Annotated in this window: 55 protein-coding genes and 1 tRNA gene (2 of these 56 cut by a window edge); 20 read left to right on the top strand and 36 right to left on the bottom strand. The window is 62.1% G+C overall.

Going from position 1 to position 56,267, the window contains the following annotated elements:
• Both VMA09_07635 and VMA09_07630 read right to left on the bottom strand, forming a co-directional pair.
• Nucleotides 1–118, bottom strand: the 5' portion of a protein-coding gene (locus tag VMA09_07635) for a DsbA family oxidoreductase (GenBank protein ID HUA33460.1). Its footprint begins 500 nt before the window's first position; the window shows 118 of its 618 coding nt (coding positions 1–118); it begins with the start codon at nt 116–118; its stop codon lies off the left edge, out of view.
• The gene (locus tag VMA09_07630; GenBank protein HUA33459.1) at nt 57–2,138 is read right to left on the bottom strand and encodes a serine hydrolase domain-containing protein; all 2,082 of its coding nucleotides are present in this window, start codon (nt 2,136–2,138) and stop codon (nt 57–59) included. Before VMA09_07630 ends, VMA09_07635 begins: the two co-directional genes overlap by 62 nt.
• A 175-nt stretch (nt 2,139–2,313) precedes the next feature.
• Here VMA09_07630 and VMA09_07625 point away from each other — a divergent pair, with 175 nt between their 5' ends.
• The gene (locus VMA09_07625; protein ID HUA33458.1) at nt 2,314–3,114 is read left to right on the top strand and encodes an SDR family NAD(P)-dependent oxidoreductase; all 801 of its coding nucleotides are present in this window, start codon (nt 2,314–2,316) and stop codon (nt 3,112–3,114) included.
• 15 nt (nt 3,115–3,129) lie between these two features.
• Nucleotides 3,130–3,918 (top strand): SDR family oxidoreductase, encoded by a 789-nt coding sequence (locus VMA09_07620; GenBank protein ID HUA33457.1) that lies wholly within the window; start codon nt 3,130–3,132, stop codon nt 3,916–3,918.
• Here the strand turns inward: VMA09_07620 and VMA09_07615 are convergent.
• On the bottom strand, nt 3,915–4,691 hold the full coding sequence (locus VMA09_07615; protein HUA33456.1) for a class I SAM-dependent methyltransferase: 777 nt from the start codon (nt 4,689–4,691) through the stop codon (nt 3,915–3,917). The genes VMA09_07620 and VMA09_07615 overlap by 4 nt on opposite strands.
• A 163-nt stretch (nt 4,692–4,854) precedes the next feature.
• On the opposite strand from VMA09_07615, the gene VMA09_07610 reads away from it, so the two are divergent.
• A complete protein-coding gene (locus VMA09_07610) occupies nt 4,855–5,625 on the top strand; it encodes a DUF6081 family protein (GenBank protein ID HUA33455.1) in 771 nt (256 codons plus the stop codon).
• A 7-nt stretch (nt 5,626–5,632) separates the two neighbouring features.
• Here VMA09_07610 and VMA09_07605 read toward each other — a convergent pair whose 3' ends face one another.
• Both VMA09_07605 and VMA09_07600 read right to left on the bottom strand, forming a co-directional pair.
• The gene (locus VMA09_07605; protein ID HUA33454.1) at nt 5,633–6,415 is read right to left on the bottom strand and encodes an SDR family oxidoreductase; all 783 of its coding nucleotides are present in this window, start codon (nt 6,413–6,415) and stop codon (nt 5,633–5,635) included.
• A 33-nt stretch (nt 6,416–6,448) separates the two neighbouring features.
• Entirely contained in the window at nt 6,449–8,347 is a 1,899-nt protein-coding gene (locus tag VMA09_07600; GenBank protein ID HUA33453.1) for an alkaline phosphatase family protein, read from the bottom strand.
• A gap of 163 nt (nt 8,348–8,510) precedes the next feature.
• Here VMA09_07600 and VMA09_07595 point away from each other — a divergent pair, with 163 nt between their 5' ends.
• Entirely contained in the window at nt 8,511–8,852 is a 342-nt protein-coding gene (locus VMA09_07595) for a polymer-forming cytoskeletal protein (GenBank protein ID HUA33452.1), read from the top strand.
• A 5-nt stretch (nt 8,853–8,857) separates the two neighbouring features.
• Here the strand turns inward: VMA09_07595 and VMA09_07590 are convergent, their stop codons facing one another.
• Entirely contained in the window at nt 8,858–9,439 is a 582-nt protein-coding gene (locus tag VMA09_07590) for a hypothetical protein (GenBank protein HUA33451.1), read from the bottom strand.
• 104 nt (nt 9,440–9,543) lie between these two features.
• On the opposite strand from VMA09_07590, the gene VMA09_07585 reads away from it, so the two are divergent.
• The 3 genes from VMA09_07585 to VMA09_07575 all read left to right on the top strand — a co-directional run bounded on the left by VMA09_07585 (nt 9,544) and on the right by VMA09_07575 (nt 12,658).
• Nucleotides 9,544–11,004: an acetyl-CoA hydrolase/transferase C-terminal domain-containing protein gene (locus VMA09_07585; protein ID HUA33450.1), complete on the top strand. Its 1,461-nt coding sequence runs from the start codon at nt 9,544–9,546 to the stop codon at nt 11,002–11,004.
• A gap of 177 nt (nt 11,005–11,181) precedes the next feature.
• Entirely contained in the window at nt 11,182–11,391 is a 210-nt protein-coding gene (locus VMA09_07580) for a helix-turn-helix domain-containing protein (protein HUA33449.1), read from the top strand.
• A gap of 85 nt (nt 11,392–11,476) precedes the next feature.
• Nucleotides 11,477–12,658, top strand: coding sequence for an aminotransferase class I/II-fold pyridoxal phosphate-dependent enzyme (locus VMA09_07575; protein HUA33448.1), 1,182 nt, complete (start codon nt 11,477–11,479; stop codon nt 12,656–12,658).
• Here VMA09_07575 and VMA09_07570 read toward each other — a convergent pair.
• The 13 genes from VMA09_07570 to VMA09_07510 all read right to left on the bottom strand — a co-directional run bounded on the left by VMA09_07570 (nt 12,655) and on the right by VMA09_07510 (nt 28,784).
• Nucleotides 12,655–13,065 (bottom strand): hypothetical protein, encoded by a 411-nt coding sequence (locus VMA09_07570; protein ID HUA33447.1) that lies wholly within the window; start codon nt 13,063–13,065, stop codon nt 12,655–12,657. The genes VMA09_07575 and VMA09_07570 overlap by 4 nt on opposite strands.
• Before the next feature lie 47 nt (nt 13,066–13,112).
• Complete coding sequence (locus tag VMA09_07565) at nt 13,113–13,670, bottom strand: hypothetical protein (GenBank protein HUA33446.1); 558 nt, start codon at nt 13,668–13,670, stop codon at nt 13,113–13,115.
• A gap of 1 nt (nt 13,671) precedes the next feature.
• A complete protein-coding gene (locus VMA09_07560; protein HUA33445.1) occupies nt 13,672–16,257 on the bottom strand; it encodes a VWA domain-containing protein in 2,586 nt (861 codons plus the stop codon).
• Entirely contained in the window at nt 16,250–18,109 is a 1,860-nt protein-coding gene (locus tag VMA09_07555) for a VWA domain-containing protein (GenBank protein HUA33444.1), read from the bottom strand. Before VMA09_07555 ends, VMA09_07560 begins: the two co-directional genes overlap by 8 nt.
• Before the next feature lie 4 nt (nt 18,110–18,113).
• Nucleotides 18,114–19,019 (bottom strand): DUF58 domain-containing protein, encoded by a 906-nt coding sequence (locus VMA09_07550; protein HUA33443.1) that lies wholly within the window; start codon nt 19,017–19,019, stop codon nt 18,114–18,116.
• A 10-nt stretch (nt 19,020–19,029) separates the two neighbouring features.
• The gene (locus tag VMA09_07545; protein HUA33442.1) at nt 19,030–20,070 is read right to left on the bottom strand and encodes a MoxR family ATPase; all 1,041 of its coding nucleotides are present in this window, start codon (nt 20,068–20,070) and stop codon (nt 19,030–19,032) included.
• A gap of 5 nt (nt 20,071–20,075) precedes the next feature.
• Nucleotides 20,076–21,347: a hypothetical protein gene (locus VMA09_07540; GenBank protein ID HUA33441.1), complete on the bottom strand. Its 1,272-nt coding sequence runs from the start codon at nt 21,345–21,347 to the stop codon at nt 20,076–20,078.
• 255 nt (nt 21,348–21,602) lie between these two features.
• Nucleotides 21,603–22,907 (bottom strand): cytochrome P450, encoded by a 1,305-nt coding sequence (locus VMA09_07535; GenBank protein ID HUA33440.1) that lies wholly within the window; start codon nt 22,905–22,907, stop codon nt 21,603–21,605.
• 40 nt (nt 22,908–22,947) lie between these two features.
• The gene (locus VMA09_07530) at nt 22,948–24,132 is read right to left on the bottom strand and encodes an FIST N-terminal domain-containing protein (GenBank protein HUA33439.1); all 1,185 of its coding nucleotides are present in this window, start codon (nt 24,130–24,132) and stop codon (nt 22,948–22,950) included.
• A gap of 8 nt (nt 24,133–24,140) precedes the next feature.
• A complete protein-coding gene (locus tag VMA09_07525) occupies nt 24,141–25,598 on the bottom strand; it encodes a M20/M25/M40 family metallo-hydrolase (GenBank protein HUA33438.1) in 1,458 nt (485 codons plus the stop codon).
• A gap of 8 nt (nt 25,599–25,606) precedes the next feature.
• Entirely contained in the window at nt 25,607–26,794 is a 1,188-nt protein-coding gene (locus VMA09_07520; GenBank protein ID HUA33437.1) for a dihydrolipoamide acetyltransferase family protein, read from the bottom strand.
• 25 nt (nt 26,795–26,819) lie between these two features.
• Nucleotides 26,820–27,791 carry an alpha-ketoacid dehydrogenase subunit beta gene (locus VMA09_07515; GenBank protein HUA33436.1) on the bottom strand — a complete coding sequence of 324 codons (972 nt, stop codon included), beginning with the start codon at nt 27,789–27,791 and terminating at the stop codon, nt 26,820–26,822.
• An 18-nt stretch (nt 27,792–27,809) separates the two neighbouring features.
• A complete protein-coding gene (locus tag VMA09_07510) occupies nt 27,810–28,784 on the bottom strand; it encodes a thiamine pyrophosphate-dependent dehydrogenase E1 component subunit alpha (GenBank protein HUA33435.1) in 975 nt (324 codons plus the stop codon).
• Nucleotides 28,785–29,070: 286 nt separating this feature from the next.
• Here VMA09_07510 and nth point away from each other — a divergent pair, with 286 nt between their 5' ends.
• The 6 genes from nth to VMA09_07480 are packed head-to-tail and all read left to right on the top strand — an operon-like array spanning nt 29,071 to nt 33,377.
• Nucleotides 29,071–29,760 (top strand): endonuclease III, encoded by a 690-nt coding sequence (nth, locus tag VMA09_07505; protein HUA33434.1) that lies wholly within the window; start codon nt 29,071–29,073, stop codon nt 29,758–29,760.
• An 11-nt stretch (nt 29,761–29,771) separates the two neighbouring features.
• Nucleotides 29,772–30,947, top strand: a complete 1,176-nt coding sequence (locus VMA09_07500) for a CaiB/BaiF CoA-transferase family protein (protein ID HUA33433.1) — start codon at nt 29,772–29,774, stop codon at nt 30,945–30,947.
• 41 nt (nt 30,948–30,988) lie between these two features.
• Nucleotides 30,989–31,885 carry an NAD(P)-dependent oxidoreductase gene (locus VMA09_07495; GenBank protein HUA33432.1) on the top strand — a complete coding sequence of 299 codons (897 nt, stop codon included), beginning with the start codon at nt 30,989–30,991 and terminating at the stop codon, nt 31,883–31,885.
• Between the two features lie 12 nt (nt 31,886–31,897).
• A complete protein-coding gene (locus tag VMA09_07490) occupies nt 31,898–32,680 on the top strand; it encodes a hypothetical protein (GenBank protein HUA33431.1) in 783 nt (260 codons plus the stop codon).
• A gap of 47 nt (nt 32,681–32,727) precedes the next feature.
• Entirely contained in the window at nt 32,728–32,967 is a 240-nt protein-coding gene (locus VMA09_07485; protein ID HUA33430.1) for a type II toxin-antitoxin system Phd/YefM family antitoxin, read from the top strand.
• Complete coding sequence (locus VMA09_07480; GenBank protein ID HUA33429.1) at nt 32,967–33,377, top strand: type II toxin-antitoxin system VapC family toxin; 411 nt, start codon at nt 32,967–32,969, stop codon at nt 33,375–33,377. The genes VMA09_07485 and VMA09_07480 overlap by 1 nt, the downstream gene beginning before the upstream one ends.
• Here VMA09_07480 and VMA09_07475 read toward each other — a convergent pair.
• Both VMA09_07475 and VMA09_07470 read right to left on the bottom strand, forming a co-directional pair.
• Nucleotides 33,374–33,727 (bottom strand): VOC family protein, encoded by a 354-nt coding sequence (locus tag VMA09_07475; protein HUA33428.1) that lies wholly within the window; start codon nt 33,725–33,727, stop codon nt 33,374–33,376. The two genes, VMA09_07480 and VMA09_07475, sit on opposite strands and share 4 nt — an antisense overlap.
• Before the next feature lie 18 nt (nt 33,728–33,745).
• A complete protein-coding gene (locus tag VMA09_07470; GenBank protein ID HUA33427.1) occupies nt 33,746–34,540 on the bottom strand; it encodes a methyltransferase domain-containing protein in 795 nt (264 codons plus the stop codon).
• A gap of 86 nt (nt 34,541–34,626) precedes the next feature.
• Between VMA09_07470 and VMA09_07465 the strand changes: the two genes are divergently transcribed.
• A complete protein-coding gene (locus VMA09_07465; protein ID HUA33426.1) occupies nt 34,627–35,829 on the top strand; it encodes an acyl-CoA dehydrogenase family protein in 1,203 nt (400 codons plus the stop codon).
• 248 nt (nt 35,830–36,077) lie between these two features.
• On the opposite strand, the gene VMA09_07460 is transcribed toward VMA09_07465, so the two are convergent.
• The 3 genes from VMA09_07460 to VMA09_07450 form a co-directional block, all read right to left on the bottom strand.
• Nucleotides 36,078–37,019, bottom strand: coding sequence for a sugar phosphate nucleotidyltransferase (locus tag VMA09_07460; GenBank protein ID HUA33425.1), 942 nt, complete (start codon nt 37,017–37,019; stop codon nt 36,078–36,080).
• Nucleotides 37,020–37,396: 377 nt separating this feature from the next.
• Entirely contained in the window at nt 37,397–39,028 is a 1,632-nt protein-coding gene (locus VMA09_07455; GenBank protein ID HUA33424.1) for a glycosyltransferase family 39 protein, read from the bottom strand.
• 17 nt (nt 39,029–39,045) lie between these two features.
• Complete coding sequence (locus tag VMA09_07450) at nt 39,046–39,705, bottom strand: nitroreductase family protein (GenBank protein HUA33423.1); 660 nt, start codon at nt 39,703–39,705, stop codon at nt 39,046–39,048.
• 103 nt (nt 39,706–39,808) lie between these two features.
• Between VMA09_07450 and VMA09_07445 the strand changes: the two genes are divergently transcribed.
• A complete protein-coding gene (locus tag VMA09_07445) occupies nt 39,809–40,537 on the top strand; it encodes a hypothetical protein (GenBank protein HUA33422.1) in 729 nt (242 codons plus the stop codon).
• Between the two features lie 21 nt (nt 40,538–40,558).
• On the opposite strand, the gene VMA09_07440 is transcribed toward VMA09_07445, so the two are convergent.
• Together VMA09_07440 and VMA09_07435 are read right to left on the bottom strand one after the other, a co-directional pair.
• Nucleotides 40,559–42,832 (bottom strand): hypothetical protein, encoded by a 2,274-nt coding sequence (locus VMA09_07440; GenBank protein HUA33421.1) that lies wholly within the window; start codon nt 42,830–42,832, stop codon nt 40,559–40,561.
• Between the two features lie 224 nt (nt 42,833–43,056).
• Nucleotides 43,057–44,304 (bottom strand): LLM class flavin-dependent oxidoreductase, encoded by a 1,248-nt coding sequence (locus tag VMA09_07435; GenBank protein HUA33420.1) that lies wholly within the window; start codon nt 44,302–44,304, stop codon nt 43,057–43,059.
• Nucleotides 44,305–44,443: 139 nt separating this feature from the next.
• Between VMA09_07435 and VMA09_07430 the strand changes: the two genes are divergently transcribed.
• A complete protein-coding gene (locus VMA09_07430; GenBank protein HUA33419.1) occupies nt 44,444–45,163 on the top strand; it encodes a dienelactone hydrolase family protein in 720 nt (239 codons plus the stop codon).
• A gap of 63 nt (nt 45,164–45,226) precedes the next feature.
• Here VMA09_07430 and VMA09_07425 read toward each other — a convergent pair whose 3' ends face one another.
• The 8 genes from VMA09_07425 to VMA09_07390 form a co-directional block, all read right to left on the bottom strand.
• Entirely contained in the window at nt 45,227–46,024 is a 798-nt protein-coding gene (locus VMA09_07425) for a hypothetical protein (GenBank protein HUA33418.1), read from the bottom strand.
• On the bottom strand, nt 46,017–46,535 hold the full coding sequence (locus tag VMA09_07420) for a sigma factor-like helix-turn-helix DNA-binding protein (protein HUA33417.1): 519 nt from the start codon (nt 46,533–46,535) through the stop codon (nt 46,017–46,019). Before VMA09_07420 ends, VMA09_07425 begins: the two co-directional genes overlap by 8 nt.
• A 117-nt stretch (nt 46,536–46,652) precedes the next feature.
• Entirely contained in the window at nt 46,653–48,368 is a 1,716-nt protein-coding gene (locus VMA09_07415; GenBank protein HUA33416.1) for a DUF1302 family protein, read from the bottom strand.
• A 17-nt stretch (nt 48,369–48,385) separates the two neighbouring features.
• On the bottom strand, nt 48,386–49,723 hold the full coding sequence (locus tag VMA09_07410) for a DUF1329 domain-containing protein (protein ID HUA33415.1): 1,338 nt from the start codon (nt 49,721–49,723) through the stop codon (nt 48,386–48,388).
• Nucleotides 49,724–49,955: 232 nt separating this feature from the next.
• Nucleotides 49,956–50,579 carry a CHRD domain-containing protein gene (locus VMA09_07405; protein ID HUA33414.1) on the bottom strand — a complete coding sequence of 208 codons (624 nt, stop codon included), beginning with the start codon at nt 50,577–50,579 and terminating at the stop codon, nt 49,956–49,958.
• A 431-nt stretch (nt 50,580–51,010) separates the two neighbouring features.
• Nucleotides 51,011–51,595 carry a phosphoribosyltransferase family protein gene (locus VMA09_07400; GenBank protein ID HUA33413.1) on the bottom strand — a complete coding sequence of 195 codons (585 nt, stop codon included), beginning with the start codon at nt 51,593–51,595 and terminating at the stop codon, nt 51,011–51,013.
• Between the two features lie 74 nt (nt 51,596–51,669).
• Nucleotides 51,670–51,746 (bottom strand) — tRNA-Met (locus VMA09_07395).
• A 138-nt stretch (nt 51,747–51,884) separates the two neighbouring features.
• A complete protein-coding gene (locus VMA09_07390; GenBank protein ID HUA33412.1) occupies nt 51,885–52,064 on the bottom strand; it encodes a hypothetical protein in 180 nt (59 codons plus the stop codon).
• 155 nt (nt 52,065–52,219) lie between these two features.
• On the opposite strand from VMA09_07390, the gene VMA09_07385 reads away from it, so the two are divergent.
• The gene (locus VMA09_07385; GenBank protein HUA33411.1) at nt 52,220–53,377 is read left to right on the top strand and encodes a thiolase family protein; all 1,158 of its coding nucleotides are present in this window, start codon (nt 52,220–52,222) and stop codon (nt 53,375–53,377) included.
• Nucleotides 53,374–53,772, top strand: a complete 399-nt coding sequence (locus VMA09_07380; protein ID HUA33410.1) for a Zn-ribbon domain-containing OB-fold protein — start codon at nt 53,374–53,376, stop codon at nt 53,770–53,772. The genes VMA09_07385 and VMA09_07380 overlap by 4 nt, the downstream gene beginning before the upstream one ends.
• Before the next feature lie 9 nt (nt 53,773–53,781).
• Here the strand turns inward: VMA09_07380 and VMA09_07375 are convergent, their stop codons facing one another.
• Both VMA09_07375 and VMA09_07370 read right to left on the bottom strand, forming a co-directional pair.
• Nucleotides 53,782–54,465, bottom strand: coding sequence for a DUF1614 domain-containing protein (locus VMA09_07375; GenBank protein HUA33409.1), 684 nt, complete (start codon nt 54,463–54,465; stop codon nt 53,782–53,784).
• A 47-nt stretch (nt 54,466–54,512) separates the two neighbouring features.
• The gene (locus VMA09_07370) at nt 54,513–55,118 is read right to left on the bottom strand and encodes an isoprenylcysteine carboxylmethyltransferase family protein (GenBank protein ID HUA33408.1); all 606 of its coding nucleotides are present in this window, start codon (nt 55,116–55,118) and stop codon (nt 54,513–54,515) included.
• 47 nt (nt 55,119–55,165) lie between these two features.
• On the opposite strand from VMA09_07370, the gene pyrE reads away from it, so the two are divergent.
• Nucleotides 55,166–55,729, top strand: coding sequence for an orotate phosphoribosyltransferase (gene pyrE / locus VMA09_07365; protein HUA33407.1), 564 nt, complete (start codon nt 55,166–55,168; stop codon nt 55,727–55,729).
• Nucleotides 55,726–56,267, top strand: the 5' portion of a protein-coding gene (gene aroE, locus VMA09_07360; GenBank protein HUA33406.1) for a shikimate dehydrogenase. It continues 352 nt past the right edge of the window; 542 of the gene's 894 nt are visible here — the first part of the coding sequence; the start codon lies at nt 55,726–55,728; its stop codon lies beyond the right edge, outside the window. The genes pyrE and aroE overlap by 4 nt, the downstream gene beginning before the upstream one ends.

Below are 56,267 nucleotides of genomic sequence, written 5' to 3'. Positions count from 1 at the left end.
GAAAGCCGCGCCATTCGAGCTCGAAATCGAACTCGGGCTTGAGTTGGCGCATCACCTCAAAGCCGATGTAGCAGAAGGGGCAAATAAAATCCGAAAACATCGCAATCTTGAGCGCCATGGCAAGGCCTCCTGTCGCGACTATAAGAGACCACAGCGCCGCCCGTCAAAAGCGCGCGAAGTCTCAGCGCTGGCAGACGACGCCGAGCATCGCGGCAACGGTATGCGCCATCGACAACGTGATCGTTGAACAGCGCCAGTGCCATCACGGCGCGCTCATGTTCAGGCAGATAGTCGATACGGGTCGCCGGCTCGCCGTTCATCAACTCGTCGATGTTCCTCGCAATCCGATCAACGAAGCGTCCTCGACCAGGCGTTTCATCGAGTCGATTGTAGAGCACGACCAGGGCACGATCGCGCGCGGGATCAAATTCGACGACCGAGGAATAACCCAGCGCTCCGCCCATGTGAAAGTATACCTTCCGCTTCGTATCGAAGTTCCACGCTACTCCGATCTTTCCGCCCGGCCACGTGTCGGCGCGGAGCTGATGCTCGAGTTTCAGGGCGGCCGGCAGAGTTCGCGCTGGCGTCCCGGGCTTTGCCGATCGGCCGATTCGATCGGGATGCAGATTGGCCGCCAAGTAGGTCAGAAGGTCGGAGGCAGTCGACTTGATACCGGCTGCGCCAGCGAACATGTCGTAGTCGTATGCGCCGGGTTGAAAACGGTCGAACGCGGAATTGTAACCCGGCAGCATTCGGCTTTTCTGCGTCTGAGAAAGCTGAACGCCGGTATCATCCAGATGGAGCGGCGCGGTGACCTCAGCCCGCAGCAGATCGGCGTACGAAGTGCCGGCACGCTGCGCCAGTGCATAGCCAAGGAGACTAAAACCGAAATTGCTGTACTCGAACTTTGGCTCAACCGGCTCAGATATTCCGTGTTTGGCGAAATATTCTCGCAATTTCCGCTTGTCATATAGCCCCAGCACGTCAACGTCTTCACCTGCTTTCAGGTTGTCTTCGAATCGGGGAAGCCCGGATCGATGCGTGGCCAGATCGAGCAGTGTTATCTCGGGACCCTGCGGTTTGGTGGCGGTTCCCGGCGGCAGCAGCTCACGCAGCGGCTCTTCAAGTGTGACTTTTTTCTGCTCCACCATTTGAGCCAATGCCAGTCCAGTGAAAGTCTTGGTCACCGAAGCGATTTCGAACATCGAATCTGGTTTGGCGGCGCCATAGCTGAGGATTCGGCGCTGCCCGTGGTCGAGAACACCGATCGCAACGCCCCCGTCGGTCGCCTTGCTCAGCAGGCCATCTGCGACAGCGGACGAGAGTTCTTTGTTTAGAACAACGCCCAGTTGGCTCAAGCTGATGGGTGGCTTGGCCGGAATCTTCCGATCGTCTGCCACCTGCGCCGCTCCGCTTTTGACGCGGAGGAAGTCAAGCTTGAGGGGCGACCATTGACTCCACGCGCCCTTTATCGCCTCTCCGTCAGCAGAGACGGTACCGTCGTATTTCGCGTGAATCGCCGGAAGTTGAAACGAGAAATTGGAGCCGCCGAGTTTGGTATTGGAGCAGGGGAACGGCTTTCCATCCTGGTCGAGCGAATAAAACCATGCTTGAAGCTGGTCGGAATTTGTCTGGATGTGTAGCGCTATCCGCAGCGTCCTAAAGCGCGGGTTCGGCAATACTCCAATCCAGTCGCCATCGATCGCTGAAGGTTTGGACGGCACGTCAGGAGCGCGGTAGGTAAGCGTCGTCCGCCAGGTATTACCGTTGTCCAGCCATTTTCCGCTGATCTTCTTCGCGCTGGCATCGAGGCTCCCATCAAATTTGAACCTATTCGTATCAAAGCTGAAACTCAGGTTAGTGCCGTCGAGACGCGAGGAAATTGCTGGCACGTTCCACGCATTTGAGTTCGGCATGTCCATCAGGACGGACAACTGCCCCGAGGCTCCCGACGATATGTAAATCGTCAGCGGCGTTTTGTCTTGCCCAACTTCTATGTTTCCATCCCAGATGCCGTCGATCTTCGGTGGCGTCCCTGCGCGGAGCTCCGCGGGCACGAGCAACGTCGCGATGGCGACCAACGCAAACACCATGCGGTTCCGAATGCCGACTTTCAGTGACGCCAGTCTCGACTCCATTTGGACCGCCCCTTACCGATCAGGATCAGTCGTGTAATCTAGCAGTTATGCGCTCGGATGTGGATGCAGGATTCGCCCTCGTCCAAATCGCCGCCGAGCCGCCGATTTTCGCAGGCTTGCCGCTGTGTTAGTTACCTGATGAAGGCGCGCTACGCGCTCCTTTCGAGGTGAAGCGATGATTCTCGACAGTCTCAAGCTCGACGGCAAGGTCGCGCTGATAACGGGTGCGGGACGCGGACTTGGGCGCGCGATGTCGGTGAAGTTCGCCGAGGCGGGGGCCGATATCGTCGCCGCGTCGCGGACTCCGGAGCCGCTCGAGCAGACGGCGCGCGAGGTCGAGCAGACCGGCCGTAAGTGCCTGGTCGTCCCGGCCGACGTGACCAATTCACAACAGGTCAACGCCGCAGCCGCGGCCGCGATCAAGGAATTCGGGCGGATCGATATCTTGATCAACAATGCCGGCGGCGGCGACGAATCGGCCGCGAAGCCGATCGAGCAGATCACCGACGACGAATGGCGCCGCGGCATCGACACCAATCTGACGAGCCAGTTTTATGCCTGCCGCGCCGTGCTGCCGCAGATGGTCAAGCAGAAGCGCGGCAAGATCATCAACCTGTCGTCGGGATATGGACTTCGAGGCGGCAAACATAACTATATGTATGCGTGCTCGAAGGGCGGCGTGATCCAGTTCACACGCTCGCTCGCTCTGACCTACGCGCAGTACAACATCCAGGCCAATTGCATCGTGCCGGGAGTCTTCCCGCACGCGGGCGCAAATCAGCAGTTGATGGACTTCTTCAAGGGCGGCAAGTTCATCCCTGTCGGCCGCCTCGGCGAAGATGACGAGCTTGGGCCGCTGGCGATTTTCCTTGCCTCGGACGCGTCGAATCACATCACCGGCGAGTTCATCGCGATCGACGGCGGCGGCCTCGCGGGCGGCATCTCACCGACCGGCGTTCTACCTCACGCCAACTGAACCTGCGGATAAACCATGGCATCAAGCAACGTACTCGACGCGTTTTCCCTTGAAGGCAAGGCCGCGCTCGTGATTGGCGCCGAACAGGCCGTCGGCGCGGCCGCCGCCGTCACGCTCGCGGAGGCCGGCGCGAAAGTGCTGGTCGCATCGCAGGACCCCGGGACGGACAAGGCGCTCAAGGAAGTCGCCAAGGCGGTGCAGGCCGCCAACGGCAACAAGACCACGATTCGCACGCAGAACGCAGCGATTCGCGCCGACCTCAGCGCAACCGCCGATCTCGCGGTCAAGGAACTGGGCGGATTGCATATCCTCGTCAACGCGCTCGACGTTCCCGCCTTCGGTCCCGCCGAATCCGCCGACGACAGCGCCTTCGATCGCATCATGGAGAACAATCTCAAGACGGTCTGGATGTCCTGCCAGGAGGCGTCGCGCGTGATGCTCAAGCAGGGCGGCGGCGCGATCGTGAACATCACGTCGGTGATGGCCGAGCGCGGAGTGCCGGGCGCGGCGCTCTACTGCGCGGCGAAGGCGGGAGTGCTCAACCTGACGCGCGCACTGGCGCTCGAATGGGCGCGGCGCGGAATCCGCGTCAATGCGATCGAAGCCGGATGGCTCGACGATGCGGCGAGTCCCGCCAACAAGGACGACGAGTTCAGCAAGACGCTGCTGAAATATCTGCCCGACAACAAGCTGATCAAACCGCAAGAGCTCGGCGGCGCACTGCTTTATCTCGTCTCGTCGGCGGCGGGATTCGTAACCGGCGAGTCGATCGCGGTCGATGGGGGATTACGCGCGCGCGTCTAGCGCTCGGCTATCGTAAACAAGTAGTCACCGCCGTCCCATATATAGCGGCGTATGACATCCTTGATGCGCCCGCTCTGAATGTCGGCGGCAAGACGCTCGACCCCGCGGTTGATCTCATCCTGATCGTAAGACGCAGCGAAGCAGGAAATTCCCGCCCGCACTCGGGGATCGAGATAAAGCTCGGGCCTTTTCTTACCGCAATAAAGAAACCAGTCTTTCAAATCGTCGGTAACTTCGTATTTCTCAGTCGTCACGATTTTGAGTCCTGCCGCGCCAAGCGCGCCGCCCAGCTCATACCTCGCGAGCGGCTCGGCGGCCTGTTCCATCGTGCGCGGGAAATACTCGATCAACCAGTAGTGATGGAGTTGCTCGGCGGTGCCGTTCAGCACCACGAAGCGCGATCCCGGTTTGAGCACGCGGCGAATGTCACGGAACGCGGCGATCGGATCGCGGATGTGATGGTGCACGAATGTCATCGTGGCGCCGGCGAAAGTCTCACTGCGAAACGGAATTGCCTGCGCATCGGCGCGGTGCCAAAAGACCTCGCGCGATTTTTCAACGGCGCTCGCGAGCATAATCGGCGAAAGCTCGATGGCATAGATCGCAAGCCCCGCGCGGCGCATCGCGATCGTGTAGTTGCCCGTGCCCGAGCCGACGTCGAGATACCGCGCACCCGGTTTCGGCCCGAGATGATGCAGGATTCGCGACAGCAGATAAGGATCGGCCTGCCGCGTCGTGTCGTACCCAACTCCGATCTTGTCGTAGAGCGCCATCGTCTGACCTATAACGCGACCAACCAAACGATGCGACGACTGTTGCGATCGGAGACATTTCCTGAACGAGCGTTCGCTTGCGCGCGTGTGTTGCGCGTGGTTTCGTCATTGGCGCGGCGAGCGGTTCTCCGCCTCCGACATTTTTGATTCGGGTTTTGATTTCATGAGCACGCGTGCAACTTCGGCTGCCGAAGAGATTATCGAGTACAACAATTTCGCCTCGGCGATTACCGGCGAAGGCGATTGGATGATTGGCGGATTTCCCACGCCGGACGGCGGATTCTGGCATTACAAGGAACCCGACGCGGTCGTGATCGTGCAGGACGGTTATCTGCGCGTCTCCGCCGTGCCCTACAGCCGCTCGCATAGCACGATCCAGTTTCTCGACAATGCCAAGCACATGTACTTCAGCACGCGCACCTTCGCTTGCCCGCCCGGCGGCACGATTTCGTTCGCGCTCGATCTCGCCGCGACGATCGTGAACAGCAAGCCGGGCGATCTTTATGACGGTTTCGTATCGTTCAACGTCCTCGATTTCTCGACCGGCGCGGCGCTCGATTTCTTTGTCGGCAACGACGTGTTCGCGACGGTTTATGGCAAGCTGCCGTTTCCCGGGGTGCCGGTCGTCGAGCCCGCTCACGGCCCGCGCAACTTCTGCCTCTTCGAGGAAACCCGCGGCACCACCACGCCGGGCAAGCTCCATCACTTCGAGATCGTTTACGATTCCGCGGCCGACAAGATCACCTTCATCGCCGATGGCGACGAGGTGCGCGCCTACTCGAACGTCCCGTTCAAGCTCGGTCCGAGCACACTCGCACTCGGCCTCATGAGCGAAAAGGATATCGCGCCCGGAACCGGCAGTGTCTCATGCCACGGCCAGGGTGCGGTCGGCAAATGGGGCAATATCAAGATCAAGCTGACGCCCCTGAAGTAACTGACTGTTACTTCGCAATCGGAAACGCGAGCGACAGGCCGCCATCGACCATGATCGTCTGCGCGGTCAGGTAGCTTGTCGCGGGAAGGCAGATCAGCGCTGCCATCGCGGCGATCTCTTCCAGCTTCGGCAGGCGCTTCAGGGCGCAGCGCTCGCGCGAGCGGCGGCTGAATTCCTCGTAGGTGTCGCCAAGCGCCTCGGCGTACATCCGCGCCGAGTCGGTATCGATGTACCCAACGTTGATGCCGTTGACCGTTATTCCGCGCGGCCCCAGCTCAAAGGCGAAGTCGCGCACCATGGCTTCCAGGGCCGCCTTGGCGGCCGCGAGCGCACCGTGCAGCGGCAGGTTCCGGATTGAATCGATGCCCGAGATCATCAGGATGCGGCCGCCGTCGCCCATCACCTTGTTGGCCTCCTGGATCATCGCGACGAAGCCGTTGACGCTGAGCGCGAAGGTGCGGGCGAGGTTGTGCGGCTTCATCTGGAGCAACGGCTTGAATGCGGTCGCGGCTGCGTTCGCGATCAGAATGTCGAGGCGGCCGCCGAGCTGGCGCGCGGCGTCGATGACCATCTGGCGGGTCGCGGCGTCATCTTCGAGGTCGGCTTTGACGAGAAACGATTTCGGCGCGATCGCGCGAATCTCGCCGAGCGTGCGCTCGGCGCTCGCTTCGTCGCGGCGATAGTTGAGCGCGAGTGTGGCGCCGAGCTTGGCGAGCTCGAACGCGATCGCGCGCCCAAGTCCACGCGTGCCTCCCGTGACAAGCGCAGTTTTGTTCTTCAGATCCAGCATGCGCGCGAGTTTACCAGCAATTCTGTGGGGCGATCATCTCGCGGACAATTCGCCATAGAGCAGGCGGCGCAAATCTTCGCGAATCGGCGAGCCGTCGCCGCTCAGATTGCGGGGATTGAAATCCGGATGCTCGATCACGATCAGCAGCTCGCCGTCCGCCGCATCGGCCGGAGTCGCGAACGCGACGCGGCCATCCTCGAGCGTGACGGCGCTCGCCAGCAGCGCATCCCCGCGGCGCAGTTCGACAAGCGCGCCGCTGACTGGAGGATGCTCGCCGTCCGGCAGATGGTCATTGTCGCGAACAATCACGCGAAGGCTGCGAAGATCGCGCGCGCGCTCGATTTCGACGTTGAGATCGCGAAGATAAATGATTGGCTCGGCGAAGATACCTTTGATTCCGACGCTGGCCGGCTCGGCCGCAGGATTCGCCTTGAGGTCGATGCGCTGCGCCGCCATCCCGTGATCGGAAGTGACGACGAACAGCGTGCTGTCGAGGATGCCGCGCCCCTTCAGCATCGCGAGCAACTGCCCGATGCGCCGATCGGTGCGGTAGAGCGCTTCGCGCAGACCCTCGTGATGCGGGCCGTAGTCGTGGCCGGCGCCATCGGTCAGCACGAACTCGTGCGCGACGAATACCGGCGGCACTTGGCAATGCTCGAAGAGCGCGATCGCCTGCGCCATCCCGCGCACGTCAACGATCTCCTCGCGATGCATCGCGGGGATGCCGTCAGCCATCCAGCGCGGGCTCACGTCGTCCGCCATCTCCGCCGTGAGCGCCTTGAGGCGCGCCTTGTCGCCCACGATTCGCCGCTCGAAGACCGCGTGGTCGGCGCCGCGTCCCTGCGGCTCATGAATCGAAGCGGTGATCGCGCTCGCACCCTTGACGCGCTTGAACGCCTCGTAGAGCGTTTCGACTTCGTGATTCAGGAAGCGCTCGGTCTCGAAGATGTTGCCCTGAATCGGCACGGTCTCGCGATGCTCGCGCAGGTGGAACGTCGGGTTGACGACATCGTGATGCCCGCACCAGGTGCCAGTCAGGATCGTCGAATGGCTCGGCCACGTGATGCTGGGGAAGTTGACGATCGAGCCGTGCGAGAGCATCGCGCCCTGCGCGACGAGGCGCGCGAGATTCGGGATCGCATCGGCGTTGCTCTCGAGCTGATAGACGAGCTCCGAATGCGAAAGCCCATCGAGCAGGATCATGTAAACGCGCTCGGCCCTCGGGACCGATGAATCGATGACCTCGTCAAGGACGCTTCCGTCCTGGCGCTCGAGGTAAACGTCGGCGCGTTGGCCGGCGGCATCGATTCCACGAATCGTTGGGAAGTCCAATAGCGCCGCAATCGTCGGCGCAACGTCGACATGGCGCGCCGCGAGCTTGAACTTACCCGCGCGCACTCCAGGTCCGCTGAATATAAGCGGCGCGCGCGACTGAACGACATCGAGTGCGCCATGCTGGCCCGGCTGGATACCGTAGGCGTAGGCCTTGGGACTGACGATCAGGTCGGGACCGCGCGGACTGTCGAAGACCTGCGCGATTCGCTCGTAGGCGTGCGGATGGGTGAGCGTATGCGGCTCGAAGAACGCGCGATTTGAATCCTCGGTCGGGTTGCCGCTTGCGCGAGCTGCGTCGAGCTCCTCTTCGATCGTCGAGACGGCGAAGGGGTCTTGATTCACGACCGGGTTGTCACCGATCTGTTCGATGATCTCGAACTCGATCGCGCCTGTCGCACCGATCAATCGCCTGAACCTGATCATCCCGCGTTGCGACCAGATTTCATAAGCGCCGTCGCGCCAGGTGGCAACGAGATCGACCTCGTCACCCGCGCGCGTGGTCTTGAGCAGCGCCGCGATCGCGCGGTCGCCCGATTCGTACTGATTTGGATCGAGGCCCTGACCGCCGCGGCGTTCGGGTCCGTGTTCACGATTCATCAAGCCTGCTCCGGCATTTCGATTCTTACGAGCGCTGATACGCGAAAGCATCGCCAATCGCGCAACTGCCCTGTTTACAGGGCGTTCACATCGACATCGTTTGCGCACGCGCGCGAATGCTGGCAATAGTGTGACGCCAATCTTTCAAAAGGCAACTGGTAATATGGCGAATCTCGACGACAGCAGCTTTGAATCACGCATCGGCAAAGGCACCAAGGCGTCCGGAAAACTTACGTTTCGCGGACCCGTGAAAATTGAAGGCGAAGCGGACGGCGAAATCACGGGCGACGAGGTCGTGATCGCAAACGGCGCGGTGGTGAGCGCGCGAATCGCGGCGACTCGCGTCACGATCGCGGGTGCATTCAGCGGCGAGGTCAATGCGCGTGAGCGCGTCGAGCTGATGCCGACGGCGCGCGCGCAATGCACGATCAGCACGCCCAGCCTGGTGCTTAACGAGGGCGCGCAGTTCGACGGCGATTGCAAGATGCCGCGCAAGGCGGCCTGACGCGCTCAACGAATCAGGCGGGCTTCGAGCCCCCGATTGTCGCGCCGCAGCAGCAGGCGGCCCTCGGCATCGATTTCGATTTCCTCGGAGTCACCCATCCGTGGTTCATAAATCCATTTTGACGCGCCGTCGCCGGCGCTTCGGCACGATTGCTTATAGGTCGATGCGACCAGGGTACTCGAATCGATCGCGGCGACGCGCCCGGTCCATCGCGTCTGCCCGCGCGCGCGGATGTGTGCGATCGTGAGCGCGCGGAAGATCTGCAGCTCCGCATCGACCTCGCGATAGCGCCCGAGCTTGGTCGTAACGACGTTGCGGCCGGCGAGCGCACTCACGTTGCCACTGAGAAAATCCTCGACGCCCTCGTAGCTCGCGTTGCGCACGAACGGTCCGCGGCTGTAGCGTAGCGCGATGCGCGAGACGACGCCGTTGGAATCGAGCTCGGCTTCGACTTCGTAGCGATCCGATCCGGCAGGCGGCTTTCTCGAGCCCGTGATCTTCGCGCCGGAAAGAGTTTCCTCCTCGATTGCGATTAGCTCGCCGCCGCGCCGAATCTCGTAGCGAAAGGTCTCCGCAGGCAGGATCATTTTGCTCGCAAGCTAGCTGCTCGACGATGCTGGAACAAGTTTGCGCGTCCGGCGCCGCTCAGACATTGTTGGCTCGCGGCAGCTTTCATTCAAAGGATCACATCATGAACTGGCAGGAGCACTTCGAGTCGCGGCAGATCTCGATCGAGCAGGCGGCGCGGCTGGTCAAGGCCGGGATGCGCGTGCATTTCCCGCTCGCGGGCGGGACGATCATGCAGCGCGCCCTGGCGGCGCGCGCTCATGAGCTGCACGGCTCGGTCGATGTGCGGGTCTCGTCGCCGCTGGCCGATCCCGGATGGTTCGGCGGCGACATGAGCACCATCTTCAAACTCGAGTTCGAGCTTTTCATCGGTAATATCGGCCGCCCCGCGCACGATGCTCATCGCGGGTCTTACCTGCCGAATCTTTTTACAACGGGACTCAAAGCGCACAACGAGCGGCCGGACGAGGAGAAGCCGATCGACATCACGTTCGTCAACGTGACGCCGCCGAACGCGAAGGGCTTCGTCAGCTTCGGACCGCATCAGTGGAACAAGCGGATGTACGTGCGGGCGGCGCGGATGGCGGTGGCGGAGGTCGATAAGAATCTGACGCGCACGCATGGCGACGTCTGGATGCACGTGTCGGAGTTCGATTACTTCGTCGAGGGCACGCCGCCGGCGCTCGATGCCGCCACGCTCGACCGCGAGCTCGCCGCGATGGACGCGGGCAAGCGCGACGAGGTCCGCGCGATCGTCGCCGAGGCGGGAATCGAGCGCGTGCTGCCGATCGCGCAATACCTCCAGCGGATGGCGCCGACGGAAGTGCGCGTGCTGCTCGGAATCGCACCGCCGCCGGAACAATACAAGCCAATCGCGGGCTATCTCACCGAGCTTATCGAGGACGGCACGACGATCCAGATCGGCGTCGGCGATCCGAGCGCGCAGATGCCGCGCCTCGGCGCCTTCGATACCAAGCATGACCTGGGATTGCATACCGAGATGGTCGCGCCGGGCATCGCCAAGCTCGTCGATCGCGGGGTTATCAACGGCAGGCGCAAAACTCTACACCGTGGCAAAGCGGTGGCGGTCGCATGGTCGGGCTCGGACGCCGAGGACCTGAAGATAATCGACGACAATCCCGCCTTTGAGCTCTTCGACCCGGAGTATGTGCTGAAGCTATCGACCCTGACCGCGAACTATCGCCAGACCTCGATTAACAACGCGTTGAGTGTCGATCTCACGGGGCAAATCAACTCCGAGACTGTGCTTGGCGCGCGAATGATGAATGGGACCGGCGGCCAGCCCGAGACTCACTTGGGCGCCTTCATGTGTCCGGGCGGCCGCGCGATAACGCTGCTGCCCTCGACCGCGATGGGCGGCGCGATCTCGCGAATCGTGGCGCAATTCGAGCCGGGAGCGCTGGTCACGGTGCCACGCTACTTTGCGGATACAATTGTTACAGAATACGGAATCGCGCGTTTATTGGGCAAAACCCATCGCGAAAGGGCGCATGAACTTATCTCCGTAGCCCATCCCGATCATCGGGCAGAGCTGCGCGAGGCAGCATCCCGACTGTTCGGATGACGGCATTTGCACCGTTTAACTGTTGGAAATTCACCAGGAGTTTAGGGAACATAGCCAAAGATTCGCATCAAAGGTACAATCAGACCGCTAGAAGGGGGGTGTGGCTAAGTTCGAGTTTTGTGATAGCGTAACGCCGCAGTTAAGCAGAGTAAGCTAAATTAAAGGTCGCAGGATCACATGCAGCCATCGGCAAAAGTCCTAACGGTCAACGAACTCGCCGAATACCTGCGAGTGCATCGCTCGACTATCTATCGACTTCTCAAGAAGGGCCAGCTGCCCGGTTTCAAGATCGGCAGCGACTGGCGCTTCAACGTGGAAGTCATTGACGAGTGGCGCCTCAAGCAGGGTGCTTCAGTCCTCGAGTCGGCGCGCGAAGAGGAAGACTAGGGCCTCCTCGTATCCTCCCGGCAGCCCCCTCCTGGATCACGGCAAGTTGTTCCGCCGTCCCGCTCCCGCGTAGACTGGGCTCTCGATGCCCACTGACGTTAGCGTAAAGACCCACTCTTTCACCGAATCTGTGATTCGGGAGATGACGCGGCGCGCGCTCAAGACCGGCGCCGTCAACCTCGCGCAGGGATTCCCCGACTTCGCCGCGCCGAGCGTCCTCAAGGAAGCGGCCAAGCGCGCGATCGACGAGGAATACAACCAGTACGCGATCACCCACGGCTCGCCCAACTTCCGCCGCGCAATCGCCGACAAAGCCCGCCTCTACAACGGCATCGAATGCGACCCCGACGCCAATATCACCGTGACCTGCGGCGCGACCGAGGCGATGGTCGCGACGATGCTCGCCGTCATTAACCCGGGCGACGAGGTTATAATCTTCGAGCCGTTCTATGAGAACTACGGTCCCGATGTGATCCTTGCCGGTGCGACGCCGCGCTACGTGGCACTGCGTGATCCGGACTATTCGATCGATCGCACCGAACTCGAGGCGGCTTTCAGCCCGCGCACCAAAGCGATCGTTATCAACACGCCGCACAATCCGAGCGGCAAGGTCTTCACGCGCGCCGAGCTCGAATCGATCGCGGCGCTCTGCCGGCATTACGACACGCTCGCGATAACCGACGAGATCTACGAGCACATCATCTATGGCGGCGCGCGTCATATCTCGATCGCGAGCATGCCGGGGATGGCCGAACGCACGATCACGATCAGCGGGTTGTCGAAGACGTACTCGGTAACGGGATGGCGGCTCGCGTATGCGATCGCAAACGAGCGGCTGACGGCGGCGATTCGCAAGGTGCACGACTTCCTGACAGTCGGCGCACCCCATCCGCTGCAGGAGGCGGGCGCCGTGGCGCTGCGGCTTCCCGAGTCGTTCTATGCGGACCTGGCCGCGATGTACACGCGAAAGCGTACTGCGCTGCTCGAAGCGCTGACTGCGGCGGGTCTTAAATGCAGCGCGCCGGACGGCGCCTACTACATCATGGCGGATATTGCTGCGCTCGGTTTCCGCGACGATATCGAGGCGGCCAACTTTTTCCTGGAATCAGTCGGAGTCGCGCCGGTGCCGGGCTCAAGCTTTTATCATCGGCCCGAACTTGGGCGCACCAAGTTGCGCTTTACCTTTTCGAAGAGCGACGAGACTATCGCGGCGGCGGCTGAGCGGCTGAAACTGTTGCCCGACAAGATCGCGGCGCGCCGCTCCTAAGCGGCGCCGGCGGTCGGCGGCTTGCCGCCCTTGATCGCGCGCATCCGCGGGCGTTCGATTCCGCCCGACAGATACACCAGCACGGTCCACGCACTGCGCGTCCAGGGATAGCAGGCGATCACGCTCGCGCCCGCGATCGCGCCGAGGATGATGAGCTGCTGTACGTCACTAAGACGGGTTGCAAAGGCAAGCACGCCCCAACTTGCGAGGAATGCGATCGTCGCCACCGCGTAGTCGAGGTACATCGCCCCCAGCGATTCGCCGGGATCCTTCCAGAACACGACGTGACATCGCGGGCAGGTGCGATTCATCCGGAAATGAGAGCTGAAGATCTGGCCGCGGCCGCATACCGGACAGAGCCGGCCTAGCGCTCGCTTGATCAGTACCGATGCCGACTCGGTCGCCATGAAAATTATTCTGACGCGCGCGCCGTTCGGAGGCTAGCGCGATCGTACTATTTCGCTTCGAGACTCGGCGCGGGAGTGCCGGGTTGTGACTTGAACCCCTCGGGCAGGTCGCGCACCGGCGTGATTCGGATGACGACGATCTGGCCGGCGGCGAACTTCTTTTCGCTCGGCCGCGCGAAGCCCAGGCGCGCGAGCGTGTACTTGCGCGGGATACCGTCGATGATCTCCTGCTGCGAGGCCTTGTCGGTGAGAATCGCGGCTTTGCCAATGAAAGCCGGACCGTCGCTCGTGCCGATCCAGATCATGGCTGGGCTGCCGCGGCCGATGCGTTTCGCCTTCCAGCTCTTCGGCGAGGTCTGAATTAACAAAGAGTTATCCTTGGAGACGAGAAACCACACCGGCACGGCCCTGCTCTGATTGCCGTCTTTGCGGACCGTCGCGATGTAGATGTAGCTCGCGTCCGACATCGCTTTCAGGTCACGCGCCGACGTGTCCGCGCTTGCCCCGCTCGCCGCCAGCATGAGCGAAGCGATCAAGAATGCAACTGCTGCGATTCCCACTCGGCGCATCGGATTGCCCTCTTCTGGACGGTTGATTGTGAGCATCTCAGTCGCCGAGGAAGCGGCGGCGCACGAAAACTTCGCCAAGGAAGAACGCGATCACAATCGGCAGCACGAACGGCGCGGCGCTGATGCGCACCGGAACCAGCGACCCGGTGTGGTGCACGATCTCACTATCAGGCGCGTCATAGCCGCCGTGGGTCGCCGAACCCAACTGCCGCAGCAGGTCGAGGTTTGGCGGACGAATCCTGAGCTCCGCCGCGTCAGCCGCAATCGAGCCCGGCGTCGCAAACTGGCGCTGCTCGATGATGCGCTCGTTGTCGCCGGCCTTGAGCATCAAGGTCGCCGTATATTTGCCGCGCGGCAGCGGTCCGATTTCGGCGCGGTACAGCGACGAATCAGTCTGCGTCATCGCGATATCGGTCGCATGGCCCTGGCCCGTGATGCGGCAAACCAGGTTGCTGACGGGATTGGTGTCGGCTTTTTCAGCCTCGACCGCGATCGATCCATCGCCGGCGTGCGACACGCGCATCGTAAACGGACCTGAATCGCCTGCGCGCATCGCCCACGTCGCGAGCTGCGACCAGAACTCCGCGTAGCGGTTCCACCTGATCCAACTGAGCGTCGCCAGCGAATCCGGATCGGCTGAAAAAATCGCCGTACGTCCGAGTCCGTATTGCCACGCCGCCAGCAACGGTGCGCTGCGATCGCCACGCGTCACTTGCAGCGGCACCTGCGCGCCGGTCTTGGCAGTGGTCGAGGCGAAGAAATCGATCGGCGGAATTTCGCTGCTTTTGATGCCGTTCAGGATTGCGCTGGGCTGGCCCGCCGCGACTGAGGTGCGGCCTTGCTTGCGCCGATTCATCGCCTCGCGGGTGAGACCAACCAGCAGCAGCGGCAGCTTCTCGATATCCTGGACGCGGTAGAATACCCCGCCGGTCGCCTGCGCGAAGTCCTGCAACAGCTCGAGGTTCGCGAGATCGGGGCCGATACGAATCGTCGAGACCGGGATTTTCTCGCGCGCAAAGCTCGCGATCAGATCGTCGTGGTCGTGATACTGCCGGTTGGTGTCGCCGTCGGTGAGCAGAATCACCTGGCGCACTGCGATTCCGCTCTGGAGGATTTCGCGCTCCGCGATTTCCAGCGCGTCCTTGAAATCCGTTCCGCCGCCCGGTTGCAGGCGCTCGATGCGGCTTTCGAGGTCGCTGCGATCGTCACCGAGCTGCTCGAGATGGCCCAGCACGTAGGGCTGCGAATCGAATGCGATCACGCCCGCGTAGTCGGTGTCGTCGAGTTGGCGCAGCAGCGCGATCGCGGCTTCCTTGGCGTAGCGGATGCGCTCGCCGTCACGCACCGCGGGCGAGCGCGAGTCGTAACTCATCGAGTTCGAGCGATCGATACAAAGATAGACCGCGATCGGCTCGCGCGAAGGCGGCGGCGGTTGCATTTCGAAGCTCACCGGCAGCGCCTTCTCGAGCTCGCTGCCGCGAAAGCCGTCTTCGCGCAGCGTGTCGCCGGTCGCGATGAGCCCGCCGCCCAGCTCTGCGACGTAGCGATTGAGCGCATGCTGCATCTCGGGCGTCAGCTCGGCGGACGGAACGTCGTCGAGGATGACAAGCTGATAGACCAGGTAATCAACGGGATTAGTGCTGAGGCTGCGCGGCGAGACGATATCGATGCGGTAGCCGCGCATCTTGAGCGCCGTGACGAGGCTCTCTGGCGGCGTGGCGGAAACGATCATGACGCGCGGCGGCGCGGTCACCGAGATCGCGGCCTCGGCGCGCGGATTGATCGCAACGCGCGGCCCGGTGACCGCGATCTCCGCGCCCATCACGAATGCGCCGCCGGCGTTCAGCCGGTACGGCAGGTCGAATCGATTCAGCCCGGATTTGAGCGTCACAGCTTCGGCGCCCACCGCCGTGCCATCCTGGTAGAGTCTCAGCGAGGCGCTCACCGGCGCGGCCGCTTCGCTCTCAACCGCGATCTGGAAATCGAACTGCTGGCCGGAACGGACGACCTCGGGCGCGGCGAATTCCGTAAGCGCGACGCGCTCGGTAGAAGACGGCGGCGGCGCGGAACCGAATACGCGCACGCCGCTTTCGACCAGCGCCGGAATCGAGGCGCGCGCGGAATCTTGCGTTTCGTTGCCGTCGCTAAGCAGCACGATTCGTCCGTCAGCATCGGAAGGAAGCAGGCTCTGGGCCGTCACGAGAGCGTCGGAAATATTGGTCGCACCCGAGTCAGCGCTGCCACGAAAGGAACCGACCAGGCGCGGATCGGAAAGCGGCACGAGCAGCCGCGCGTCGCGGCCAAAGCCAATCACGGCGAGCTCGTCGCGCGGCGACATCGCGCGCCGCAGTTGCGCGACGCGATCGCGCATCCACGAGTCCTGGTCGGGCGCGATCGAGCGCGACTGGTCGAGCGCGGCGATAATCGCAAGTTTGCGTGCCGCTACGTGACCAGGAATTTTGAACCCCGCGACCATCGCGACCAGGGCCGCGAAACAGGCGGTGCGCAGCACCAGCGACAATGCGCCGAAGCCAAACCGCCCGCCGCGAATCGCGAGCAGCGCCGGAGCCGCGACTACAGGCAGCAGCAGCATCAGCCAGAGCAGCCCGGGGCGATCAAACATGGCGCATTCCCCATCGCCCCGCGCGCCGCGCCAGCATCGCAGATTCCGCGAGCAGCGCCAGCATCGCCATCAGCGCCAGCACGATCAGCATCGGCTGGATCTGCGGCTCACGCGGCGGCGCCGGAATCGACGCTAGCTCCCGCTGCGGCGATTTAGCCGACGTGACCTGCGTCACTGCCGTGTCGGACTCGATCGCGTCATAGTAGTTGGCGAAGACCTGCACCGAACTCTTGCCGTTATCGACCTTGTATCGCCCCGCCATCAACGGGCGCAGTACGATTCGCCCCGACTTGTCAGGCGTGACGGTCTGCACAGAGCCGTCAGGCGAAGTGATCTTCGCCGGACCGGATGCGGGCAGATTGACGTAGGTTCCGGTCGCGACGATTTGAACATTGGCCGGCGTGACGAGGCGCTTAATGAGGTCCACCGTCCCGACGAGCGCGTCGAGATGGTCCGGGTCGAGCAGCATCCGGTCGCGCACGTCGAATGCGATCACGCCGACGCTGCCGTTCTCGCCCTGGCCGATCGCGGCGACCGGCATGCGACCCTTCCCGGGAAGGGTCGCACTCGACGTGACTTCCATCCACTCCGGCATCGCGAGAATCCGCGTCGCGCCGATCGGAAGTCCGTTGCCGCCACTCTGCGTTGCGCCGTGAAGCTCAGCGCCGCTCGCGGTTCCATCGATCGTCAATCCGGGGATGAGCTTGGACGCACCCGCGGGCGGGAACACCAGCAAAGTTGAATCGGCGTGCACGGCAGCGTCCGAGTCATGAACGATCGCCAGCGCGAAGTGATCGGAATCGTTGCTCGCAGCATGGTAACTCGCGGGATCGACCGCTTCGATACGGAAATTCGGATTGACGGCGAGCAGCACGCGAGCAAGATCGTCGCGCACCGCCGGATCCGGTGAGACGACGAGCGCATGCAGCGGGACCGCCGCCGTGGCGAGCACGTAGCGATCGTTATCCGCCGCAATCGCATCGGGCGAGGCGATATGCGCGTGAACGATTCCGCCGGCGGGAAGGGGATCGTAGGGGGCGGTGACCTGCTCGCGCGGCGCCAGCATAAGGGTTTGGGCCGCGGCGTCTTTCTCGTCGAGATAGATTTTCAGATCGCAGAGTTGCGGATGCGCCCCGAAGTTGCGAATGCCGACTCGCATTTTGGAGGCACGCGGCACACCTGGATCGAGCGAGACGATGGCAAGATTCGCTTCGTCAGCGGCGACCTGGTGAAAAACGAATTTGCCGGCGGTAGCGATATCGCCGAGCGCCTCGCCGGGTGGCGGCCGGTCGGCGAAGAGATCAATTTCGGCGGCGCCGCGCGCACGCATCAGCGCCGCGCGCAACGCGGCGGGACGCGTCGCGACCGCGATCGCGTTGAGTTTCCCGATTGCGGCGCGCAGTTCCTTTGCATCGGAGGTCGGCGCCTGCGCGAGGTTGGCCTCGAGCGCATAAGTAATGATGCTGAACTGATCGTCGGGATGGGCGTCGGCAATAATGTCCAGGGCCTGGCGTTTGGCGCGATCGAGGCGCGACGAGCCGCTCTCAGTCGCGGTCATGCCCGCGCCGAGTGCGAAGACCAGCGCATGACTGCGGCCGTGAGCCGGCCGCTCCGGAATCCGCACGAAGAAGCCCGCGATCGCGAGCGTGAGGGCGCAGAGCGCCGCAGCTTCGAGCCAGAAGAGCAGATCGAAGCGGACCTGGCGCATGCTCGCTGACGGCGCAGGCACTTCGTCGAACAGCATCAGGCTCGAAACATCGATCGTCGGGCGGGCGCGCGAGCGCAGGTAAATCGCGACCAGGACGGCCAGACTTACGCCCCACAGCAGGTTGCGCGGATCGAGAAATCCCATCGGCTTATCTGACGATCCCGAGCAGCGGCAATTCACGTTCCATGAAATTGTCGAGCGTGCTCGCGCCGAATGCCTGCGCATAAACGACGCCGATCGCCGCGCAAATCGCGCGGATTCGCTCGACCAGTTGTTCGACTTTGCGGCGGCATACCGCGGCGGCTTCCGGGCCGAAGACCGCCTCGCGCATCTCGCCGCTCTCAGCGTCGCGGATTCGATAAAGTCCGGGCGGATAGGCGCCGGTGCTTTCAATCTCTCCCATCACGTGGACGACTTTGACTTCGTGATTTGCCGCAACCAACCGCTTGAGGGCATCCTCGGCCTCGGCGGCCGAAACCAGGAAATCGGAGACGACGACTACGACGCCGCGTGGACGCCGCTCGAGCAAAAGCTGATCGACCGCGGCGCCGAGACGCGTCTCGCCGCCGGCCTGGACCGCGCCCGCGAAGTCCTTGAAATTGAGGTACGATTCGCGCCGGCGATGAAACGGCGTCGTCTCGAGGCACATCTGGCCGCGCCGCACCGAGAATGCGCCGAGGCGGACGGCGTCATTGTCGGCCATCCCGATGTAAGCGAGCGAAGCGCCGACCGCGAGGCCGAGGCCGAGCTTGTCGTCGCTCGTGGGCATACCCATGGAGGCACTCGCATCGACCAGCGCGGTGATTTCGATCTGCCGCTCGGCGCGGAAAGTCCTGATCAACGGCTGGTCGAGGCGCGCCATCGCGTTCCAGTCGAGGAACCTGAGATCGTCGCCTTCGGTATATTCCTTGAAGTTTTCGAGCTCGATTCCGAGCCCTTGAACGCGGCCGATCCGCCGCTCGCCCTGGCGCACCGAGCGTGCGCGCTTGATACCGAGCACGAGCCGGTCGAGCTTGCGCAGATATTCGGGCTCGAACGCACGCGTCTCGAGCATCGCTGCAACCTCAGGCGCGCGCCGCGCGCACCGACTTCAGGACCCGCTCGACAATATGCACGGCGTCGATACCGTCGGAATGCGCGGCGTAGTTGAGCATGATGCGATGGGCGAGGCCGGGGACTGCGACGCGGTCGATATCCTCGCGCGCGACGTTGGCGCGTCCGTCGAGCAGCGCGCGGACCTTCGCACCCAGGATCAGCGCCTGCGCGCCGCGCGGACTCGAGCCGAACAGCACGTAGCGATTGACCATATCATCATGGACGGCGCGCGCCTCATCGGAAACGAAGCGCGAGTTCTGCGGCTGCGTGGCGCGCACGACTCGTGCCGCGTATTGCTCGATCTCGGGCGCCACCATCACCTCGCGCACCAGCTTCTTGAGCGCTTCGATACGCTGCGGCGCCTCGGCGACGTGAAACACCGCCTCGATTCCAGCATCCTCGGGCCCGGTCGTCGAGCTGATGATCCGCGTGAGCTCGGCCTCGTCGGGATAGTTGAGCCGCACCTTGAAGAGGAAGCGATCGAGCTGCGCCTCGGGCAGCGGATAGGTGCCTTCCATCTCGATCGGATTGAGCGTCGCCATCACGAAGTACGGCGGCGGCAGCACGTGCGTGATACCTGCTACGGTCACCTGCAACTCGGCCATCGCCTCAAGCAGCGCGGATTGCGTCTTCGGCGTCGCGCGATTGATCTCGTCGCCGAGCAGGATATGGCAAAAAACGGGACCGGGCTGAAAGGTGAATTCGCGGCGGCCGTCGGCGCCGGTTTCGATAACCCGCGTGCCGGTGATATCGGCCGGCATCAGATCGACAGTGAACTGGATACGATTGAAGCTCAGGTTGAGAGCGAGGCCCAGGGTCTTCACCAGCGTGGTCTTGCCGGTGCCGGGCACGCCTTCGATCAGGACATGGCCGCCGGCGAACAGCGCGGAGAGCATCTCCTCGACAGCCTGTTCATGGCCGATAATCACCTTGTGAATTTCGGCCTGGATTCGGCGGAAGGTCCGCGCAAAATCAGCGACGGTCGGAGTCTCGAGGGCGGCGGAGTCCATATCGGTCATCGTTCGAATACCCGCTTTATAGTGGTTCGATCCTCGGACGGCACATCCGTGCGCGCGACGGGCTCGTCGGGCTCCTGATCGGTGCTGAGGGTGGTGCGCACCTTGGGCGGCTCGTAGGCGTGGCCTGCGCCTTTGGGGCCCTTGTCGAGCGGGCGCGCTTCAATCGCGATCTCGAACCCCTCGCTGCCGAGCTTCGCCTGCGCAGGCGCACCGAACAAGCTGTCAGGATCGGCGCCGATTCCGTGCGCTGCGCCGCCATTGCTGCCCTGGTCGCCATTCTGCTGACTGTTGGCATCGGCGGTCTGATCCTGATTGTCATCCGCCGAGTTCTTGCCGCCTTGCGATTGGTTGCCCATGTCGCCCGCGCCCGCCGGACGGTCCTGGTCCTGGTTCTCATTATGAACCGGATTCTGCGGCAGGTCGCCTTCTTTTCCCGCCGGCTGATCGCGCTGGAACTGGCCGGCCGGATTGTCGTTATGCTTATGCTGTTGGGCGAAATTGTTGTTGCGATCCTTGTCCTGGGCGAACGGGTCGGCGGCGTCAGCAAGCTTCAGATTAAGCCGCTGCGGCTGCGATTTCTGACCGGTGAGCTTGCTCTGCAGGTTACCTGCAAGGTCGCGCGCGTGATTCACCAGCGAATCGAGTGAGGTCGAATTGCCCTGCCCCGCATCCAGGCCGTCGTGTGCGAGCCGCGCCTGCAACTGGCGCATCGTCGCGGGATCGGCGGAGACGGTCACACCGCTGTCGTCGCCGGGATCGGCGGGACGCAGATGCAGATCATTAAGATCGAGTGTGAGATCGTCGGGACGTTGATTCGCGGCGGCGATCTGCGCGTGGCGAATCTTTGAGATCGGCCATGCGATCCCGGCCAACACCAGTGCTCCCGCGAGGGCAAAGATTCCCTTCGAGATACGCCGCCGCTCGATACGGGCGGGCGCGAATTCCTCGCTGCGGCTCAGAGTATCCTCGACGAGATACGACCACATCGGGCCTCTGCGGCGATGCTGGGCGATAGTAACGATCGTGGCGAGGCGGCCCTTGAGCTCGGCCCGCTCGTCAGCGAGCGAGGCAGCGCGGGCCGTCGATGCGCGCATCGACCAAGCCGTTCGCGTCGCGGTAACGATCGCGACAGGCGCAGTCGCGGCGGCGATCGCCGCGATGATCATGAAGTTAAGCGGCGAGAGCGTGAAGGCGCAGGCGTAAACGATTGCGCCCGCCGCGATCAGCATCGCCAACGAATAGAACAGGCCATGCTGAATCGCGAGCAAATTCAGGCGCGATCGCAGCGCCCGCAGCTGGGTAAGAATCCGTCCCAGTTTTTCGTCAGGGAATCTCTCGTTTGTCCGGGGATACATCGCGGGATTCAAAGCGCGCCGATTAACGATAGTGCGCAGGCCCTTAACGCGCAACGACAATTCCGAAGCGCTTGTCTAATACTACGCCGAGCCGCGAGAAAGCGCACCCGGCGCGCCGTGCCTTGCCTCGGCCAGGAGTTTGTTGCGCGGATTAAACAGAACGCGCGACTACCGGCAGCTCGTCCGAAGGCGCGATGAAATTGAAGTACCAACGCGGCCTGGCGACGTAGCCCGGCGTAGACGCAGCTCCATTCTCGAGAAGACCCGCGCGAGCACCAGCTTCATTTCGTATATCGCCAGCGCCGCGCCGATGCAGTGCCGGATACCGCCGCCGAAGGGGAAGAAGTGGTGAGCGGGATGGCGCTCGTCGAGAAAGCGGCGCGGGTTGAATCGCTTCGGCTCATGCCAGATATCCGGTCTGCGATGCGCCAGATAGATGCAGGGAGCGACCGTCGTTCCCGCCGGCAGTTCGCGATCGCCGACGCGCATCGGTTCTTTCAAGCGACGCCCGACCATCAGGAAGATCGGCGAGATCCGCAGAACCTCCCTCACTGTGGCATCGAGGTAGGGAAGCTGCGCGAGTTGATCGGTGGTCGGGTTGCCAAGACTGCACTGCTCGCGCCGAAGTTCGGCGATCACTTCAGGATTGCACGCGAGGTGATAGATCGCCCACGCGAGCGCCGTAGCCGTCGTATCGTTGCCGGCATTGATCAGAGTCCATACCTCGTCGGTGAGTTCCTCGTCGCTCATCGTGCCGCCGTTGTCGCCGTGCGGCCTCATCATCGAAGCGAGCACATCTTCCGATGACCGTCCGTTAACACGACGACGGCGGATCTCCGCGAGGATACTTTCCGTTACTTCGCGATGGATGCGCAGAAAGCCGCCCCATGGGCTGCGCGGTCCGAGGTCCACTCGCGCCCAGCGATAAAATATGAAGGGGTTGGGTCCGACTCCGAACGCCCTGCGCAGCAGGTCGGGCGTGAAGACCGACGTCGCATGCTCCCCAAAGAGAATCCGGAGCATGACCTGGAGCGTGATGTTCTGCATCCTTGGACGCATCGGGAAAGGCGTGCCGCTCGGCCAGGTCGAAATCTCGCGATCCGTCAACTCGACGATTGTATCGCCGAGCCGTGCGAACTGGGCGCGCGCGAAGTAAGGCATCGTGATACTGCGATGACGTCGATGCTCGTCGCCATCGATTACGAGCATCGAATGTTCGCCGACGACTGGGGCCATCACCGACGCGAAGATTGATCCGGTCTCGATTGCGTCGGTACCGTCGCGAGCGAAGATCTCCCTGATTGCCTCCGGGTCACTCAAACAGATAGTTGCCGGGAGGGTCGGAACACGGAGCGTGAAGCAATCGCCGTATTTTCTGGCGCAATCGTCGAAGAGCGCCAACGGATCCCTGAGGTAAGCGAATCCCTGCAACAGGCGCGGCGATTTCGGTCCCGGCACGGCCGACGTGTTCATCCGTCAAACCTCCGAACCTTAAAATCTGTTGACTCGCTGGTTAGTCCTTCTTCTTCTCGGAGAGTAGCGCGAGCACGCCGGTGTATTGAAGGGGCGCGGTTGAGTCGCCAACCGGGCCGATTTCGAAGCCGGTGAAGAAGCCGCCGAGCGCGAGATCGCCGAGGTAGCGCCTGATGTAGGCCGAATCGTGGCCGGGGATTCCGTAGAGGCCCACGCCGCGCGACACGCAGTCAAAATAGAGGCCGAGTTTTGGCGGCGATTCGATTCGGGTCTCGAGGCTTTCGAGCGTTGCCTTGAGATCCTGGCGCGCGCGTTCGCCGTCGCGCAATGCAAGGCCGACCATATCTCCGACCTTGGGCTGATGGGCGACGGCGATCACGCCGTGCTCCTTGCTCGCGCCGACGATGTTGCGCACGAGATAGTTGCCGCGCGCGATCGTCGTCGCATTCGGATCGAGCGGGACGGCCAGGAAAACGAACGTGAGAGCGCGGCGCAAATCGCTCGCCAGCGGACCCGCAGCCTCGGCAAAAACTTCGTATGCCGGCCGGCCGTCGAGCTCCATTATGATGTTGTCGCGCGCCGCGGTTACGCGATGCGCTCCGCCGATCGGAGTGCAGGCGAGCGAGCTTACCACCGTGATATCGAAGTCGCCCGCGATCAGCATCCCGGAGACCGCGTTCGAGCTCACCACGTCGCCACAAAACTGGAAGGTCTCGCCAATCGAACCGTCCTCGCTGGCGCCGCCGCCAACGATCACGACGCCCGGCAGCTCGGCCCTGAGCGCGTCGAGGAAAACCTCGGCTTCGAGGTTGTAAGTATCGGCGAACACGCACAATAGATTGTTAGCATTGAGGCCCGGCCGCACGGCGCCTGCTACTTCGCTGGCGGCCTCGCGCGAGCGGCCGCGCAGGGAAGGCACGAAAAAGCGGCGCCCCGCGATCGCGCCGCCGCCGAAGACGATCACCGCGAGCGCATGACCGGTTTCGACTTCCTGCTCGTTGGCGATCACGCCCATCGTCGAGCATCCCGCGATTTCGCGCGTATGCGCCTCCTGCGCCACCATCCGCAGGATCATCGGATAGGCGGCGCCGTAAGCCGTGGTGGCAAATACCAGCGCGCCTTCGGCCGCGTTCAGGCCCGCGCACGCCAGCGCCGCGGCAGTGGCCTCGGCCGCCGCGGTGCGAGGATTGAGCGCATTTGAATATCCGACTCCCGCCCGCAGCATAGCGTCACCTACGATCGGCCGCCGAAGATCTTCAGCAGCTCGACCATCCGTCGAATTCCGTTGCTCAGCTCGTTGATACCGATCGATTCGTTGTCGCCGTGCACGCCGCTCGTTCCCACCGGCGCGAGCTCCACGGGCATGAAGCCATAAGAAATGATCTTCTTCAGCCTGAAATAGTGACAATCAGTGAATCCGCCGACCATCGTCGGCACGACGGGACATTTGTCGGTGCGCCGCGCCAGCGTTTCGATCGCCGTCATCAGCTCGGAGCGCGACGGCGACGAGGCGGGCGGAAAATTGAGCAGCACGTCGATCTTGATCGTGTCGTCGCCAAGCGTCTTCTTGAGGTTCTTGAGGAACGCCTGCGGATCCGAACCCGGCAGCAGCCGGCAATCGATTTCCGCGTACGCGGTGGCGGGAATCATGTTGGTCTTCTCGGATCCCGACAGGACCGTCGGCGCGATCGTGTCGCGGATCTGCGAGTTTTGTCCGGGCTCGGCGATGAACTGCTTCAGGAAGGCAGGATCTCTGAGCGACGCTTCGAGATTCAGGAACTCCTTGGGGCCGTGCTCGAGCTCGCCGATCGTATGGTAGACATCCTGCACCGGAGTGAGGATTCGAATCGGCGTCTGGTAGTCGATGAGCTTCTGCAACGCCCGCACGAGCTTGGTCACTGCCGTGTCGGCGGGCGGCGCCGACGCATGCCCTGCCGGTCCCGTGGCCGTCAGCCGCAACCACAGCGGAGTCTTTTCTGTGACCGAGACGGCGTAGAACTTTTTGCCGTCCTTGAGATCGCGGATGCCACCGCCTTCGTTAAGCAGGAATCCGGCGTCGGAATAAACCTGGTGCTCGTGATCGGCGAACCATCCCGCGCCGTTCTCGCCACCGACTTCCTCATCGCCGGTCGCGATGAAGATCACGTCGCGATCGAGCAGGATCCCGGCGCGCTTGATCGCGAGCATCGCCATCAGCTCCATCACGCCCATGCCCTTGTCGTCGATCGCGCCACGGCCCCAGATCCTGCCGTCCTTCACGAGGCCCGAGAACGGCGGCACCTTCCATTCCTTGGCCACTGCGGGCACCACGTCCATATGGCTCAGTAGGATTAGAGCCTTGGAGTGGTTGCCGATACCGCGCAGGCGCGCCGCGACAATCCCGCGTCCGGGCTGCGGCTCCCACGTCGTCGCGGGGATTCCGTTTTCGAGGAACACGTCCTTGAGCATCTTCGCCGCCGGTAACTCGTCGCCGGGCGGGTCGGTAGTGTTGATCTGGATGTACTTGGAGAGCAGCTCGGTGGCTTCCTGCGTCGCCTTGTCCCAGTCGATCGCCTTGGGCGGCGGTGCTTTCCTGGTCAGCGGATGAGCCGCGGGTCCAACCGAAACGCTCGCCTGGGCAAAGGCGTGGGAGCTAACTGTGATGACGAGCAGGGCGGCGAGGAGACCGGTGAAGGAGGTACGAAGGTTCATCAAGCCTTTCATCGTTCGCCGTAGTTGAGGATCTCGACGACGCTCTGCAGAAATTCGGCCGCCGGCGCGCCGTCGATCACACGATGGTCGAAGGTGAGACTGAGAGTGAGCATCGCACGCCGAGTGATCTCGCCGCGATAGATCGCGGGCTTCTCGAGGATCCGGCCAACCCCGAGGATACCAGTCTCGCCGTGGTTCAGAATCGGCGTGAACCCATCGACGCCGTAGGTGCCGAGATTGCTGATCGTAAACGTGCCGCCGGTGACATCTTCGAGTCTGAGGCGCGAGGCGTGCGCTTTGTCGGCCAGCGCGCGGCTTTCGACAGCGATCTCGCGCAGCGCCTTGCGATCGGCATTGCGAATTACTGGAACGATCAGACCTTCGTCGAGCGCGACGGCGAGTCCGATATTGATTTCGGAGGCTGCGACGAGGTCGGCGCCGTCGAGCTTCGTGCTCATCCGCGGATGGCGCAGCAATGCGCGCGCACACGCATGCACGATCATGTCGGTGTAGGTGAAATCGAACTCGCGCGTGAGCCGCGCGCGCAGCTCGGTCGCCGGGGTCACGTCGACTTCGCTCGTGATCGTGAGCTGCGCCGTCGCCTGCAAACTCTGATGCATCCGCTCGGCGATGAGCTTCCGCACCCCTCGTATCGGAGTGCGCTGTCCCGCGGGCGCCGCGATTGGCGCAGATACCGTCGCTGCGGGCGATTTTGCTGCGCGCTCTACATCTTCTTTGGTGACGCGTCCGCCCGGTCCCGTGCCTTGAACATTGTCGAGGTTGACGCCGAGCTCGGTAGCGAGCTTGCGTGCGACCGGACTTATCGCGCGGCGTGCGCCAGCCGAGGTTTCAGGTTGTACGGCAGTTCTCGCGAGCGCGGCTGACGGAACGTGATTGGAGGCGACAAGTTGAGTGGCGCGCGACGCATACTTTGTCGCGAGACCGGCGATATCCTCGCCAGCCTCCGCGATCACTACGACGCCGAGGCCGCATTCGATCGTCGCGCCTTCTTCGCACAGCGCGACGGCGAGCGTGCCGGTTGCGGGCGATTCGACTTCGTAGAGAACCTTCTCGGTCTCGACCTCAAAAATCGGCTCGCCCGCTTTCACAGGTTCGCCCGGCGCCTTGAAGAAGCGCTGGATAGTGCCCTCGTGCATCGTGAGCCCGAACTTGGGCATCGTTACTTCAACCGCCACGTATCGCTCCGCGATTCACAACCTGTCAGCGTCCGGCGACCTCGCGAATCGCAGCCTCGATTCGATCCTCGCCGGGAATCGCAGCTTTCTCGAGCGGCGGGCTGAACGGAATCGGCACGTCGAGCGCAGTGACACGTTTCACCGGCGCGTCGAGGAAGTCGAAAGCTTTTTCCCCGATAAGAGCCGCGATATCCGCCGCCGCGCCGCCGCGCAGATGACCCTCATCGGCGACCACCACGCGATTGGTTTTCTCGACGGAGCTCAGAATCATGTCCTCGTCGAGCGGAATCAGCGTGCGCGGATCGACGACCTCAACCGAGATATTTTCCTTCGCGAGCTTGTCGGCAACCTTGAGCGCCTTCGGCACCATCGCGCCAATCGCGACGACGGTGACGTTCTCGCCCGCGCGCTTGATCGCGGCCTTGCCGAGCGGCACGAGATAGTCGCCCTCGGGAATCTCCTCGCGCAGGCGGCCGAGCGCGCCGTGCTCGAAAACGATCACCGGGTTGTCGTCGCGAATCGCGCTCTTGAGCAGGCCCTTCACGTCCGCGGGCGACGATGGCACGACGAGCTTGAGTCCCGGCACGCTGAGGAACTGCGCATAGACGGTTTCGGAATGCTGCGCTGCCGCGCCGCCCATCGCACCGAACACGGCGCGGAACGTGATCGGCATGGCAGCCTGGCCGCCCGACATGTAGCGGAGCTTCGCCGCCTGGTTACAAACTTGGTCGAACGCGCAGTAGAAAAAACTCGCAAACTCGACCTCGCAGATCGGCCGCGCTCCCGCCATCGCGGCGCCCACGGCGGCGCCGACGAAGCCTGCCTCCGAAATCGGAGTATTGCGCACGCGCGAGGGTCCGAACTTGTCGATAAGGCCTTTGGTCGCGCCGAACGCCGCCAGCACGACGTCCTCGCCCATCAAAAATGTTTTCGGGTCGCGCGCCATCTCTTCGGACAGCGCCTGGTTGATCGCCTGGATAAAATTGGTTTGTGCCATGGCCGAATCTCCGCGTGTTCAGGCGAACACGTCGTCGGTAACTTCCCCGGGCGAGGGCAGCTCACTCGAGCGCGCGAAGGCGATCGCCTCTTCGAGTTCCTTCTCGGTCTCGCCGACGATCTTCTTCAGCTCAGCGCCGTCGATCTTGCCGCTCTCGGCGCACCACTTTTCAAATCGAATCAGCGGGCACTTCAGCTTCCACGAATCGACTTCGTCCTTGCTGCGATAGGCATACTCGCCAAGGATCGCCTGCTCGCCGACGACGTGACCTTCCCATCGATAGGTCTTGCATTCGATGAGCGTCGGGCCCTGCCCTTCCCGCGCGCGCGCCACGGCTTCGCTGGCGAACTTGAAGACTTCGAGCACGTCGTTACCGTCGATCGTGAAGCCCGGCATGTCGTAGGCCTTGGCGCGCACGGCGATATCGCGAACCGAAGTCACGGTATGCATCGGCGTGAACTCGCCGAAGCCGTTGTTCTCGCAGATAAACACGACAGGCAGTTTCCACACCGCCGCGATGTTGAGCGACTCGTGGAAGGTGCCCTCGTTCGATGCGCCGTCGCCGAAGAAGCACGCGGTCACGTCGTCGCGGCCGATGACCTGCGCGGCGAGCGCCGAGCCGGTCGCGATTGGCAGTCCCGCACCGACGATCCCATTGGCGCCGAGGATGCCGAGCGAGAAATCGACGATATGCATCGAGCCGCCTTTGCCTTTGCAGTAGCCGCCGCGCTTGCCGTAGATCTCCGCCATCATGCGGTCGAGGCGCCCTCCCTTGGCGATCAGATGGCCGTGGCCGCGATGGGTCGAGGTGATGAAGTCAGTCTTGCGCAGCGCGGCGCATACGCCGGCCGCGCTTGCCTCCTCGCCGATCGACACGTGGACGAAGCCCGGTATTTCGTTGGCCATCGCAAGGTCGCGGATCTTCGCTTCGAAATGGCGAATCCGCTGCATCGCGCGATACATCTCGAGCATTTTATCTTTGCTGAGGTCCATGCGTGCGCCCTCCTCGAAAGCGCGCGTGAAGCGCGCGCCGTGTCCAGCGTGCCGAAACCTATTCCCCTCCACGCAAACCGTCAAATGACTAGCGATAGACTTCAGTGGCGATACGCTCGCGGCGAGATCGTGCGCGTCCACGCCGCTTGATCACTTCGGGCTGCTCGCCTTTTAGACCGAACTTCTCTGCAGACTGATGAACGGCGGCGCTCCGTATCCGGTTCAGTCAGGGAACGCACGATGATAGATGGAGTGCGTGACGGCGACAGCTAAACAGCTTGCGAGAGTGGCGGCGGTTCCTAACCGGGCGCCTGCCGCACTTACACCGACAACGATTGGCGCGGCGCTCAAGATCCTGCGCAAGCAGGCGCCGTCGTGGAATGCGCCGATCGTCAGCTTCATCGCGGTGCAGTCGCGCGATCCGTTCAAGACGCTCATCGGATGCATCCTGAGCCTCCGCACCAAGGACGAGACGACTGCGGTCGCATCGGCGCGACTCTTCGATCGTGCTGCGACGCCTGAGACGATTCTTTCTCTCAGTCCGAAGATGCTCGAGAAGCTCATCTATCCCGTCGGCTTCTATCGCACCAAGGCGAAGGTGATTCGTGGCATCTGCCGCGACCTGATCGACAAGTTCGAAGGCCGCGTGCCTGACGATATCGATGCGCTGCTGACGCTCAAGGGCGTCGGGCGCAAGACCGCGAATCTCGTCGTCACGGAAGCGTTTCGCAAACCGGGCATCTGCGTCGACACGCACGTGCATCGCATCTCGAATCGGTGGGGCCTCGTCACGACGAAGCTCCCGGACAAGACCGAGATGGCGCTGCGTAAGGTGCTGCCGAAGAAGCACTGGCTCGAGTACAACGGCATCCTGGTGGCATTCGGCCAGACAATTTGTCATCCCACGTCGCCTTGGTGCTCGCGCTGCCCGGTCGCTCACCTATGCCCCCGCATCGGAGTCGCGCGCTCGCGCTGAAGGAGTCTGCTATGATCGGTCCGCTCGACGGTATTCGCATCATCGACGTGACCCAGATGGTCTCCGGTCCGATGGCGACAATGATCCTCGCCGACCAGGGCGCGGATGTTATCAAGGTCGAGCCGCCGGGCATGGGCGACCTGACACGCGCGCTTTCGGGCAAGAGCGCGATGTCGCCGGTGTTCGCCGTGATCAATCGCAACAAGCGCTCGGTCGTGATCAATTTGAAAGAGCAGCACGGCGTCGAGCTGCTGAAAAATCTCGTGCGCGACGCCGATCTGTTTGTGCAGAATTTCCGACCCGGCGCCGCCGAGCGCATGGGAATCGGTTACGACGTTCTCAGCGCTCTGAATCCGAAACTCGTTTACGTCTCGATCAGCGGCTTTGGCGAGAAAGGTCCCTACGTTCACAAGCGCGTTTACGATCCCGTCGTGCAGGCGCTGTCGGGCCTCGCCTCGATTCAGTCCGACAGCACGGGACGTCCGCGGATGTTCCGCCTGATCGTTCCCGACCTGATAACCGCGATGACCGCCGCGCAGGCCATGACCGCGGCGTTGCTCGGCCGCGTGCGCATCGGCAAGGGACAGCATCTGAAGCTCGCGATGCTCGACGCCGTCATTGCGTTCCAGTGGCCTGAGGGCATGGCCGCTTACACCTTCAAGGGCAACGAGGATGTAGTCGTGCGCCAGACCTCACGCGATCTCATCTACGAAACCGCCGACGGCTACATCACGGTCGGCGCGGTCTCGGACGCCGAATGGCAGGGGCTCGCGCGCGCGATCGGTCATCCAGAATGGCTCGACGATCCGCGCTTCAGCACGCCCGCCGCGCGCGTGCGTCACGCCGAGGATCGTCTTTCGCTGACGGCCGAGGCGCTCCAGCACAAGACGTCCGCTGAATGGCTCCGCGCCTTCGATGCCGCCCAGGTGCCATGCTCACCGGTGCTGAGCCGCAAGGATCTTCTGAGCGACCCGCAAATCGCCGCGAATGGGATGATTCTCGAGATGGAGCATCCGAACGGCGGGCCGATGCGCCAGCCGCGGCCGGCGGCGCGCTTCGATGGCGAGGCGACGCAGATTCGCCGCGCCGCGCCGATGCTCGGTGAGCATACCGACGAAGTGATGCAGAGCCTCGGCCTCGAGCGCGCGGCGATCGACGAGCTGCGAGCAAGTGGAATCGTGGCCTGATTCGCTCTTCAAAGATGCGCGCGTGATGCTAGCTTTGGAGCATGACGCAGCAAATCGGATTTGTTGGCCTGGGCGCGATGGGATCGGCGATGGCGGAAAATCTGCTCGCCGCAGGCTTCGAGGTCACTGTTTTCAACCGCACCGCCTCGAAGGCGGCGCCCCTGGTCGCCAAGGGCGCGAAACTCGCCGAGCGTCCAGGCGACGTGGCGCATGCGCACGGGATCGTTATCTCGATGCTGGCCGACGACGCGTCGCTGGAACATCTTGTCACGGGCGAAGCGGCGATCGCCTCGCGCCTCGCACCGCACGGCATCCATATTTCAATGACGACGGTCTCGCCCGCGATCGTGCGCAAGCTCGCGACCGTGCATCACGAGTGCGGCAGCGTCATGGTCAGCGCGCCGGTGTTCGGCCGTCCCGAGGCGGCGGCGGCCAAGAAGCTCTGGATCTGCACCTCGGGCCCGCGCACGGCCAAGGAGAAAGTTAAACCCATACTTGAAGCAATGGGCCAGGCGATCGTCGATTTTGGCGACGATCCCGGCGCCGCCAACGTCGTCAAGGTCGCCGGCAACTTCATGATCGCGGCCGCGATGGAATCGATGGGCGAGGCGCTCGCAATGGTTGAAAAGAGCGGCGTCGATCGCACCGTCGTCATGGATCTCCTCTCCAAATCGCTCTTCGCGTGCCCGGTCTATCAGGGCTACGGCGCGGCGATCGCGCATCGCAAGCATACGCCCGCCGGCTTTCGTCTGCCGCTCGGACTCAAGGACGTGGACCTCGCGCTCAAGACGGCGGCGGAGGTCTCCGCGCCAATGCCCTTGGCGAGCATGCTTCACGATCGCTTTCTCTCTGCGATTGCCAACGGGCGCAGCGAGATGGATTGGTCCGCAGTCGCGCTCGGCGCGTCTGACGATGCAGGATTGTCGAAGCCGAAGTGAACAGTGCCGCGCGTGCATCGCAGACTGAGCACCATCCTCGTGATGCTCGCGTTTCTCGCCGCATTTCTTTTCGAGGCGCGGCCCGCCTCGGCGATCGACTTTTACGAAATCCAGATTTACGAGACTGAAACGACGCCGCAGGGGCACTTCGAGCTCGAGCTTCATTCCAATAGCGTCACGACCGCGACCGGCACGCTCGCGAAGCAGCAACTCAACCCCTACCAGGTCCACGAGACGCTCGAGGGTTCGTACGGCGTCTTTCCGTGGCTCGAGGTCGGTCAATATTTCGCGACGGGGAAATTCAGCAACGGCGAATACAACTACGCTGGGTCGCGCACCAAGATGCACTTCGGCATCCCACAAACCGAGAAGTGGCCGGTGCAGTTGGGCGGTAATATCGAGCTCGATTACATGCGCTTCGAGGCCGAGGAAAACCCGATGACGCTGGAGCTTCGCCCGATCGCGGAGACGGAGTTCAAGAAGTTCACGATCGTCGGCAACTTCGCTTTTGAAGATCCATTCAGCGGTCCCGGCGCGCACAAGGGCTTTCAGTTCGAGCCCTCAGGCATGATCGAGTATGACCTGACGCGATGGGTAACGCCGGCGCTCGAATACTACGGCGACATGGGCGCAATGGAAGCGCTGCCCGGCATCCAGAAGCAGCAACACTTCGTCGTCCCCGCCGCCAACCTGCATATCATCGATCGGCTGGAGCTGAACCTCGGCGTCGGCATCGGCACAACAACCGCCAGCCACGGCATCTTCATAAAATCGATCATCGGCTGGGAGTTTTGATATACCCTTCCTTTGCCTATTCTAACTAGTCAGACTAGACTGAATTTATGAAGTGGCAGGTGCAGCAGGCGAAGGCGCGATTCAGTGAGATGGTCGAGCGTGCGATAAAAGACGGTCCACAGACCATCACACGTCACGGCAAACCCGTCGCGGTGCTCGTCCGCGCCGAAGACTTCGATCGGCCGAGCAAGGGAAGGCGTAGTTTCAAGGAAATCCTTATGTCCGGCCCGGATATCGATCTGAAGATCGTCCGCTCGCGTGAAAAGGCGCGGAAAGTCGACCTCTGATGTATCTCCTGGACACCATTGTGCTCTCAGAACTGCGCAAGAAAGAAAGGTGCGATCCGCACGTTCGGCAATGGTTTCTACAGATCCCTGAACACGAGGTTTTCGTAAGCGTTCTGGCCATCGGCGAGATTCGGCAAGAGATAGAGCGCTTGCGGCGACGAAATCCGCATGGAGTGCATCAACTGGAAGGCTGGTTACATGAGTTGCTTCGATCGCTTGGAGACCGTCTGCTACCGGTAGACAAGGCAATCGCGCAACGTTGGGGCCGGATAAACGCTCACCACCAGTTTTTTGTGGTTGACGCCTTAATGGCAGCTACCGCCGCAGTGCACGACCTTACCTTCGTCACTCGGAACGCCAAGGACGTCGAACGCAGCGGCGTCAGTTGCTTCAATCCGTTCGAAGACTAATCGTTCGCCTTAACCAGGTCGACGCCGTTGCCGGAGGGGTCTGACAGGTTTGCCAGTTGGGGCTTGGGGCGGTTTTCGAGTTTGCCGCCTGCGGCGATGGCGCGCGCGATCACCGCGTCGATGTCTTTGACGTGGAAATCGAGATGCACTGGAGTCCAGTGGCGATGGTATGAGCGTGTGATTTCGCCGGCCGGGCCGGCCGCGATCTTCATGATCCAGATCGTCTGCTCGCCGATCTTCACCTGCGCCCAGTCCTGCTCCGCCTTCACTACTTCGAGTCCGATGCCGTCGCCGTAGAACTTCACTGCGGCGGCGACGTCGTCAACGTCGATACAGATGTCGCATCTCATGATTCACCCCTCCCCTTTTCAACGATGCGCGAGCTTGCGCGCGGTGATGATCGCCGAGCGATGCGTGAAGTAGAGCTTGCCATTCTGGCGCCGTGCGTCGGCGCCGCTTAAGTCCTCGCGGATGTCGCGTTCGATAAACTCGCGGACCTCGGCGGCACGCTCGGGTGGCGTGTAGGTCGTCTCGAGCCAGCGCTCGACGGGATTTGGAATCTCGGCGGTCTTAACGCTCACGACATCGAGTCCGGCCGCCGCGATCATCGTCAGCATCTCGGAAAGCGGAATGAAGCGCGTATGCGACGTGTCGCGCAGCCGCTCAAAATGATTGTGATACGCGGCGCGCTCCGGATGCTCGCTGGCTCCGATGTCCTCGACCACGATTCGCGCGCCGACGCGGCAGACGCGCGCCATCTCGCGCGCGACGTTGGCGGGATTCTGAAAATGATGGAACGAGAAACGGCACACGGCCGCGTCGAATTCGCCGTCGTCGAACGGCAGCCGGCCTTCGACGTCGCCCTGGATGAATCGCGCATTGGTGATTCCGCGCTCGGCGCGCATCTTCTCCGCGATCTTGAGCGGCGCCTCGGTCAGGTCGATGCCAACGACCTCGCGGCATCGCGGCGCAAATGCGAGCGCGATATGACCGGGGCCGGTCGCGAGCTCGAGCACGCGCGTCGTCGCGTCGGGCGCGACAGCCGCAACCAGAAGTGCGATGCGATCGGGATCCTTGATAGTTGGCGAAGAAGCAAACGCGTCGGCCTGGCGTGTGAATTCCTCCTTCACCAACGACTTGTGATCTGGAGCCTGCGTCGGCATCGTAGCGGCCCTCCCGGCGTCGCGATTATTCCATCGGCGGCGCTATCAACCTAGAGTTGCCCCTGCTTGCACGGCTGAAAGGGTTAGTGGTAGCTGAATCATGGATCCGAGCGGCTCCGCCGGATTCCATCGATTTAAACGGAGGACCGACCAAGTTGGATTTCGGCTTTTCTGAAGAACAAGAAATGTTGCGCGATGCGGCCAAGCGCTTCCTGGCCGACAATTGCGAAACCAAGTACGTGCGCCAGATGATGGCCGACGCAACTGCGCATGATCCCGGCTTCTGGAAGAAGCTCGTCGAGCTCGGATGGCCCGGGTTGATGATCCCCGAAAATTACGGCGGCCAGGGCGGCACCTTCCTCGACATGACGGTAATCGCCGAGGAAGCGGGCAAGGTCCTGATCCCCGGCCCGTTCTTCACTTCGGCACTACTCGGCGCTCCGCTTCTGATCGAGGGCGGCTCCGAGGCGCAGAAGAAAAATGTCCTGCCCAAAATGGCGAGCGGCGAGTTTATCGGAACGGTCGCGATCGCCGAAGCCGCGGGACGTTTCGACGCGGACGGGATCCAGCTCAAGGCCTCGAAGAGCGGCTCCGATTACACGATCAGCGGCGAGAAGTTCTTCGTTCCCGATGCGCACGTCGCCAATGGAATCGCGGTCGCGGTCCGCACTGGCGGCTCCGGCGAAAAGGGCGTGACGATTCTGCTCGTGCCGCGCGATACGAAGGGCGTGACCATTACGCAGCTCAAGACCGTGGATATGACGCGGCGTCTGTGCCACGTGAAATTCGACAACGTCAAGGTTCCCGGCTCCGACATCCTCGGCAAGGAAGGCGAAGGCTGGCCGATCCTGCATCGCACGCTCGATATCGCAACGGCGGCGCTGTCGGCCGAGATGGTCGGCACCGCGCAGAAGGCGCTCGACATGTCGGTCGAGTACGCGAAGACCCGCGTGCAGTTCGGCAAGCCGATCGGCTCGTTCCAGGCCGTCAAGCATAAGTGCGTCGACATGATGGTCGCGGTCGAGAACGCGCGCTCGCTCACCTACTTCGCGTGCTGGACCGTGGATACCAAGTCGCCCGAGGCGGCGACTGCCGTGCCGATGGCGAAGGCGTACGCCTCTGATATGGCGAAGAACGTCACGTCCGAGGCGATCCAGGTCCACGGCGGTATCGGCTTCACTTGGGAGCACGATATGCATCTGTTCCATCGCCGCGCACTCGCGGGCGAAGCGAACTTCGGCAACGCGCCGGTGCATCGCGAGGTAGTGGCGAAGTCACTGCTCGACTGATCGGATAACAGAAGAGATAACGGCAGGGCCGCCAGCGCATAGCGCCGGCGGCCCTGCTTCGTTTTGGCAGCATCGAAGCCGCGCCGCGCGCCGTCTTAATGGCGGGCAGGGACGCCCACCCTGCTATTTTTTTCGGAGCACAACCTTGCAACTCTTAATGATGGCCGCCATTCGATCTGAATGAGGGGCGGCCCTTGCGCGGTGCTAGTGCGCAAGGGTCGTTAGTCAATGAATACGCGAGAGAGACTTCAGGCTTGCTGCAGCCAGGCCGGGGAGAGGCCGCGGCGGCCCAGGATCTCCATCACGCGAGCGGGCTCGCCGAGATCGCTCCACTCGATGCCGCGGATTGGCAGTACGCCCATCTCCGGCGAGAAACGCTCCAGAATCTCGGTCGAAAACCCGACATTCGGCAGGTTGGGATATAGCGAGCGCATCACGCGATGCTCCGAGCGCGTGCCGAGCGAGGTCCAGACCGCGTCGAACTTGCTGTACAGCTCCGGTACCGAGCGCCTGAACAGCTCGAGCATGTTGCTCACGCCCGAGACCATCACGAAACTGTTCCACAGGCAGCCCCGGCGAAAAAGCTGGTCAGCTATAGCTGGTGATGGTTTTTCCCAGAATCGTCGGATTCCACGTAGCCCGTGGAAGGCGAACGGCGTCGGCATCGAGGTGCTGCCGGCGGGATCAATCCAGCCATACTGGACTTCAGGGCCTTCGGCCGGGATCCCGAGCATCACAGTGAGCCCCGGCATCTCATGGACGGCATCGAACGCGACTTCGACGTGACGCATGAAGCGCTCGTCGTCGCTGATGTAATGATCGGAGGGAAAGAAGGCGATGGTCTCGGCGCCGCGATCTGCGGCTCGCAGCAGCGAATACAGGATACCAGCGGCAGTGCCGCGATTTGCAGGCTGAACGAGGAGATTCGTCTCGGGCAGGCCACCGACGTGCGATGCGTAAAGATCTTCATGCTCGCCATTGAGCAACAGCATCGTCTCGGCCGGCTTGAACATCAGCGCAATCCGGCGCCGCGTCTGCGAAAGCAGGGTCTCGTTGCCGAGTATCGGGCAGAACTGCTTGGGGATCTCGAAGCCAGTGATTCGGCGGGTCAGAGGACGCAGACGCTGGCCATCCCCACCGGCCAATACGATCGCGCAACGAAGCTCGCTCGCCGTTTTCAAGAGTGGCACGTCTCTCTCCTGCGGGCGGTGCTCCGCCCCCAATGCGGTCCGGTTCAGCCTAAGAGTCGATATTCAATTTGAGATCCAGCAGTCACCAGCAATTTTGCTGCCATCTTTGCGATGGCGCGCGAATTGGAGTTTTACATCGCGCACACAAGGCCAGATGGGTCAAACTCAGGGTTAGATGCCATCTTTCGAAACAAGTGACGTGTGAAGAAAGAAAAAACTTCATTTCGCGAGGCTCGGAGTAAGTTAAGATTCCGCTACGATCGAACGCTCGCGAGCGCGATTAAAGCGAAGGCGTTTGTGCTGGCGTCAATTATCGGACGACAGCGCCCGTTCGCGGCCACTTTAACCGCCGGTCAAATGATCGCAGCAGAATGCGATCATGGTTTCGGAGGCGATGCTGGAATCGCAAGCACAAATCCTTGCTTCGACGATTCGAGGAAGTTGCCGAAGTCGACGCGAAACACCGCTCGGGCCACGTCGCTAACAGACTCTCGCTCGATCGCGCCGCCGACAGGCGCGATCGCATAGCCATGCGATTCGAGCAGCTCCGCGTCTGACTTGGGCGCGATTATCGGCAGGTCCGACAAAAGCGCGCTGCTCAGATCGGGCCCGCTCATCACCTGCGTGGTTCCACCCGACGCAAGGCGAACATAAGACGCAAGCGGTTCGGGCCCGACGAAAGATATACGCGAGGCGGTGGGTCCAACCGCGGCCACGACCTGCTGTCCAAAATCCGGCAACAGCCATGGCCGGAGCAGAACACTCGCGAGCGGAAAGAAAAGGAAAATGCCGACCGCCAGCCGCATCAGCAAGTCGGAAGTCCTGATGCGTCGGATCGCCAACAAAATCGAGACGGCGAACGCCGCGCACGCCATCCCACTGGTAATCGTCAAGCCGTCGCGGTTCAGGAGCATCGCGAAGATGGAGAATGCCGCCAGCGCCACCATGACGATGGCCGCAGCCGCTTCCAGAGCGACACGCGAGGCGTGCGAATCGAGCTCAGCCAGCGCCCCGGCAATCACGACAGCGAGCAGTGGGCACGCGGGAAGAAGATAGTGCCCATTCATCGTGGGATTCAGGCCGAACGCGATCGCATAGAGCAAGGCGAATCCTGCCGCGAAGCGCGCGAACTCCGATCTCATGATTGAATCGGCTCGGGCCTGGGCAACTCGCTCCGCGATCAGCACGATGCACCACGGCAGGAAGAAGAGTACGTATTGCGCAACCATCGCCAGCATGCGTAGCGGCGTTGCGACGATTCCGAGCGAGATGCGCGCCCGCACCTGGTCGTTGAACATCACGTGCGTGAACAAACTGCCATGTGCGTGCAGCGTCGCGAGGAACCATGTGACGGGAATCGCGAGTCCGACCGCCAGCGGAATCAGCGGAATCACGCGACGCCGCCGGTCGGCGACGAACGTCGCGGCGAAGAGCCATATGTATGCGAGAAAGATCAGACCTGGGACACCCTTGGCCATGATCGCGAGTCCAGCGCCGAGGTACGCATGCCATCCGTCGCCCGCCGACGGCGTCTCAGCGAACATCAGGCCGAAAAATCCGTACACACTCCACGCGATGAACATCGCGAGAAAAATGTCGGGATTGGCGCGAATCGCCGCGAGAATAAAAACCGGCGTACTCCCCAGGATGAGCATCGCGAGAATCGCGGCCGGAGCGCGCGGCGTGACGCGTATCGCGAGCGCGTGAGTAATTAGGAGCGTCACGACGCCCGCGAGTATCGAGGGCAACCGCGAGGTGAGCGCGCTGATCCCGAAGGCCCGGTAACTCGCAGCTATCAGCCAGTAGGTCAGAATCGGCTTCTGAAAGCGCGGGTAGCCGGTGTTGTAGTACGCAGTGCCCCAGTCTCCCGACTGCACCATGCGAATCGAGGCGTCGGCGTACAGATGCTCATCGACGTGCGCGAAATAAAAATCATGCGCGAGCGGCCAGAGGCCGGCGCAAAATCCCACGACGACCAGCAGCGCCGCGAGTGCGTGTCGCGATTTCAATGAATCCGGCGCAAGCCTCAGAACTTCGCGCCCCACGAATCGGCATACACCAGTTGATCGACAGGGCGGCGAATGAGCGGGCCATGTCCGCGTCCGACCGGATAGCCAATCGGGATCGCGGCTGCCGTGTACCACGGATCAGGAATGCCGAGCAGCGCGCGCACCTCGGGCTCGCGCTCGCAGAGCAGCGTCGTCAATACGCATCCCAGACCCTCGGCGCGGCACGCCAGCAGGAGATTCTCGACAGCGGTGTAGACCGAGCCGCCGCCGACAACCGATGGGCGATTCTTCTGCTCGGAATCGGTGATCGCCATGAACTTCGGATTGAAGCAAAACATCGCGATGACCGGCGTCGAGCCAAAATGATCAGCGAGAAAGTCGCCGGCCATGAGTGTGCGCTCGGTGCGCTCGCGCGCATCGGCAGGCATGTCGGCCGGGAACGGACGATAGCGCTTGGTGTAGTTGTGCCAGCGATCGGCGTAGAGCTCGCCCAGGCGCTGCTTCTTCGCGCCGTCGCGGACCGCGACGATTCGCCACGGCTGCTGATTGCCGCCGGTGGGTGCAAAGGTCGCGGCCTCGAGCACGCGGTGCAGCACGTCGGCGGGAATCGGATCGGGCCTGAGCCGGCGCACCGCGCGCAGCGTGCGCATCGCTTCGTAAACGTCCATCTGGGCCATGTCGAAAAACCTCCAGCGGAGTTATCGCACAATCGGAGCAGCGATGCGCATCGGGCAATAGCGGCACGACGAGCGACGCGATAAAGGAGGATCTGACGCGAATATGGCAGAACAGAAAACAGCCGCGAAACCGTTTCGAGCCGAGCGGCCGCGACGCTCGCGATGGGGCCGGCGGTTGCTTTTTGTGATCATCTTAGGACTGGTCGCGGGATTCATTCTCACCCGCTACGATATGCATCCGAGCGCGGAGGGCAATCAGCCGGAGAGCGTGTTTCAAGCCACGCTCGTGCAATCGTATCCGACGATCTCGCGCGCCACGAATCAGATCGCGAGCCAGGCTGCCGGCGGCAGCTCGATGACAGCGAGTCAATTGCTGACCGCCGCTGCCAATGACGGCTTTCGCCGCCTCGACGATGCCTCGCTCGGCAAGCTGTTGTGGCTCAGCTCGGAACTGGCGAATCGGGCTAATACGCAGAGCTGCGCGATGCTCTGGAGCGGAGGCGCGGGCGAGGCGTTCGTCCCGGCGATCGAGCAACTTCCGGTGGATCAGCAACGCAAGTGGGGCAGGATCTACGATCGCGCTGCGCTGGCCTCGATCAACGGGCTTCCGGTGCGGCGCGCGCCGAATCCCCAGGACTTCCAGGCGGCACTGAGCAGAACGATGATGTACATGCCGGCCAACGATCTGAATGCGATCAAAGCGATGATCAACGATCCCGTCCATCAGAGCGACGCGCAGAAATGCGCCGCGGTCCGCGCGATCTACGCGGGAATGATGCGGGCGGATTACGCCGATGCGATAACGGTCGAGCGCGGACTTTTGCATCAATGAATTCCGCGTGTGCGATCGCGTTTACATGCTCGGGAATTGAAACTTAAAGCGATCGCGCATCACGTCAACGGCGTTGATATCTTCGGGAGTGTATTGCAGGCGGCCGAGCGTCGCTTTCATCGCAGCCGATGCGTTCTTCATCAGGTTCGCGCCCACAACGGGCGGCTGCCAGGGAAGCTGACTCGAAGGAAAAATCATGTCGGGGTCGAGAATCCCGACGCTTGGCGATTCGGGCGAGTCGTAGAAGAAAACGTTGTTCAGTTTGCCGTCGGCCCAGATAAGATCGTTCTGACCGAGCTGGTTGTACATCTGCTGGAGCGCGGTGGCCTGTTGCGGGGTGAGCTGCGCCTGCGACGGCATCTGCACATTCGACCACTTCCCGCCCATGACATTGTCCATGATGATATGCGGCGGATCGCCGTTCGCGCCTGCCGACGCCTGATAAACGGCGGGAGTTTTAACCCCGGCCGCATTGGCCAATTCCGCGCCTTCCAACTGCCGCGTGATCGAGTCTGCGCCGATTTCGCCAGGGCGCACGATCTTGATCACTTTGCTTGGGTCTTCCGCCATCTGGTAAACGGCGCCGAAACCGCCGGGCGATCCGACCATGTTGCCGAGTTGAACCGGCTGGCCGCCCACGACGATCGTCTTGCCCGCCAGATTTTCCCACGAGTTCGAAACCGCCGCGCCCGTGAGCGGATTGGAAGGAGTGCCCGCTCCATCTGCGGGCGGGACCGACTCCTCAGGCGGAGATCCTCCGCCTCCCGCGGCAGGTTGGGTACGGCTCTGGCCGCCGGCCTGAGCGGTCTGCGTCGAGGTCGAACTGCTCGCCTCACCCGGCGCGGGACCTCCGCCCTGCTCATTCGGTCCGCCGCCGACGCCTCCCCCAGCGCCGCCGGGAGGTTCGGATCCGCCGCCTGAGCTGACACTTCCATTATATGAACCGCCGCCGGGATTGGTGCCGAGATTGCCTGCCGCCGCGCCTCCCATCCCCGCGAGCGTCGTCGCCTCCTGCCTTGCCGCGCCGATGCCTGCGGTCGTTGCGGCGGCGATCGAATTGCCTGCGGTCTGGAGCGCGCCCATCCTGCCGGCGCCGTTCTGAATCGCCTGCCCGTATGCACCCTTGAGTGCGCCCGCCGAAGCGCCGAGGCCCTTGCCGATCACTGCGCCCGTGAACGCATAGCCGACCTGTCCGACAGCGGCCTGCGGGCTCATCGGTGTCGTCCACTGATTTCGTTGTCCGTTGGCAACATTGCCGACGGCCTGGTTTGCCTGCTGCAGGCCGCTGCTACCGCCAGGCAGCTTGTCGGCGAGACTGTTGGCCGCTTCGTTCAAGTAATAGAGCGGCGAATGACCGTTGATCGCGAGCGGGCCCGTGTATGGCTGTCCAGTTCCAGTGCTCGGCGGCGGCGCCATTTTCTGCGCAAGGCCATTGATCCAGTCGTTCAGACCCTTGAGGATGCCGGGGCTTTGATTGCCTGGATTCGAGGATGAGTTCTGCGGTGAAGCTGACGGTTGTGAAGGGTTGACTTGTTGTGCACCGGGATACTGGGTGTTGTTCGGCGGATTTTGCGATCCTCCCCCCGAGGGGTTGGGCGAACCTCCGCCCGCGATCGGATTAGCGCTAATCGGCGGCGGCGCAGTTCCCGATGGATTGCCCCCACTGTTTGGAGAACCACCGCCGCCGCCTGCGACAGGATTGCCGCCGCCAGCTCCACTGGGCATCGACGGGTTGCCGCCGCCGCTCGGCGCATTTCCAGGACCCGGTTGATTCGGCGAAGTTGGTGCGCCGCCGCCTGAAGGAGTTCCGCCCGCCGGCGATCCATTCGGCATCACGTTCTGCACGAGATCCGACAGGAGCTTGCCGGCCTGCGCCATGATCTGCGCGAGGCGTTGCTGATGGCGCGAGGCTTCGATCGCGCGATCGCGCTCGATCGCGGTCAACGTGTTTTGATGGCGCTCTTGTTCGTTAGCCAGGGCCTCCTGCTTTACTTCGCCCGGCATGTTGCTGCGCTGGATACTTTGATCGGCCTCGTCATGACTGACGTTCTCCGAGCGCTCGCTGCTATCGAAAGCGGAGTCGGCTGAGTCGTGACGATCGTCCTCGGAGGCGACGGCCTCCTGGGTCTGAAGGTCGCAGCTGTTGCATACGTCGACCGAGACGCCCGTACTGAGCATCGTCGAGTTCTGCGCTCTCGCGCGAGGGGCGAAGGCGAGCGACGCAGCAAAGAGCGCTGCGAATGAAAGTAACGCGACGAGCTGACTCGAGCGTCCGACCGAACGTGGTAAAGTCACGCTACGCCTCCAGCGCGCTGTGCGGACAGAGAGGTCTGCGCATCGGAGACTGTGCGAGAATTTCCGTTGACGGTCAAACTTTCGAAGAGCGCACCAAACCTGGCATTTGTTCGCATCGAGCATTGGGTGATGAAGCGCCAATCGCCCTCACCGGTGTTGCACGCGATTATCGCGCGTCAGGCACCCTCTCCCGTGACCACGGGAGAGGGGCTTCGGAGAATTTCCTATTTTCCTGCCGGGCGGGGGGCTGAGTCGGCGGCGGCTTTCTGGGCTGGGGCGAGGCTGAAGGGTCCCGTGGCAGCGCTCTTTGCGAATGCTTCGACTGCTTTTTCGTCGGAGCTGATCGCTTTCATTATCGCGCCGGCGACCGCGCCCATCAGCTCGACCTTCTTGGCCGTCACTCGCGCCGCGCTCAGCTCGATCGAATCGAGCTGGCCCTGGAATCGCGGGATAACGTGGCGGGCGAGCAACTCGTAGCTGCGGAACATCTTCTCGCGCGGCGCCCAATCGTGAGCGAATGCGAGCACGGTCCCGTAACCACCCGAGAGCTGCTTCAGCTTTTCGAGCTTTTCGATCGCATCCTCAGGCGTGCCGAAGATGCCACCGCCCATCTCGTTCATGAACTTCGCCGCTTCGTAACCGTCATCGAAGTTCTTGCCGTCCGGGCGCCCGAGGATTCCGACCACGTACTCGTTGTTCCAGCGCTTGAGGCCTTCGGCGACGTCGCGCAGCGCTTCTTCCTTGGAATCGGCGATATGGAACGGCATCACGATTCGCCAGTTTTCGCGATCGACCTGCTGCCCGTGCTCCTTGGCCGACGACTCGGCAAACGACCACTGCGTCTTCAGCGCGCTGAGACCCTCGGGCAGATACGATCCGACCGACAGCACGCCGACGCCGTATTTTCCCGCGCACTTCATCCCGGCCGGCGAGATCATCGACGCGACCGCGATCGGCAACTTGCGCTGTATCGGGCGCAGATGCAGTGCCGCGTCGCGCAGTCGATACCATGAGCCATCAACCGTGATCGGCTCGCGTTCGGTGAGCAGGCGGATGATGACGCCGAGGCCCTCGTCCATCTGATCGCGCTGAACGATCGGATCGATGCCGAGCATGAAAGCGTCCGATGGCAGCGCGCCCGGGCCAACGCCGAGCATCGCGCGCCCGCGGCTCAGATGGTCGAGCATCACGATTCGCTGCGCGACTGTGAACGGATGGTGATACGGAATCGATACTACGCCGGTGCCAAGCTTGATTCGCTTTGTGACCATCGCGGTTGCGGCGAGGAACATCTCCGGCGAGGCGATCGTTTCCCAGCCGCCCGAATGATGCTCTCCGACCCAGAACTCGTCGTAGCCGAGATCGTCGAGCAGCGTCGCGAGCTGCAGGTCGCGCTGCAGTTGCAGGGTCGGGTTTTCGCCGATCGGATGATGCGGGGCGAGAAACACACCGAAGCCAAGACGGTCGTCCATTGTCGAATCTCCTTTGATGCTGGTTCCTACTTATTACTCGGATTGAGGACGGCAAACTATGCAAATCGAGGCTCCTGCGCGGGGCGATTTTCGTGATAAGCTCGCGCCGCTTTTCCCACTCAAGAGCAAGGAGCATCGGATGAAGACTGAAACCATCGAATACAAGGACGGCGACGTAACGCTCCGCGGCTACCTCGCCTATGACGAAACCAGGCAGGGCAAGCGCCCCGGAGTGCTGGTGATGCCGGAGGCGTTCGGCCTCGGCGCGCACGCCAAAGAGCGCGCGGAGCGTATCGCCGCGCTCGGTTACGTCGCGTTCGCCGGCGATCCATATGGCGACGGCATGCAGTTCACCGATCTGCAGAAGGCGATCGAAAAAGCGATGACGCTCTTCGGCAAGCCCGGCGCATTACGCGCGCGCGGCCGCGCGGCGCTCGACAAGCTCAAGTCATTTCCGCAGGTCGATGGAAATCGCCTCGCGTCGATCGGCTTCTGCATGGGCGGGACGTTTTCGCTGGAGCTCGCACGCGCAGGCGAACCGTTGCGTGGGATTGTGTCGTTCCATGGCGGATTGCAGACGCAGACGCCCGCAGAGGCCGGCAAGGTCAAGGCTAAGGTGCTGGTTTGCACCGGGGCCGACGATCCGATGATCCCGGTTCAGCAGGTCACCGACTTCGAAGCCGAGATGACCAAGGCCGGCGCCGATTGGCAGGTCATCAGCTACGGCGGCACCGTTCATAGCTTCACGAATCGCGATGCCGACCAGCTCGGGAATCCCGGCATCAAGTACAACAAGTCCGCCGACCAGCGTTCGTGGAACTCGATGGTGTCGTTCTTCGAGGAAGTCTTCGCAGCGTAACAATCAGTCAGCGGCAAGAATCGATGCGGCGAGGCATTCGTGCTTCGCCGCATTTTTTCGTTATTAACCCGGGAGTTGTGCGAATGCCTGCTGCAAATCTGCGGCGGGCACCGTGCTGACCATGATCGCGAATACCGCATAGCGATTGGTCTCCGCGATCGAGTAGCCCTTGTACTCGTAAATGTGAATTCCCTTGACGAGCTGGCCGCCGGGCGGAAAGGCAATCGCGTCGGCGCGATAGATGATGCACATCAGTGTGCCGCGGTTGCCCTTGTACATGCTGTATCCGACGACGCGGCCGTCAGGCGCGTGATCGATACGCCCGCCCGCGACGCTGAGCCCCAGTGACGAAAAATCCCACGCCATCGGAACACCGAACTGGGTTATAAACGAGGCGGCGAGCTCGGCGGCGGAGTCAGACGGGATATTCGGCGCGAAGTTTTGCTGCGACTTTTCGAACGTGGCGATCGCGGAGTCGAATGCCGGATTCGTTTGAAAGCTTGCGCGGAGAAATACCACTGCGACGAGGCAGGCTGCGATCGCGCCCGCTGCAATCCAGCTGAAGGTCCGGCCGAGCGATCTGCTGCGTTGCGCCGCCGCCCTTTCGGACTCGCGATCGACTTCGTCGAGCGCCGCCAGGATCCGATCGCGCAACTCCAGCGGCGCGCGCACAGCGGTCAGAGTTTGCATCTCAGCTTTCATCGCAGTTTCAGCAGCTAGCTTCTCCTGGCATTCAGCGCATCCGGCCACGTGCCGTTGCGCCTCACGACGCTCTTCGCTCTCGACCTCGCTGAGATACCGATCGACAAATTGTTGATGATCGATCGCCGCGATATCGCGCCGGGCCTCGGAATCAGGCACTGGCAAGCCCTCCGGGACCGCGCAACGGCGCGAGCGCATTGCGCATCAGCGCTCGTCCCCTGGAAATCTGCGCACGCAAGGTCTCGACCGGGATCGCCAGGACCTTCGCCGCCTCTCCATAGTTCAAGTTCGCGACGTCGACCATCACCACCGCCGCCCTGCAGTCGGCTGGCAAACTCTGCAGCGCGCGATCGACGCCGGAATCTTCAACTGAGCGTCGCCCCTTAGCCGGTCCGCCAACCGACGCGGTGTCAGCTGCGGCGACTGCGGGCGCAGGCTGCGCTAACGATTCCGCGCGAACGATGTCATGCAGGATTGACAGCAGCCACGAGCGGCAGTTCGCCGCGATTCGACCGTTGAACGCGCGATACGCGCGCACCATCGTTTTTTCGCAGAGATCGTTCGCCTCGTCCTGGCTGCGCGAAAGATAAAGCGCCGCCGCAAAGAGAACGTTCAGTTCCGGCAAGACCTCCCCTTCGAAGCGTTGCCGCTTGGCTGACTTGATTCCCATTCAAAAAACGCCGCGCAACTTAACCTTCAACCGGGTGCTGCGGCTAAAAGTTCCCAAATCGAGGCGCACAAGCCAATAGACGTATCGCGCAAACGCGACCGCCTGCGGCACGGCAATTCAGTTCCGTCCGCGCACCAAATCGAAATTGTACTGAAACTGCATCAGCAGGATATTCTTGCCCTTGAAGTTACCGCCCGCATAGGCGCTGTACTTGTCGTTTGAGAGCACGCCAATAAATTCGAGCATCAGCAGATACTTGTTGGTCCACGGCGGTGTCAGAACTATATTCGGAAAGAACTCCCATGTATTGCCATCGGGATTGAAGATCGCCGTCGGCGTCGGCACGACTGCGCCCCACCACCAACTCGTGCTCGCACTGAACAGGAGATTCTCTTCGTTATGGCGCCAATGCTCCGCGTATCCGCCATAGACCAGATCTTTGTTGGGGCTCAGGATCGTGTAGTTGTTCCATTCCAGGTTTAGTGTGAGCGCGCCGGTGCGTGAGAGCCACGGCGTTGCGAGACCATCGACGTCGAGCGCAGCGAGCGTGTTCAGCGTGCTCGAATATACGACGGCGCTCGGCCGCGCGGTATTGAGCGTGTTGAAGGGCGTGCGATCTTGCCATACGCCTTCGGTGCGCAACACGAAGGGCACGTTCGCCAAGGCGCCGACCGGAATATAGATCGGGCGATTCAATGTGATACCGACATCGTTCAGCTCGGGATAACGAAACTGAAACGTCTGACCGATCTGCGGTGTGCCGTTAACGAACATGGTGTTGTTGAGCTGATGACCGTGCCAGTAAAGCGCCGTTATCTCGGCGTCCTCAACAAGCGTATGCAGCCGAAATCCTTCGACCGAATTCGCCCAAGTGTCTGAGGGCAGGCGGTAGGTTTGCACCTGGCTAACGAGATTCGTCACTTGCGGAAATGCAGCTTGCATCCCGGGCGGCGTTTGCGCGGGCGTCGTGAACGGATACGGATAGGTATCGAAGCGCGCGCCGCCGGGCGGCTGGAGGTTCACTGAACCCGCGATCGAGTGCAGACCGGCGTAGCGGTTGTCGGCGTAATCGACGTTGGTGTACATCGGCTGCCACGCGGGCGCCCATACGCCTTCGATGAAGTTGTCGGTGAAGGGACCGGCCTTGGGCAGGTTCAAAATCGGATGGACCATCCAGAGCGGCAGGCGCGACTGCTCGAGGTTGGCGAAGCCGAAGTTCCAACTCAGATCCTGCGGATTGATAACATCGCCAACGCGAAACGATAACGACTCGCCCCACGTTACGATCTGGCGCCCGAGAAATAGTGTCAACGGGCCAGTGGTATTTTTCCAGAACGCATCGCGAACAGTATACTGGTTATAAAATTGCGACTGGCTCTTATCGTAAACCTGTTGCTCGCTGAGAATATTAGTCGATTCCCACGGATATGGCGGCTCGTAGACGCCCCAGAATCGGACGAAGAACTTGTTATTGCCGTCGAGTACGTAGTTGGAGTCGGCCTGGATCCAATTGCGTTCGACAGAAAGTGAATTTGCGCCGTGATGCTCCCCTGCCGCGCGCCCGAAGTTGGTTAGCTCGGCGGAGCTGGCCCACATCCCGCTCGTGTTGCTCAAAAGACCCGTAATCGATAGTCCGCTGAGCGGAGAATCGGAATGACTGAGATCGAGCATCGGCTGCGCTGCGCCCGTGAAGATGCTGCGACCGAACTGATCGGCTAAATTAAGCGATAAATCTTGCGCCCGAGCCTGCTCGGAAAAGCTCGCGACGTAAACCAGCGCCGATATGATCAGGATCGCGAGGCTGCGCGACCGCACCGCCTTGTAAGCTTCCAACGACAACGCGATAGAGCCTACTGCACGATTTTCATCAGTCCTTCAGGGCTGGCGTAGCGGCTGACGTCGAAGTAACCGTTGCGCGCGCAATCGGAATTGATACAGGCATGCAGGTTCGGCTCGACACTCAGATGTTTGTCCTTGAAATTAATCAGAAATGAAGTATTCGAACCCGCTACCGACTGTACTACGTCATTCGCTGTGCCGGGGATTGCCTGCGGATATGAGATGATCATTTGCGACTTGAATAGCTGATCGGCGGAATCGTATAGGTCGAGTTGGGCAGCGGCGAAGTAGTTTTCCTTGTCCACGTATAGTACTCGCTTGCGATAGCAATAGCCGTCGGCGAATTGAGGCAGTCGCTCAAGCGCGATGACGTAGCTGTCGCGCAGTTCCCACCTGCCGGCCGCGGGTTTCGGAAACGGCACGACACCCGCGCCGCCGGCGTAGAAGAATCGCGAATCGAGTCCGACTGCGGTACCGGGAGAATCGAAAGCCGCGGGCGTCGCGTGCACGAGCGCGAGGATTTTCTTTTCGCCGAGATAGTCAACTTTGAAAAGCTGCGGCAGCCCCGGAGGTCCGTTGTTCTCGTCATCGACGAGGTAGTCGCTGCCGAATACCGGAGCGCATCGCGCAGCCTGCGACAGCCGCAAAGAACGTCTTAGTGCGGGAACGTACTCGTACAGCTCGTCAACCTTTGTGGGATCCGACGGCAGCAGATCGAGCAGGGTCGAGTACCTGGATTGTTCAGGCGAGAGCTCCTCATCAAATTTGGCCGTGTACACGGATGGATTCGCCTCAGGGACTGCCGCTGGCATTGCGGGATCGCTCAGGAACGTGAGCTGCGATTGCACATAAGTCGATTCCGAAGTCTGCGTCATATCACCTGCGGGATCGAGGCTATAGGAAAAATTCGGCGCGCCCTGAACTCGCGGCTGATAGCGGTAGTAAGTATCCCAGAAGACTCGCTCTCCGGTGAGCGCCGGGTCGCCCTTCTGCGGCTCGGGGAACGGCAAGCCCGCGACATAGCCAGTCGGCACGTAGCCGCCATCGCGAGTCTTGGTCAGCGCTGTGCGATTCGCATAGCGAGCCGTGTCTTGCAGATATTTCGCGGGCAGCGGAATTGAAATCGTCGGACCGATTTCAATCTCGATGTTCGGCGGCAACCGCCAGAAATGCGAGCCCTCGAACAGCGCTATCATCCCCGCGGACATGAACTGTTTGTAGCGTTGCCAATTCTGGAGCGTGATCCTGCTGCCGGGCGCGATTGACGGCTCGTCCGATGCGATCGCGGCGGCATAGCCTTGCGCACGCGCCGAGCATTCGAAGGCGCAGAAAACCACGCCCGCAAGCACAAAAATACTGGCCGCAGCTAAAATCGCTGACGCTCGATTACCGGATTGTTTCAAGATTCGAAATGTTACCCGGAAACTGCTTCGCACCGCGCGAAATAGGTCTCCCGAAAAAAGATAGGCATCGGGATCAACCTACGGCAAGTAACTTTTTTTGGACGGTGAACGGACGATGCAGCTGGGCGGGAATCTGCGCAGCAGTCTGTCGCGCGCCGGCGCGCGACCAAATAGCTTACTACATCACTGCGGGTAGGGCGGCGTTGATCGGCGTCTCTACCGAATAAACCTGGCCTCGAATCAGTCCGAAAAAGTACGTTGGCTGCCGAATGCTGTTACCGACATGCACGTTGAAATAAAGCTGTCCGATTCTCGCCAGGGCCTCGATGCCGGCGATGTTTGTCGCGGGTGCCGGTCCGATATTGTTCGCGGCGCAAGCTGGAGGCGGGCGCAAAGAACTTGGCGGCCAGTTTGCCTCGTCAACGTCCGCATCTGTCACGGTCTGAGAGAAGAGATAAGTGTTGGAGTCCACCTGGGAGAAAGTCTGTGTGAACGATCCAAATATGTTGAAGTTGACGACTATGGGACCTAGCTGTCCGGGCAGTCCGCAATGAAGGTGAAAGGCCGCGATCTGCGATGGATTGAGATTTTTGAGATAAAACGTGACCTGCACCTGGGTCAGATAAGGATCGAATTCGAGTAGTCCGATCGCGGTTGTCGTTTCACCGCTCGAAGGACCAGGCTCCTGCTGCGGGCTGGGAAACGCCTGGTAGCTTGTTGATGGTGCGGCGGTCGGCTGCTGCGCGGCGGCAGGCTGGGTCGCAGCGATCACTAAGAGCGCGAGCGCCGCGGCAGTTAGCATCCAGCTTGTTCTACGAACTCGTTTCTTCAGATCGAGACCTCCTCGTGATTTAGGGTTGCGACTACAGATTCTCTGGTACTTTAATTGGCTTAATTAGACAGAAAGGGGCAAATTTTGGCAAGCCGTAATGGACGGTTTTGTTAACTGCCTGCTATCATAGAACATCTGTTTTCGGTTGAGCGTAGAGAATCGCCGCGACGCACGAGGCGGTCGATGCGGCGGACTAGCTTTGGCCGGTTGCCGGACTGACGGGAGCAGAGAAATTAGACAGGCCGAGCATGAGAGCTCCGGCCAGGATCGCGGACGCCGGACTAATTTAAGCGCTTCAAAATAACCGCTTCAAAACTTGGAGAGAGACAATCGCGCAAAGGCGATCTTCCGCCGAGCGAAATAAGCATCCGGAGCGTATGCGCCGGGCTACTTTTTTCAGGTTATTCGAGCGCGATTCCTGATGTACACAACGGACACTGTGGAGGTTCCCAGAGCTGGCTTGCCGGCATCGGTGCCAGGCATTCGAGCGAGGCGCCCTTGCTCGCGGCAAGAGCCGAGGCCTGGTCGATTCGTGCCATGAGCGCGCCGATCGCGACGACAGTGGCGCCGCAGGTTTCGAGGTCTTCGATCGCGCCGCGAACCGCCGACCCCGCATTGATCACATCGTCAACAACCGCGACGCGCTTTCCTGTCAGGAACGAGCGCAGAGCTGCCGGAATCCGATAGCCCGTGGGGAAAAGGCGACTCGGATCGGTCCGCACAAACTGCTCGGCGAAGACGAACTCCGCTCCCATTTCCTCGGCAACCATCTGCGCAAGTAGCGCACCCTCGACCAGCGGCCCGCAGACAAGCTCGGCGTTGTGTCTGATCATCCGACGCGCGAGTTGCGATGCGAAGTTGCGAAGACGCCGCGGATTCGTGTACGCGCGAGGAATGTCGAGCCAGAGGTCGCCGTGATGGCCGGACTCGAAACGGAAATGTCCCTTGCGCGCGGCAAACAACTCCAGGATTTCTGGGCTCGACATTAGCAACCCGGCCAAGCGCGTAAGGCGCTCCCTCTCGACGATCGCGGCCTTTCGGCAATGTCAGGAGAATTTACTGGTTGCGGGGGAAGGATTTGAACCTTCGACCTCCGGGTTATGAGCCCGGCGAGCTACCAGACTGCTCCACCCCGCGGCGGAATAGTATCTGCCGCTCGGATCACCGGTCAATATGATCGGAAAATTACTGCCCGAATATTTCGCGCGTCGAAAAGCCTGCGGCACAATCGTCGCAGGCTGTTCTCGCGATCCAGAAGAGCGAGCGGACGCGTTGTCAACCGGCCAGGATCCGGATGTTACAGTCGCGATGCTTCTTGCCAAATTCGATGATTTCTTTTTCGGTGGGAGTCGCGTCAGCCTTGGCATCCGTCAGCATCAGCTGTTTTGCCAGGGCGTTGTCGATGCCATCGGCCTCGACGTCAAGGTTATGGTCGTCGCAAATGATGAAAGCCATCTATCAAAGCACCTCGTAATCTTCCCAAACTAGCCGATGCCGCCGCGCGAGTCAGCATCGCGCCCGGGCGCGCTTCACGATCGCATCGCGTCTCACGCCCTCGCGCCAAAGTGTGATAAGCGTCGGGCGACGAACTGATTTCGGGAGCATCGCACATGAGTCTTAAGGGAAAAGCCGCCGCGATCGGTATCGGCGAACTCAAACCGCTCAAGGAGCCGGGCAATCATACGGCGCTCGGCCTGATGGCGACGGTTGCTGCCGAGGCGATCGCCGATGCCGGCCTCGAAAAGAAAGACATCGACGGGTTCCTGGTCGGCGTGCCGTTTGCCGATCCGGGTTTCATCTATCCTGCGAGCGCGGCCGAAGTCCTGGGCCTCGAATGCAAGATGCTGAACCAGGTCGATATCGGCGGTGCGAGTCCCGCCGGGATGATCTGGCGCGCCGCCGCCGCGATCGACGCCGGGATGTGCAACGCGGTGCTATGCCTCGTCGCCGACCTGAACAAAGCCGGCGACCAGCGCCCGCCGACTGTCTCGGTGCAACGCGAGTTCGAGTCGCCCTACGGCAATATCGGCGCGAACTGCGGCTACGCGATGATCGCGCGCCGCCATATGCACGAGTACGGCACCACCTCCGAGCAGATGGCGAAGGTCGCCGTCGATCAGCGCACCAACGCGCTCAAGAATCCGCTCGCCACTTTCAATGACAAGCCGATCACGATCGCCGACGTGCTCAAGTCGCGCGTCATCGTCGATCCCCTGCACCTGTTCGAGATCGTAAGTCCGGTAAGCGGCGGAGCGGCGGTGATCGTGGCGTCGCCGGAAGTCGCCAAGCGCGCGAAGCATCCGCCGATCTGGCTGCAGGGCGCCGGCGAGTTCGCCAATCATTCATCGATCACGTACGCGCCATCGCTGACCGAATCGCCGATCAAGACCGCGGCGGATTCGGCCTTCAAGATGGCCGGGCTCAAGCCGCAGGACATGCAGATCGTTTGTCCATACGATTGTTACACGATCACAGTGATCGTCACGATCGAGGACGCGGGCTTCTGCAAAAAAGGCCAGGGCGGCGCGTTTGTCGCCGAGCACGATCTCACCTACAAAGGCGATTTCCCCTGCAACACGCATGGCGGGCAGTTGTCATTCGGTCAACCGGGGTTGGCCGGAGGTATGAGTCACGTCACCGAGATGATTCGTCAGTTGATGGGCCGCGGCGGTGAGCGCCAGGTGAAAAACGCCTCGCTCGGCTACGTCAACGGCAACGGCGGCATCATGAGCGAGCAGGTCGCCCTCATCATGGAGCGCAAATCATGAGCGAATACCTGAAGCCTCTCCCAAAGCCGTCGCCAACGAGCAAACCTTTCTGGGACGCGGCCAAGCAGCACAAGCTGCAACTGCAGAAGTGCGGCGCCTGCGGGAAGTTCGTCTACTATCCGCGCGATCGATGCCCGCATTGCTTTGCCGACGCGCTCAAGTGGGAGCCGGTCAGCGGGCGCGGCAAGGTTTACAGCTATACAACGGTGTATCGCTCATCGAGCCGCCGCTTCATGGAGCCGTACATCCTTGCGATCGTCGAGCTCGACGAAGGCCCGCGCGTGACGACCAACATCATCGCGGATCCCAAGGAAGTGCGAGTCGAGATGCCGGTCGTCGCATACTTCGACGACGTCACACCCGATCACACGCTGGTGAAATTCAAACCCGCGTAAGCCGCCGCGCTATGCGAGCAGGACGGCGACGATGCCGGTCAGGAAGATGCCGTCGAAGGTGCCGGCGCCGCCGATCGATGCGACTGGCGCGCCGAGGCCCGCGATGTGATCGAGGTTGAGCAGGTCGGCGCCGATGAGCGTGCCCATCACGCCGCTGATGAACGCCACGGCGTCGCGATGATGAACGCCGACGGTCGCGTCCATGACGTAGGCGACCAGCGCAGCGGCGATCGGCGGCACCAGCATCGGCGTGGCGATTCCGAGGCCCGGGATCGGGCGCGCAAAGCGATGCACGACGAAGGTCACGACCGCGGTGCCGATGATCGACGCACCGATTATCGCCGGCCAATGGAACAGGACGTAGGCTGATATCAGGATCGGAACGATCGCTCCGCCGACATTGATCGCAATCACGGTCGAGCCGCTCGCCAGATGCGTGGGGACGCGGTACGCGACGCCGAAGCTGCGCACCAGCGGCCCGGTGCGCGGCGCGTTACTTTCGATGCGCGTTATCGGGATGTTGATGTAGCTGCCAATCAGCGCAGCCAGCAGCGCGAGCATCGCCAGCGACGGCGGCAGCCCCACCATCGTGAACGCATAGTTGATGATGTGGATCTGAATCAGCGCAAACAGGAAAGCCAGCAAGAGGAAGAAGATCAGCGCCCAGAAGAAGACGAATGGTGCGAAAAACACGACCCGGATGATAGCAGGTGCGCGTCCGCGCTATGAAGCGACGCGCCTCACCGCTGCTTGCCGCGATGGAGCGCCGGCATGAATCGTGGTCGCGAATCGAAGGCCGCCGCCCACGATGTCCCAAGCGCGCGCTCTTCGGCGCGGATCCGGACCGCGAGCAGAAATGCGTTTGCGATCGAGAAGACGATCGCCGTCACCACTGCGCCGCCGATCAGCGGCACGGCGGCAATCTCGATCGCGACGGCGACGTAGTTCGGATGCCGCACGAGCCTGTAGGGTCCGCCGGTCACAGGCGCTGCCGAATGCGTGACGATGATGCGCGTGTTCCAGCGCTCGCCAAGCGTGGCGATCGCCCAGTAACGAAGGGCCTGCGCGAGGACTTCGGCGCCGAGCGCGGTCCACCCTATCGCCGGTGCGATTGCCCGCGGGAAGAACACCGCCTCCAAGGCACACGACGCGATAAACGCGCTGTGGAGCACGACCATCACCTTGTAATGGTTCTGCCCCGCTTCGCTCGCGCCGCGTTGAAATGCACGCGATGCGTTGCGCTTGGACAGGTAGAGTTCGAATATTCTCTCGACCACCAAGGCGGCCAACAGGATCAGATAATAGCGCGGCGGAATCATTTGAGGCTTGTTCTGCTCGATGCCCACTCTAATCCTGTTGTCCGCGTGGTGACATCGGCTAAGATTCGTCAGCGATGAACTCCGACTACCGCAAAGAATTGCTCGAGACTCTCATCCGCGAGTGCTACGTCGAACGCGAAGTCACACTCGCCTCGGGGAAGAAGTCGAACTACTACCTCGATTGCCGGCGCGCAATGTTCTTGCCGCGCGCGGCATTTCTGGCTGGCGAGCTGATGCTCGAGATGGCGGTCGGGGCCGGTGTCGAGCAAATCGGCGGGATGGCGGCGGCGGCGATTCCGGTGACCGACGCGATTCTCGCCGCCGCGTATCGACACAATGTCACGATGCGCGGCTTTTTCGTGCGCAAGGAAGCGAAGACCCATGGAATGGGCAAGCAGATCGAAGGCGCCTTCCAATCCGGGCTCAAGACGGCCGTGCTCGACGATACGATCACGACCGGCGGCTCGACTATCGACGCACTGAAGGCTGTGCGCGAAAGCGGCGCGATCGTCATCGCAGCGCTATTTCTCGTCGATCGGCAGGAGGGCGGCGCCGAGGCATTCGCGCGCGAGGGCCTGAGTATACAGTCAGTTTACAAGGGCCAAGAGCTCCAGCGCGCCGCGAAAGAACTCGCGTGACATCGGCCGCCTTTCACAAGATCGCGGGAACGACCCGACTCACCGGCATCTTTGGCGATCCGGTTGATCATTCGAGATCCCCGGCGATGCACAACGCTGCATATGCAGCGCTCGAGTTGGATCGCATCTACGTTCCGTTCCACGTGAAGCCGGCCGCATTGCCGACCGCTTTGCGCTCCATCACTGCTCTCGGCATCCTCGGCGTCAACCTGACGGTGCCGCACAAAGAACGAGCGGTACGGCTGGTGGACGAACTGAGCGCCGAAGCGCGGGTCCTGGGTGCGGTGAATTGCGTCGCGAACCGCAAGGGACGGCTTTACGGCGACAACACTGATGCCCGCGGCCTCGAGCTCGATCTTCGCGAGCGCGCGCCAGGGCTCGCGGGCGGAGTCGCGATCGTGATTGGCGCGGGCGGCGGTGCTGCCGCTGCCGCCGTCGCGTGCTTAAGAATCGGCGTTTCCAAAATCGTCATCGCCAATCGAACCCGGGCGCGAGCTGCGCGCCTGGCCCGGCGCATTGCCAAATCATTTCGCCGCGC

The sequence above is a fragment of the Candidatus Binataceae bacterium genome (assembly GCA_035508495.1).
In the GTDB taxonomy this organism is placed as follows: domain Bacteria; phylum Desulfobacterota; class Binatia; order Binatales; family Binataceae; genus JASHPB01.
Note: the sequence above shows the minus strand (reverse complement) of the source record. Positions and strands in the feature narration are given on the sequence as shown.

What these genes read in the sequence shown, in the direction of transcription:
- VMA09_07430 (HUA33419.1), top strand. Translation starts at nt 44,444, where the DNA reads ATGAAGACTGAAACCATCGAATACAAGGACGGCGACGTAACGCTCCGC.
- VMA09_07565 (HUA33446.1), bottom strand. Translation starts at nt 13,670, where the DNA reads ATGCTCACAATCAACCGTCCAGAAGAGGGCAATCCGATGCGCCGAGTG.
- VMA09_07530 (HUA33439.1), bottom strand. Translation starts at nt 24,132, where the DNA reads ATGCTGCGGGCGGGAGTCGGATATTCAAATGCGCTCAATCCTCGCACC.
- VMA09_07400 (HUA33413.1), bottom strand. Translation starts at nt 51,595, where the DNA reads ATGTCGAGCCCAGAAATCCTGGAGTTGTTTGCCGCGCGCAAGGGACAT.
- VMA09_07605 (HUA33454.1), bottom strand. Translation starts at nt 6,415, where the DNA reads ATGCTGGATCTGAAGAACAAAACTGCGCTTGTCACGGGAGGCACGCGT.
- VMA09_07470 (HUA33427.1), bottom strand. Translation starts at nt 34,540, where the DNA reads ATGCCGACGCAGGCTCCAGATCACAAGTCGTTGGTGAAGGAGGAATTC.
- VMA09_07385 (HUA33411.1), top strand. Translation starts at nt 52,220, where the DNA reads ATGAGTCTTAAGGGAAAAGCCGCCGCGATCGGTATCGGCGAACTCAAA.
- VMA09_07630 (HUA33459.1), bottom strand. Translation starts at nt 2,138, where the DNA reads ATGGAGTCGAGACTGGCGTCACTGAAAGTCGGCATTCGGAACCGCATG.
- VMA09_07480 (HUA33429.1), top strand. Translation starts at nt 32,967, where the DNA reads ATGTATCTCCTGGACACCATTGTGCTCTCAGAACTGCGCAAGAAAGAA.
- VMA09_07380 (HUA33410.1), top strand. Translation starts at nt 53,374, where the DNA reads ATGAGCGAATACCTGAAGCCTCTCCCAAAGCCGTCGCCAACGAGCAAA.
- VMA09_07560 (HUA33445.1), bottom strand. Translation starts at nt 16,257, where the DNA reads ATGTTTGATCGCCCCGGGCTGCTCTGGCTGATGCTGCTGCTGCCTGTA.
- VMA09_07435 (HUA33420.1), bottom strand. Translation starts at nt 44,304, where the DNA reads ATGGACGACCGTCTTGGCTTCGGTGTGTTTCTCGCCCCGCATCATCCG.
- VMA09_07445 (HUA33422.1), top strand. Translation starts at nt 39,809, where the DNA reads ATGGCAGAACAGAAAACAGCCGCGAAACCGTTTCGAGCCGAGCGGCCG.
- VMA09_07555 (HUA33444.1), bottom strand. Translation starts at nt 18,109, where the DNA reads ATGGGATTTCTCGATCCGCGCAACCTGCTGTGGGGCGTAAGTCTGGCC.
- VMA09_07485 (HUA33430.1), top strand. Translation starts at nt 32,728, where the DNA reads ATGAAGTGGCAGGTGCAGCAGGCGAAGGCGCGATTCAGTGAGATGGTC.
- VMA09_07500 (HUA33433.1), top strand. Translation starts at nt 29,772, where the DNA reads ATGATCGGTCCGCTCGACGGTATTCGCATCATCGACGTGACCCAGATG.
- VMA09_07525 (HUA33438.1), bottom strand. Translation starts at nt 25,598, where the DNA reads ATGAACCTTCGTACCTCCTTCACCGGTCTCCTCGCCGCCCTGCTCGTC.
- VMA09_07545 (HUA33442.1), bottom strand. Translation starts at nt 20,070, where the DNA reads ATGGACTCCGCCGCCCTCGAGACTCCGACCGTCGCTGATTTTGCGCGG.
- VMA09_07535 (HUA33440.1), bottom strand. Translation starts at nt 22,907, where the DNA reads ATGAACACGTCGGCCGTGCCGGGACCGAAATCGCCGCGCCTGTTGCAG.
- VMA09_07475 (HUA33428.1), bottom strand. Translation starts at nt 33,727, where the DNA reads ATGAGATGCGACATCTGTATCGACGTTGACGACGTCGCCGCCGCAGTG.
- VMA09_07610 (HUA33455.1), top strand. Translation starts at nt 4,855, where the DNA reads ATGAGCACGCGTGCAACTTCGGCTGCCGAAGAGATTATCGAGTACAAC.
- VMA09_07495 (HUA33432.1), top strand. Translation starts at nt 30,989, where the DNA reads ATGACGCAGCAAATCGGATTTGTTGGCCTGGGCGCGATGGGATCGGCG.
- VMA09_07625 (HUA33458.1), top strand. Translation starts at nt 2,314, where the DNA reads ATGATTCTCGACAGTCTCAAGCTCGACGGCAAGGTCGCGCTGATAACG.
- VMA09_07590 (HUA33451.1), bottom strand. Translation starts at nt 9,439, where the DNA reads ATGATCCTGCCTGCGGAGACCTTTCGCTACGAGATTCGGCGCGGCGGC.
- VMA09_07510 (HUA33435.1), bottom strand. Translation starts at nt 28,784, where the DNA reads ATGGACCTCAGCAAAGATAAAATGCTCGAGATGTATCGCGCGATGCAG.
- VMA09_07600 (HUA33453.1), bottom strand. Translation starts at nt 8,347, where the DNA reads ATGAATCGTGAACACGGACCCGAACGCCGCGGCGGTCAGGGCCTCGAT.
- VMA09_07620 (HUA33457.1), top strand. Translation starts at nt 3,130, where the DNA reads ATGGCATCAAGCAACGTACTCGACGCGTTTTCCCTTGAAGGCAAGGCC.
- VMA09_07420 (HUA33417.1), bottom strand. Translation starts at nt 46,535, where the DNA reads ATGGGAATCAAGTCAGCCAAGCGGCAACGCTTCGAAGGGGAGGTCTTG.
- pyrE (HUA33407.1), top strand. Translation starts at nt 55,166, where the DNA reads ATGAACTCCGACTACCGCAAAGAATTGCTCGAGACTCTCATCCGCGAG.
- VMA09_07585 (HUA33450.1), top strand. Translation starts at nt 9,544, where the DNA reads ATGAACTGGCAGGAGCACTTCGAGTCGCGGCAGATCTCGATCGAGCAG.
- VMA09_07515 (HUA33436.1), bottom strand. Translation starts at nt 27,791, where the DNA reads ATGGCACAAACCAATTTTATCCAGGCGATCAACCAGGCGCTGTCCGAA.
- VMA09_07570 (HUA33447.1), bottom strand. Translation starts at nt 13,065, where the DNA reads ATGGCGACCGAGTCGGCATCGGTACTGATCAAGCGAGCGCTAGGCCGG.
- VMA09_07550 (HUA33443.1), bottom strand. Translation starts at nt 19,019, where the DNA reads ATGCTCGAGACGCGTGCGTTCGAGCCCGAATATCTGCGCAAGCTCGAC.
- VMA09_07390 (HUA33412.1), bottom strand. Translation starts at nt 52,064, where the DNA reads ATGGCTTTCATCATTTGCGACGACCATAACCTTGACGTCGAGGCCGAT.
- VMA09_07615 (HUA33456.1), bottom strand. Translation starts at nt 4,691, where the DNA reads ATGGCGCTCTACGACAAGATCGGAGTTGGGTACGACACGACGCGGCAG.
- VMA09_07405 (HUA33414.1), bottom strand. Translation starts at nt 50,579, where the DNA reads ATGCTAACTGCCGCGGCGCTCGCGCTCTTAGTGATCGCTGCGACCCAG.
- VMA09_07575 (HUA33448.1), top strand. Translation starts at nt 11,477, where the DNA reads ATGCCCACTGACGTTAGCGTAAAGACCCACTCTTTCACCGAATCTGTG.
- VMA09_07595 (HUA33452.1), top strand. Translation starts at nt 8,511, where the DNA reads ATGGCGAATCTCGACGACAGCAGCTTTGAATCACGCATCGGCAAAGGC.
- VMA09_07450 (HUA33423.1), bottom strand. Translation starts at nt 39,705, where the DNA reads ATGGCCCAGATGGACGTTTACGAAGCGATGCGCACGCTGCGCGCGGTG.
- VMA09_07580 (HUA33449.1), top strand. Translation starts at nt 11,182, where the DNA reads ATGCAGCCATCGGCAAAAGTCCTAACGGTCAACGAACTCGCCGAATAC.